48 protein-coding genes, 2 tRNA genes, 1 other RNA gene and 1 pseudogene (1 of these 52 only partly in view) are annotated in these 56,247 nt (G+C 66.6%); 30 read left to right on the top strand and 22 right to left on the bottom strand.

All coding sequences use genetic code 11. The features are described from left to right. Positions 1-70 precede the first annotated feature (70 nt). The 7 genes from QQS52_RS10275 to QQS52_RS10305 form a co-directional block, all read right to left on the bottom strand. Complete coding sequence (locus tag QQS52_RS10275) at positions 71-448, bottom strand: lipase family protein (RefSeq protein WP_472773770.1); 378 nt, start codon at positions 446-448, stop codon at positions 71-73. 9 nt (positions 449-457) lie between these two features. After that, positions 458-913, bottom strand: a complete 456-nt coding sequence (locus QQS52_RS10280; RefSeq protein ID WP_472773771.1) for a hypothetical protein — start codon at positions 911-913, stop codon at positions 458-460. Between the two features lie 408 nt (positions 914-1,321). Further along, entirely contained in the window at positions 1,322-2,185 is an 864-nt protein-coding gene (locus tag QQS52_RS10285) for a MurR/RpiR family transcriptional regulator (protein ID WP_472773772.1), read from the bottom strand. A 6-nt stretch (positions 2,186-2,191) separates the two neighbouring features. Beyond that, entirely contained in the window at positions 2,192-3,379 is a 1,188-nt protein-coding gene (locus QQS52_RS10290) for a M20 metallopeptidase family protein (protein WP_472773773.1), read from the bottom strand. 42 nt (positions 3,380-3,421) lie between these two features. Further along, complete coding sequence (locus QQS52_RS10295; protein WP_472773774.1) at positions 3,422-4,603, bottom strand: amidohydrolase family protein; 1,182 nt, start codon at positions 4,601-4,603, stop codon at positions 3,422-3,424. Further along, positions 4,593-5,924, bottom strand: coding sequence for a type I glutamate--ammonia ligase (locus QQS52_RS10300; RefSeq protein WP_472773775.1), 1,332 nt, complete (start codon positions 5,922-5,924; stop codon positions 4,593-4,595). The genes QQS52_RS10295 and QQS52_RS10300 overlap by 11 nt, the downstream gene beginning before the upstream one ends. A gap of 33 nt (positions 5,925-5,957) precedes the next feature. Beyond that, complete coding sequence (locus tag QQS52_RS10305) at positions 5,958-7,409, bottom strand: APC family permease (protein ID WP_472773776.1); 1,452 nt, start codon at positions 7,407-7,409, stop codon at positions 5,958-5,960. 431 nt (positions 7,410-7,840) lie between these two features. Here QQS52_RS10305 and QQS52_RS10310 point away from each other — a divergent pair, with 431 nt between their 5' ends. After that, positions 7,841-8,785: a hypothetical protein gene (locus QQS52_RS10310; RefSeq protein WP_472773777.1), complete on the top strand. Its 945-nt coding sequence runs from the start codon at positions 7,841-7,843 to the stop codon at positions 8,783-8,785. A 34-nt stretch (positions 8,786-8,819) separates the two neighbouring features. Here QQS52_RS10310 and QQS52_RS10315 read toward each other — a convergent pair whose 3' ends face one another. After that, the gene (locus tag QQS52_RS10315) at positions 8,820-9,587 is read right to left on the bottom strand and encodes an IclR family transcriptional regulator (protein WP_472773778.1); all 768 of its coding nucleotides are present in this window, start codon (positions 9,585-9,587) and stop codon (positions 8,820-8,822) included. Positions 9,588-9,650: 63 nt separating this feature from the next. Between QQS52_RS10315 and QQS52_RS10320 the strand changes: the two genes are divergently transcribed. The 6 genes from QQS52_RS10320 (at position 9,651) to QQS52_RS10345 (ending at position 16,847) form a co-directional block, all read left to right on the top strand. After that, positions 9,651-10,925, top strand: a complete 1,275-nt coding sequence (locus tag QQS52_RS10320) for an MFS transporter (protein WP_472773779.1) — start codon at positions 9,651-9,653, stop codon at positions 10,923-10,925. Positions 10,926-11,009: 84 nt separating this feature from the next. Then, entirely contained in the window at positions 11,010-12,098 is a 1,089-nt protein-coding gene (locus QQS52_RS10325) for an FUSC family protein (RefSeq protein WP_472773780.1), read from the top strand. A 92-nt stretch (positions 12,099-12,190) separates the two neighbouring features. Continuing rightward, complete coding sequence (locus tag QQS52_RS10330) at positions 12,191-14,194, top strand: calcineurin-like phosphoesterase C-terminal domain-containing protein (protein WP_472773781.1); 2,004 nt, start codon at positions 12,191-12,193, stop codon at positions 14,192-14,194. Between the two features lie 195 nt (positions 14,195-14,389). Next, entirely contained in the window at positions 14,390-14,650 is a 261-nt protein-coding gene (locus QQS52_RS10335) for a FeoA domain-containing protein (RefSeq protein WP_472773782.1), read from the top strand. After that, complete coding sequence (gene feoB / locus QQS52_RS10340) at positions 14,647-16,578, top strand: ferrous iron transport protein B (RefSeq protein WP_472773783.1); 1,932 nt, start codon at positions 14,647-14,649, stop codon at positions 16,576-16,578. The genes QQS52_RS10335 and feoB overlap by 4 nt, the downstream gene beginning before the upstream one ends. Beyond that, complete coding sequence (locus QQS52_RS10345; RefSeq protein WP_472773784.1) at positions 16,578-16,847, top strand: hypothetical protein; 270 nt, start codon at positions 16,578-16,580, stop codon at positions 16,845-16,847. The genes feoB and QQS52_RS10345 overlap by 1 nt, the downstream gene beginning before the upstream one ends. Here the strand turns inward: QQS52_RS10345 and QQS52_RS10350 are convergent. The 4 genes from QQS52_RS10350 to QQS52_RS10365 are packed head-to-tail and all read right to left on the bottom strand — an operon-like array spanning position 16,840 to position 20,169. After that, positions 16,840-17,799 (bottom strand): glycine betaine ABC transporter substrate-binding protein, encoded by a 960-nt coding sequence (locus QQS52_RS10350; RefSeq protein ID WP_472773785.1) that lies wholly within the window; start codon positions 17,797-17,799, stop codon positions 16,840-16,842. The genes QQS52_RS10345 and QQS52_RS10350 overlap by 8 nt on opposite strands. Continuing rightward, positions 17,796-18,542, bottom strand: coding sequence for an ABC transporter permease (locus tag QQS52_RS10355; protein WP_472773786.1), 747 nt, complete (start codon positions 18,540-18,542; stop codon positions 17,796-17,798). The genes QQS52_RS10350 and QQS52_RS10355 overlap by 4 nt, the downstream gene beginning before the upstream one ends. Next, the gene (locus QQS52_RS10360; protein ID WP_472773787.1) at positions 18,539-19,687 is read right to left on the bottom strand and encodes an ABC transporter ATP-binding protein; all 1,149 of its coding nucleotides are present in this window, start codon (positions 19,685-19,687) and stop codon (positions 18,539-18,541) included. Before QQS52_RS10360 ends, QQS52_RS10355 begins: the two co-directional genes overlap by 4 nt. Then, on the bottom strand, positions 19,684-20,169 hold the full coding sequence (locus QQS52_RS10365) for an ABC transporter permease (RefSeq protein ID WP_472773788.1): 486 nt from the start codon (positions 20,167-20,169) through the stop codon (positions 19,684-19,686). The genes QQS52_RS10360 and QQS52_RS10365 overlap by 4 nt, the downstream gene beginning before the upstream one ends. Before the next feature lie 153 nt (positions 20,170-20,322). Here QQS52_RS10365 and uriT point away from each other — a divergent pair, with 153 nt between their 5' ends. From uriT to QQS52_RS10380, 3 genes are read left to right on the top strand one after another with little or no spacing between them, the layout of a single operon-like run. Then, positions 20,323-21,741 carry a uridine transporter UriT gene (gene uriT, locus QQS52_RS10370; protein WP_472773789.1) on the top strand — a complete coding sequence of 473 codons (1,419 nt, stop codon included), beginning with the start codon at positions 20,323-20,325 and terminating at the stop codon, positions 21,739-21,741. Between the two features lie 17 nt (positions 21,742-21,758). Next, positions 21,759-22,709 (top strand): uridine-preferring nucleoside hydrolase UriH, encoded by a 951-nt coding sequence (gene uriH / locus QQS52_RS10375; protein WP_472773790.1) that lies wholly within the window; start codon positions 21,759-21,761, stop codon positions 22,707-22,709. Between the two features lie 23 nt (positions 22,710-22,732). Further along, the gene (locus QQS52_RS10380) at positions 22,733-23,785 is read left to right on the top strand and encodes an HNH endonuclease signature motif containing protein (protein WP_472773791.1); all 1,053 of its coding nucleotides are present in this window, start codon (positions 22,733-22,735) and stop codon (positions 23,783-23,785) included. Positions 23,786-23,997: 212 nt separating this feature from the next. Here the strand turns inward: QQS52_RS10380 and QQS52_RS10385 are convergent. Next, positions 23,998-24,071 (bottom strand) — tRNA-Ile (locus QQS52_RS10385). Positions 24,072-24,183: 112 nt separating this feature from the next. On the opposite strand from QQS52_RS10385, the gene QQS52_RS10390 reads away from it, so the two are divergent. The 7 genes and pseudogenes from QQS52_RS10390 to QQS52_RS10420 all read left to right on the top strand — a co-directional run bounded on the left by QQS52_RS10390 (position 24,184) and on the right by QQS52_RS10420 (position 32,260). Next, positions 24,184-25,284 carry a trimeric intracellular cation channel family protein gene (locus QQS52_RS10390; RefSeq protein WP_472773792.1) on the top strand — a complete coding sequence of 367 codons (1,101 nt, stop codon included), beginning with the start codon at positions 24,184-24,186 and terminating at the stop codon, positions 25,282-25,284. Positions 25,285-25,350: 66 nt separating this feature from the next. Then, entirely contained in the window at positions 25,351-26,922 is a 1,572-nt protein-coding gene (locus QQS52_RS10395) for a mechanosensitive ion channel family protein (RefSeq protein ID WP_472773793.1), read from the top strand. Between the two features lie 9 nt (positions 26,923-26,931). Further along, positions 26,932-28,310 (top strand): annotated as a pseudogene (locus tag QQS52_RS10400) (NAD-dependent succinate-semialdehyde dehydrogenase). Between the two features lie 28 nt (positions 28,311-28,338). Next, positions 28,339-29,430 (top strand): alkene reductase, encoded by a 1,092-nt coding sequence (locus QQS52_RS10405; RefSeq protein ID WP_472773794.1) that lies wholly within the window; start codon positions 28,339-28,341, stop codon positions 29,428-29,430. A 141-nt stretch (positions 29,431-29,571) separates the two neighbouring features. Further along, positions 29,572-30,465 (top strand): lipase family alpha/beta hydrolase, encoded by an 894-nt coding sequence (locus QQS52_RS10410; protein WP_472773795.1) that lies wholly within the window; start codon positions 29,572-29,574, stop codon positions 30,463-30,465. Positions 30,466-30,501: 36 nt separating this feature from the next. After that, entirely contained in the window at positions 30,502-31,317 is an 816-nt protein-coding gene (locus tag QQS52_RS10415; RefSeq protein ID WP_472773796.1) for a serine hydrolase domain-containing protein, read from the top strand. Positions 31,318-31,810: 493 nt separating this feature from the next. Then, positions 31,811-32,260 (top strand): hypothetical protein, encoded by a 450-nt coding sequence (locus tag QQS52_RS10420; RefSeq protein WP_472773797.1) that lies wholly within the window; start codon positions 31,811-31,813, stop codon positions 32,258-32,260. Here the strand turns inward: QQS52_RS10420 and QQS52_RS10425 are convergent. Both QQS52_RS10425 and QQS52_RS10430 read right to left on the bottom strand, forming a co-directional pair. Then, complete coding sequence (locus QQS52_RS10425) at positions 32,231-33,004, bottom strand: HAD-IIA family hydrolase (RefSeq protein ID WP_472773798.1); 774 nt, start codon at positions 33,002-33,004, stop codon at positions 32,231-32,233. The genes QQS52_RS10420 and QQS52_RS10425 overlap by 30 nt on opposite strands. Beyond that, the gene (locus QQS52_RS10430; protein WP_472773799.1) at positions 33,001-33,303 is read right to left on the bottom strand and encodes an acyl carrier protein; all 303 of its coding nucleotides are present in this window, start codon (positions 33,301-33,303) and stop codon (positions 33,001-33,003) included. The genes QQS52_RS10425 and QQS52_RS10430 overlap by 4 nt, the downstream gene beginning before the upstream one ends. A gap of 54 nt (positions 33,304-33,357) precedes the next feature. Here QQS52_RS10430 and QQS52_RS10435 point away from each other — a divergent pair, with 54 nt between their 5' ends. After that, positions 33,358-34,371 (top strand): alpha/beta fold hydrolase, encoded by a 1,014-nt coding sequence (locus tag QQS52_RS10435; RefSeq protein ID WP_472773800.1) that lies wholly within the window; start codon positions 33,358-33,360, stop codon positions 34,369-34,371. A 90-nt stretch (positions 34,372-34,461) separates the two neighbouring features. Here QQS52_RS10435 and aceE read toward each other — a convergent pair whose 3' ends face one another. Beyond that, complete coding sequence (aceE, locus tag QQS52_RS10440; RefSeq protein ID WP_472773801.1) at positions 34,462-37,215, bottom strand: pyruvate dehydrogenase (acetyl-transferring), homodimeric type; 2,754 nt, start codon at positions 37,213-37,215, stop codon at positions 34,462-34,464. Between the two features lie 291 nt (positions 37,216-37,506). On the opposite strand from aceE, the gene QQS52_RS10445 reads away from it, so the two are divergent. Next, on the top strand, positions 37,507-37,935 hold the full coding sequence (locus QQS52_RS10445) for a DUF3052 domain-containing protein (protein ID WP_472773802.1): 429 nt from the start codon (positions 37,507-37,509) through the stop codon (positions 37,933-37,935). Between the two features lie 81 nt (positions 37,936-38,016). After that, positions 38,017-38,089: transfer RNA gene (locus tag QQS52_RS10450), tRNA-Val, on the top strand. A gap of 93 nt (positions 38,090-38,182) precedes the next feature. On the opposite strand, the gene QQS52_RS10455 is transcribed toward QQS52_RS10450, so the two are convergent. Beyond that, entirely contained in the window at positions 38,183-38,524 is a 342-nt protein-coding gene (locus tag QQS52_RS10455) for an ArsR/SmtB family transcription factor (RefSeq protein WP_472773803.1), read from the bottom strand. 102 nt (positions 38,525-38,626) lie between these two features. Here QQS52_RS10455 and arsB point away from each other — a divergent pair, with 102 nt between their 5' ends. Continuing rightward, the gene (gene arsB, locus QQS52_RS10460; protein ID WP_472773804.1) at positions 38,627-39,676 is read left to right on the top strand and encodes an ACR3 family arsenite efflux transporter; all 1,050 of its coding nucleotides are present in this window, start codon (positions 38,627-38,629) and stop codon (positions 39,674-39,676) included. Between the two features lie 18 nt (positions 39,677-39,694). Here arsB and QQS52_RS10465 read toward each other — a convergent pair whose 3' ends face one another. Both QQS52_RS10465 and QQS52_RS10470 read right to left on the bottom strand, forming a co-directional pair. Further along, complete coding sequence (locus QQS52_RS10465) at positions 39,695-40,675, bottom strand: SURF1 family cytochrome oxidase biogenesis protein (protein WP_472773826.1); 981 nt, start codon at positions 40,673-40,675, stop codon at positions 39,695-39,697. Between the two features lie 53 nt (positions 40,676-40,728). Beyond that, positions 40,729-41,223 (bottom strand): low molecular weight protein-tyrosine-phosphatase, encoded by a 495-nt coding sequence (locus QQS52_RS10470; RefSeq protein ID WP_472773805.1) that lies wholly within the window; start codon positions 41,221-41,223, stop codon positions 40,729-40,731. A 111-nt stretch (positions 41,224-41,334) separates the two neighbouring features. Here QQS52_RS10470 and QQS52_RS10475 point away from each other — a divergent pair, with 111 nt between their 5' ends. The 5 genes from QQS52_RS10475 (at position 41,335) to QQS52_RS10495 (ending at position 46,336) form a co-directional block, all read left to right on the top strand. Then, positions 41,335-42,480 (top strand): Nif3-like dinuclear metal center hexameric protein, encoded by a 1,146-nt coding sequence (locus QQS52_RS10475; protein ID WP_472773806.1) that lies wholly within the window; start codon positions 41,335-41,337, stop codon positions 42,478-42,480. Between the two features lie 5 nt (positions 42,481-42,485). Then, the gene (locus tag QQS52_RS10480; protein WP_472773807.1) at positions 42,486-43,205 is read left to right on the top strand and encodes a zinc ribbon domain-containing protein; all 720 of its coding nucleotides are present in this window, start codon (positions 42,486-42,488) and stop codon (positions 43,203-43,205) included. 12 nt (positions 43,206-43,217) lie between these two features. Continuing rightward, a complete protein-coding gene (locus QQS52_RS10485) occupies positions 43,218-44,390 on the top strand; it encodes a bifunctional RNase H/acid phosphatase (RefSeq protein WP_472773808.1) in 1,173 nt (390 codons plus the stop codon). A 43-nt stretch (positions 44,391-44,433) separates the two neighbouring features. Next, positions 44,434-44,850: RNase P RNA component class A (rnpB, locus tag QQS52_RS10490), an RNA gene on the top strand. A 73-nt stretch (positions 44,851-44,923) separates the two neighbouring features. Then, positions 44,924-46,336, top strand: coding sequence for an RNB domain-containing ribonuclease (locus QQS52_RS10495; protein ID WP_472773809.1), 1,413 nt, complete (start codon positions 44,924-44,926; stop codon positions 46,334-46,336). Positions 46,337-46,360: 24 nt separating this feature from the next. On the opposite strand, the gene QQS52_RS10500 is transcribed toward QQS52_RS10495, so the two are convergent. After that, positions 46,361-47,632 (bottom strand): galactokinase family protein, encoded by a 1,272-nt coding sequence (locus QQS52_RS10500; RefSeq protein ID WP_472773810.1) that lies wholly within the window; start codon positions 47,630-47,632, stop codon positions 46,361-46,363. 218 nt (positions 47,633-47,850) lie between these two features. Here QQS52_RS10500 and QQS52_RS10505 point away from each other — a divergent pair, with 218 nt between their 5' ends. Beyond that, positions 47,851-48,063: a hypothetical protein gene (locus QQS52_RS10505; protein ID WP_472773811.1), complete on the top strand. Its 213-nt coding sequence runs from the start codon at positions 47,851-47,853 to the stop codon at positions 48,061-48,063. 1 nt (position 48,064) lies between these two features. Here QQS52_RS10505 and QQS52_RS10510 read toward each other — a convergent pair whose 3' ends face one another. Together QQS52_RS10510 and QQS52_RS10515 are read right to left on the bottom strand one after the other, a co-directional pair. After that, positions 48,065-49,810, bottom strand: a complete 1,746-nt coding sequence (locus tag QQS52_RS10510) for a CYTH and CHAD domain-containing protein (protein ID WP_472773812.1) — start codon at positions 49,808-49,810, stop codon at positions 48,065-48,067. Between the two features lie 149 nt (positions 49,811-49,959). After that, complete coding sequence (locus QQS52_RS10515; RefSeq protein ID WP_472773813.1) at positions 49,960-50,997, bottom strand: DUF2786 domain-containing protein; 1,038 nt, start codon at positions 50,995-50,997, stop codon at positions 49,960-49,962. Positions 50,998-51,225: 228 nt separating this feature from the next. On the opposite strand from QQS52_RS10515, the gene QQS52_RS10520 reads away from it, so the two are divergent. The 3 genes from QQS52_RS10520 to QQS52_RS10530 all read left to right on the top strand — a co-directional run. Continuing rightward, positions 51,226-52,563 (top strand): glutamine synthetase family protein, encoded by a 1,338-nt coding sequence (locus QQS52_RS10520; RefSeq protein ID WP_070767733.1) that lies wholly within the window; start codon positions 51,226-51,228, stop codon positions 52,561-52,563. Positions 52,564-52,597: 34 nt separating this feature from the next. Then, positions 52,598-55,771 carry a bifunctional [glutamine synthetase] adenylyltransferase/[glutamine synthetase]-adenylyl-L-tyrosine phosphorylase gene (locus QQS52_RS10525; protein WP_472773814.1) on the top strand — a complete coding sequence of 1,058 codons (3,174 nt, stop codon included), beginning with the start codon at positions 52,598-52,600 and terminating at the stop codon, positions 55,769-55,771. Between the two features lie 210 nt (positions 55,772-55,981). After that, on the top strand, positions 55,982-56,247 hold the 5' portion of the coding sequence (locus QQS52_RS10530) for a hypothetical protein (protein ID WP_472773815.1). 58 nt of this gene lie beyond the right edge of the window; 266 of the gene's 324 nt are visible here — the first part of the coding sequence; it begins with the start codon at positions 55,982-55,984; the stop codon falls past the right edge of the window.

A 56,247-nucleotide genomic window follows, 5' to 3' on the forward strand; every position in this document is an offset into this window, starting at 1 on the left:
CCACAATGACCACTGCCAGCTAACCGCCTAACCCAACCCTGAACTTCATACCGAGCCGAAAGCTAAACGGCTACACCACTCCACGGGACTTGACCAGCCCGAGGCCCAACGTGCACGCGTCCGTAGCGTTGCGGAGGACCTCCTGTCCGCGAGTACTGAGCCGGTTATTGAAATCGATGCCGTAGCTTTGGGACAAACCAAGTAGAGCGAAGAGCTCGAAGAGGAAGTACGTAGTTCCGTCGAGGGCTGGTGGCAAAAGAGTCAGATCGGTTGGGGCGGCACCGACGGTTGCGAGCTTGACGTTGAGCTCGGGGGCGTAAGAGTCATATTGCTCCGCGGCGCTGGCGGTTGCGCCGTCACCCTGTGAATAGCCGTTGAGGAAAACGGGATTCTCCGGACCCAAATCCCAGCCGTCTAGTTGCTGCGCAGCACGTACGCTATCGAGCACGGCGTGGGCTTAGCTGAGGCGGTCCATGTAGGTATGCAGGCCTGGAGTGCCAAGTCCTTCATAGTCGGTTAAGACCACTGCGTATCCCTCCTTGAGGAGGCTTTCAAAGAAGAGCTGTTCGTAGTCGCCCACGCCTTCGGTGATTTTGCGCGATGGCGAGCAGTGATCGGCTATGCCCTGGGTGCCGGGGGCGTAGGCGACCACGGGACGTGGCCCGTCCCCCATCCAATCCTTCTTAGGCTCGATGACGATCCCGCTAACTGGAATGGGCTCTCCCTTGCGGTTGGTGGAAGAGTAGAGGATACGTTCTGCCTTGTAAGGACCGATGTTAGTAATGTCCAGCGTGTTTAGGGGGTTTCGCACCGAGGAATTCCGGAACAATTGTCCTGGGGAAGAACCATCCAGGTCCACTGGGTCGTGGTAGAAGGATGAGTAGGGCAACTCCAGTGCTTTTGTCGGCCCCACGGGAGTGTAAGCCAAGCGAGTTGTAGCGCATTTCATCCGCGGCTTCGCGGACCTGCTCAGAAGTGTCGGGGGACTGGTCAGCAACGGGATCGGAAAGAGCGTCATGGACCAGAGCGGATTCGGGGAGCTCGGCAGTAGGAGCGGCGTGAGCGGTGTGAGCGCTGACGTTAGTGGCCGCCAAAGATGACGCGAGTAGAAAAGCCAGGACAGGCCGCGTGACGCGGCGGGGAGCAAGCATTCAGGGATTCCTTTTCCAAGTAGGCACGCCCTTCGTAGGGCATACGAGAAACATAAGCTCCGCGGGTGAAGGGCTCCCGTGGCAACTATTATTATGAGTGTTGTAGTTGCTAAGTACAACTGTTTATGGAAAAAACTATAGCCGGCTCCTGCGTGGTTGTCGCGTGTGGATTAGGACAACTGGCTGCGACGGATGGGATCGATGTCGGCTAGGCGTCGCATCCCTTCGCTGCCGAGTTGGTCGGCAACAGCTTCGCAGATGCCTTCGACGAGGGCGAGAGCGGAGACGAGGGTGTCCGAGGGGCCGTTAGCTTCCACCCGTGCGGTAAGCACGATGTCGGCATAAGAGGCGATGGGCGACATCCACTTGTCCGTGATGAGGATGAGTATGGCTCCTCGAGCTTTCGCTGTTCTCGCGCGCTCGGCCGAGGTTGCGGAGTAGCGCCGGAAATCAAACGTCACCCACACCGTGTCCGTGGAGATACTGGTGAGGGTGTCTTCGAGCTTCCATCCGTCGGCCGGGCAGCTGTGCAGGTTGGTTCGGAAAAGGTTGAGCTGGGCTAGCATGTGCTCGGCCAGAATGTGGGAATAGGTTCCGCCGTCGCCGATGATGTACTTGTTCTGGTTGCTGAGAATATCCACGGCGCTGGTAATGTCCGCGGCGCGGAGGTTTTCGAACGTGGAGTGGATTCCTTCGACGAAGGCACGTTCTTGGTCACTGAATACGCCATGATTCATGCCTTGGGCGGGAACTGGGGAGCGTTCGGCAGCCTGATCGAGCGCCGATTGCTGGCGGTCTATCAGCTCCTGCTTGAGCTGGTCCTGGAAGAGCTTAAATTTCGGGATGCCCAGCGATTGGACAAAGCGGACTACCGTCGCCGAGCTGACTCCGGAGGCTGCCGCAATCCGCTCCACAGTGTCGAGGCCGCTATATGGAAAGCCTCTGAGGATGTACCGGGCGACGAGTTTCTCAGAGCTGGAGAACTCATCCAGGCCGGACCGGATTCGCTCCGCAATGCTGGTGGCGTTGGGCATAGTCGGTTATTTTACGTCCAAAGCGCGGGCGGCGGCGAGGTAACCGGCGATGAGAGCTTTGGCCGTGTAGCCGACGGCGCTGTCTGGCGGCAGGAACTGCGCGTCGTGGAGTGAAGGAGTCGCGCCGTTTCCCACGCCGACGAAGCACATCAGGCTGGGGACGAGCTCGCCGTAAAAAGAGAAATCGTCCGCCCCAAGGGAGCGCATCGGCTCGCCAGTCTCCAAGCCCAGCTTGCCTTGCACGGCGGCGAAGTTTGCGGCCAGGTGCTCATCGTTGATGAGGGCCGGCTCGCCGGGGAGATACTCGAGGTCTCCAGTGCACCCGTAGGCCTGGGCGGTGTGCTCGACGAAGCTCTGGACCGCGGTGGCAATCTCCTGCGCGGCCGCGCTGCTGGAGGTGCGCACCGTGGTTTTGATTGTGCCCTTGCCGGCCAGGACGTTGGCAGCGCTCGAACCAACCTGGACGGAGCCGACGCTGATCAAGGCCGGCGCCATTGGATTGGAGGTGCGCCGGACAATTTCGGACAGGCCGGAGACGACGTGCGCCACGCAGACGGCGACATCGTTGGCCTTGTGCGGGTATGCGCCGTGCCCGCCTTGGCCGTCGACGGTGATGATGAACTCGCCGGCCGCGGCGTTGATGAAGCCCTCCCCGGAGGCGACCGCCCCGAGCGGAACATCGGGATGCACGTGCGCGCCGATGGCATGTGCCACGCCATAGGTGGCAAACGCCCCCGAATCCTTGATGTCCAGGGCCCCTGACGGGTACGTCTCCTCGCGGGGTTGGAGGAACGGCACCAGGCCATAAGGTAGCTCGAGCCTCTTGGCGGCGCGCACTACCGCGACGAGGGCAGCTAGGTGCACGTCGTGCCCGCAGGCGTGCATCGCGGTGTTGGACGACGCCCACTCCACCCCGGTTGCTTCTTCCACCGGCAGGGCATCCAATTCACCGCGCAGGGCGATGGACGGGCCTGTCTGTGGTCCGATGCGGGAAATCCCGCCGGTTGTGGCGAGTGACTTGAAGTCAAGTTCCATGGCGCTGGCGACGGCGTCGGTCGTGTCTTGTTCCTCGCCGCTGACCCGCGGGTTCGCGTGGAGCTCCTTGCGTAGCTCCACTGCCGCGGGCAGCTCTTGGTCGAGCGCCGCAATCCAGCGCTGCGCCAGCTTGTCGTACGTCGGGGTGGTTTCGCCCACTGATGTTCACCTTTCTCGTCGTGCGCTTGTCACTATCGTGGCCTAATTGGTTCCGTACAAACGGGCGGCGTTGTCGTAAGAAATCATGCGAGCTACTCGCAGGCACTGCTCTTTCGGCCACCCGTGGAAGTCGTGGAATTCCGCCAGCGCCTGGGCTAAGCCATCGCGGTAGAGCTCCGCGCCTAGGTAGTAGAGCTCGGCTAGGCCGAAGGCGTCGGTACTGAACAAAATCTTGCCAAAGGGAGCCAGCTCGAGGGACTCGGCGATGACGGCATCGGAGCGGCTACCCGTGTAATTGATGGCTAGGCCTACGTCGAAATAGACGTGCTCGAAGACGTGCGCCAGGTAGCCGGCCTCGCGGTGGTAGGGGTAGCAGTGGAGGAGCGTGAAACGGGCACCGGTATCACGGCTCAACCGGAAAAGCTCCGTGAGTAGGAGAGGGTTGCACCGGTGCAGGTCGACATCGTCGTCGCCGTATCCGATGTGCAATTGGATGACCTGGCCGGCATCGATAGCCAACCACAGCAGGTGGCGGATGAGTACCGGATCCGCCAGGCGCAGTGGCGCCGTGCCCCTGAGGAAGTACTGCGCGGACTCGAGGACCTCTCCGGTAGCGGGGCGCGCGGCTTCGAAGTCTAGGCCGATGCGATAGGCGGCGATGGACTTAACGCCGATCGCGCCGCGCAAAGCATCGCTTAGGCGCACGGCGAGTGCGTCCAGGAATTTCCGCGCTAAGGCACCGTCCGTTTCCGGGGGCGCACCGGGAGACAGGAACTCCTGGGCGACCCGCTCGGCGAGGTATTCCAAGCGGACCACCTCGTGCGGTGTGGCGCCGCTGATGCGCCCGAGCTCGTCTGCCGGGGTGATAACGTCCGGCGAGAACCCGGTATCCACGCCCAGATCCGTGAGCTGCGAGGCTTGTAGCAGACGGGAATTGGCCTCAGCCGCGCCCAGCTGCCGGCGCTGCCCCAGATACTCTTCGGGGCTGCACCAAGGCTCCGCACCGAGAATTGGGGCGCATTTCGCCAGTACCTGAAACCCTAGCTGCGAGTCGAAACAGGTTAGCCCCTCCGGAGCCGGACGCGAGGATTCCGAGATCATGGCCTCGAAATCGGCGCGGGACAGATCCTTCGGGACCACGCCGTGACAGTGGTGGTCGAACAAAGGGAGTGAAGCAAGTTCCTCGCGGAAATCGGGGTAGCTCGGGGACTGCTTAGAAGACATCTGCATACACCTCGCACTGCTCCTCGAAAGACTTTCCGTGTAGCTCAGAAATTTCGTCGCGCTTGACCTTCAAGTAGGTCTCGGACCAAGCGGGCGCGAACCAGGATTGGACTTCCTCGTTGGACTCGAAGAGATCCAACGCCTCGGCCAGGGTACCCGGCAATTCAGGAAGTTCAGCGTGCTTGCCTTCGAGATCCAGATCGCCCTCGACGATGTCGACTGGGTCGAGTCCCTCATCAAGGCCGGCCAGACCGGCCCGCAGGATGATGCCCATGAGGATCCACGGGTTGGCGCCCGCGTCCGATCCACGGAACTCGAAGTGGAGTTGCTTTTCGGGGGACTTTCCGTTGATTTCGTTAGTCGGGCAAATCCGGATGAGGGACTCGCGGTTCTGTAGGCCACAGAACGCGCGGGCCGTCGACCAGTTGTCGGGTTTCAGCCGGAGGTAGCTGACCGTGAGCGGGGCGAACAAGGCGGTCAGCGCCGGGGCGTATTTGATGATGCCTGCGTTGAAGCGTCCAGCCAGATCGGAGACTCGGCCCGGCCGGGAGGCGTCGAAGGAGATGGCCTCGCCGTTTTCGCCGTAGAGCCCGTAGTGGACGTGGACCCCGGAGCCTCCCGCCTCGGCACTGGGGACCGGAGAGAAAGTGACTTCCTTGTCGAAGGCTTCGTAGACGTTGCACGTGATATCGCGCAGAAGGAGGGCGCGATCGGCCGCGCGTAGCGGGTCGGTGGGCTTGAGGGTGAGCTCGTACTGGTGCTGGGCATACTCGGGCAACCAGCATTCCGGCTCGATTCCTGCACGGTCGAGAATCTTAAAAAGTGTGGAGCTTACCGGCTCCGCGGAAAGGAAATTCGAATAGGAGAAGGGGTGCGGGAAGCGCGTGGCTGCGAGCTCGACGAATTCGTGCTCGAAGGAGGCGGTAAAGGTAATTCCGTGTTTGTTCTTTAGCTGCGCCACGGTGTTTTTGAGAAAGGTTCTGCTGCACGATTCCCACGGAGTTCCGTCGGTGTTGACCACGTCGCTGAAGCAGTACTCCAGGTCAGCTTGGCCGGGAACCCCGGAGATGGTGGTTTTGGAGTCGGCGTCGGCGAGCAAGCGGAGGTCTCCCGATGCGCCATAAGGGATGCCGCCGACGATGTGGCCGAGCGGACCGATCCCCAGGTTGGCTGGCACCCACCCGACGCTCGCGCCGGGGCGGAAGTCTTTGGAGTGAATGGCCCGCCCCTTGGTGCGGGCCGAGAAATCGCAGGTAGCGACGAAGGTGAACATTCCGTGTGCAATCGAGGGGGCGGTTTCGTTTTCGATCTCGACACTCATGGTTTACTCCTTTAGCTGGTGATTGAGGTGGGGCTAGTGGGTGGAAGCATCGTCGGCGCGGGACCATCTTCGGCCGATCTTGCGCGCGAGCTCGGGCCTTGCTTGGATGACCAGTGCGCCAATGACGCACCAGGCGCCGGAAATCCAAGGGAAGTAGTTGTACGGGGCTTCCTGGCCGCTGACCTGCACTACGTATACGAACCCGAGGTAGGCCAGCGCGAGGACGGGGAAGATAATCTCCCAGTAGGTCACCTGGTTGCCGCGGCGAAGGATGTGCGCGATGGCGCCAGCCGAGGCCATGCCGTAGGCCACCACCATGCATAGCGTGGCGATGGTCGCGTACCAGTAGTAGACATCCACCGGGCTGACGTGGCAGATACCTAAGACGACAATCATCACGATGGACAACCCGTTGGTAAACAGCACTGCCGGGACTGGCACACCGCTGCTGGGGTGGCGCTCGGCGAATTTCGCGGGGCCGAAGCCGTCCCGGGCGAGGGCGAAGAGCAGACGCGAGGTGGCCGTCGAGGAGCTCAGGAAAGCACCGAAAGCTACGGCGAAGGCGATGACGGACAGCAGGACCGCGAACCAGGAGCCAACGTAGGTGGAGCCCAGCGTCGTCAGGGTAGAGGAGGCGCTGGCGAAAGCAGCTATCCCTTCCTCATCGGTGCCGAAGCCCAGGGATTGAGCGAACATGACGAAGGTGTAGACGAAGCCGCCGACCACGACCGCGAGGAGCAGGCTGCGGGGAATGATGCGCTGGGGTTGGTTCGTCTCCTCGCCCAGCGAGGAACCGGACTCGAAACCTGCCCAGGACAAAAACCCAAAGACGGACGCGGTCATGATCGCGCTCCAGGGGTTGTCCGCCGGGCTGAGGGCTTCCCAATCCAGGCCGGTGCTCACCGGGGCGTTATCCCCGGTCACCGAGACCAGGATGATGACCGACTGCACGAGCATCACGACAATTCCGGCTAACCCAATAAACAGGGTGGTGCGCGCGGTCAGCTGGGAGTTACGCAGGTTTAAGATGGCGCCGATGACGGCAATGGCGATGGGGATAATTAGCCAGGCCAGACCCAGCTCAGCTGTGTTGAACTGGTCCAACATCGCCTCGAAGAAAACAGCGCAGGCGCCCAGGATGCAGGCGGTCATGAAGATATAGGTCCCGAGGAGTGCGAAGCCGCCGAAGAAGCCCGCTTTAGGGCCTAGGGTCACGCCGGCCAGTGCGTAGACCGAGCCGGCGTGCGTGACAGTCCGCAGGAGTCGGACGAAGGCATAAGCGACAAAGAGGCTGCCGACGAAGGACACTAGGAAGGTGAACGGTACGGCCTTACCGACGAGCCCTGCCACGCCGATGCCATTGAGCGACATCGCCATGACCGGACCCATGAAGCCGACCGAAATTGCGGTGACCTCCCACGTATTCAGGGGGCGTTTCGTGACCTTGGTGTGTGAGCCAGCGTGAGGGACAGCGTGACTTTCCATTTTCTGATCCTTCCTCCGCGGAGAGAAGCGGAGTGCATCGGGCTAACTTGTAAGAATCCTTACATAGTGTGTTGTAGATCGCAATCAAAATAGAGAAGTAGTTTAGGTAACTTCTGCGATTGTGCAGGAAGATGCGCTTTGGAACGTGTAATAAATGTTTCAGTGTCGGGATGCTGGGGCGTGCGCCCCGCCCGGGGAGAAGGCACCTTCCGTACCTGCGTCAGTTAACTGCGCCCCTTAAGGGGTAGGGCGGGTCCTACTATGAAGTTGCGGGCTCGCTCTCTTCTGCGGGTCCGCGGTGCGTGGTGGGATTGTGGCTATGACTTCGACTTCTTTTTCCGCCGCGTTCCGTGGCGCACTATTGGGGGGCGGTCCATGCTGTCGTTCGCGTGGTTATTTGTGTGCTGGTTTTGCCGTATGCTGCGGCCAAGGTGATTCTGCTCCAGATGGGGGTGGTTGATTACCCAGGGTTGCTGATTACGCTGGGGGAGAAGTCCCCGATGGGGCTTTTGTGGACGTTTATGGCTTTTAGCCCGTGGGTGCAGTTTCTGGCCGGAGCCGTGGAGCTGCTCGCCGCGGCGCTGGTGCTGTGGCGGCGCACGGCGTGGCTGGGTGGGCTTATCGGGGCGGTTTCCCTCGGGGTGGCCTGGCTGCTGAACATGACCTTTGATGTGCCGGTCAAGCAGTTCGCTTTCGCTCAGATGGTTCTTTTCCTGATTGTTCTAGCTCCCTGGGTTCCCCGGCTAGTGGCTTTTGCGCTGGACCGCGCCGTTCCGGAGATGTACTATCCGCGGCTTATCCCGTGGCCGCGGGCCCATCGGTTAACGCGCCGGCTGCCGCCCGTGGCGGCGGCCGGGATGCTTATCGCTGGTCTGGCGGCGACGGCTATCCTCGTTCCCAAGCAGTTCCCCACGGTCCACGAGGATCTCGCCGGCGTGTGGCAGGTAGCCCACGATAGTAGCCAGCCCGCGCCCCAATTGCTTGACGATGCCTGCCTGTCCACGCTCGCCCTCGGCAAACGGTCGGTGGGCGGCGCCCCGGCCCTAAAAGGGCTAGAGGGCGACCCGGGCGAGTTCGCGGGGGCTACCGTCCGCCGCGCCAACGGGGATCTGCAGGCCGGCTTCTACCGGGTTGATGACAGTAAGCCCGGCCAGCCGCGCCTGGACCTGTACCTGCTGGCTCCGTTGGCCGACGATGAGCAAAATTTCGGCACCGGCGAAGAATTCACGGACGAGTACCATCTGCGCTACCAAGTCGTGGACGGGCAGCTGCTACTCGACGATGACGCGCACCAGCTGACCCTGCGCCCGTCGGAGACCGGCACCCTGCTCCTCGACCGCGGTTTTAGGTGGCAGGGCAGCCCGCTCAACCGCTAGGGAGTGGCTACGGGCGGCTTCCGCAGGCCGGAATTTAGGCCGGCTCCAGCTGGGCGGTCGCAGCAGACAGCGCCCGGACGGTGCATAGCAGGGCGGCGGTGGTCTCCTGGTGTACCCGGCGGAAGCGTTGGGTGCGCACGGACACGCTTAAAGAGCCCAGGGTATCGCCCATGTCGTTTTTGAGTGCCACCCCGACGGCAGAGACACCGGGTTCGAAAAGCGCGTGGGTGAGGGTGGCGCCGTGGCAGCGGTAGCGGTGGAGCTGTCGGCGCAGCGCGCGAAACTCGGCGTCCGGCATGTTGGGGTAGAGGGCGCGCAGCTCGCGCGGGGAGAGCTCGGCGAGGATGCACAGCCCGCCGGAGTTGCGGGTGGCGGGCATGATCTGCCCCAGCCGCGAGGTGACCGCCTCCGGGTGGCTGCCGGCCGGGGAGTAGACCACGCGCGTGACGGTGCCGGTGAGCACCTGCAGGTTGCAGGTGTCGCCGCATTCTGCGGCCAGGGCGTCGACGTGCCCGCGCACCGCGGCGGTCAGCCGCGCGCCGAGGCCGGGTTTGGCCAGGCCGGCGGTCAGCGCCGGGCCGGGGAGGTAGGTGCGTGCCTCGGAGCGGGTGGCGAAACCGCGGTAGACCAGCATCGCGAGCGAGCGGTGCACCGTCGACTCCGCGACACCCAGCCGCCGGGCCACGGGCTGGATCCTTATCGAGCCTTCGTCCCTGAGAATTAGCGTGAGCGTGAGCGCCAGATCCACGGACTGCACGTACTCGCGGGGCGCCGGCCCCAGGGATGGAGGGTAGGAAAGCATATCCTAAGTATGCCAGTTCCGGTGGGCGGGATTTCGTTGCCTCCCGCTTGGGCGGCGCCCACTATGTTCTCCATGTCTTCGACCACTTCTGCTTCTGTTCCTGCTTCGCCGGCTTCTGCCGCACCGGCCTCCTCGCCGCGGGGGAGCGCGCTGGCCGCGGTGCTGGTGGGCTGGTTCTTCGTCATCTTCGACGGCTACGACCTCATCGTCTACGGCACCACCCAGAACGCGCTTATCGAGGAGTGGAGCCTGAGCTTAGGGCACGCCGGAACGATTGGTTCGGCGGCCTTCGTCGGCATGGCCATCGGCGCGGTCGCCATCGGGCGCGTGTCGGACCGGGTGGGACGCAAAGCCGCGGTGCTGGGATCGGTCTGCGTGTTCTCCCTGGCCACGGTCCTGTGCGCGGCCGCCCCGAACGCGCTGGTCTTCGCATTGTTGCGTCTTATCGCCGGCATGGGGCTGGGCGGGTTAGTGCCCTCGGTCAACGCGATGGTCGCCGACCTTGTCCCGGCCCGCCGCGTGGCCGCCTGGTCCACGGTGATGATGTCCGGCGTCCCGCTCGGGGGAACGCTTGCCGCGGTCCTCGCGGGCGTCATCGTGCCCAGCGATCCCCACTGGGGCTGGCGCACCATGTACCTGTTGGGCGTTATCCCGCTGGTATGCGGTCTGCCGGTCGCCTGGAAGGTCCTGCCCACTCACGCCCGCGCAGCTAGCGATGCCCCCAGCGCCGAATCGGCCGGCTTCCACCTCCTGTTGGGCAAGAAATACCGCGGCATGACCGCCTGGTTCACCGCGGCGAGCTTCGCCACGCTGCTGGCGTGGTTTGGCCTGGGCACCTGGCTGCCCAAGCTGATGACGGAGTCCGGCTACGACTTCGGCGCGGCTCTCCACTTCACCCTGGCGCTGAACCTGGGGGCGATCGCCGGGTCGGTGATAACGGCTTGGGCCGGCGATCGCTTCGGTCCCGTGCGCGCCGGGGCCTGCGCGGCCGCGGCGGCCGCGGGAGCCTTGGCGCTTTTGCTCACGAGCCCGGGCAGTGGGGCAGTCTTCGCCATCCTCGTGCTGGCCGGGGTGGGCACCCACGGCACGCAGATCCTCATCATTGCGGGCGTGGCGCGGATGTATCCACCCCAGGTCCGCGGCACGGCCCTGGGGTGGGCCTCCGGCGTGGGCCGGATTGGTGCGGTAGTCGCACCGCAGATGGCGGGCCTGTTGCTGGCAGCCGGACTCGGGGTCGGCTCCAATTACCTCATGTTTGCCTCGGCAGCCGGGGTATCGGCGGCGTCGCTACTCGTGCTCACGATGCTCTATCTGCCCCGCGTATTCGCTAAAATCTAGCTCGTGGCAAGAGCAAAACATGTGGCGAAGGCGTTGACAATCGGTAAAGTCCGGCAGGGATTGGGGCGGTTGCGCTCCAACTGGATGTATATCATCCAGATCGGCCTGGCGGCGGGCCTGGCCTTTGGCTTCTCGCACTACGTCATTGGGCATGCGTTGCCCTTTTTCGCCCCGATGTCGGCCGTCATCGTCTACTCGGCCGCCGGGGACCGCGTGCGTAAATCCATGGAGCTGGTCGTCGGCGTCACCCTGGGGGTGGGCGTAGGCGACGGGCTCATCTACTTAGTGGGCACCGGCGCCTGGCAAATCGCGGTCGGGGTGGCCGTCGCCATGGCCCTGGCGACCTTCGTCGACCGCGGCGCTTTGGTGGCCAATCACGCGGCCTTTGCCGCGGTGCTGATTGCCACCATCCTGCCGCCGGAGACCTCCGGGGGCACTGACCGCATGGTGGACTCCCTGGTCGGCGGCATGGTCGCGCTGCTGGTCATGGCACTGTTGCCGGCCTCGCCGCTGCGCAACGGCCGTCGCGAGGTCGCGCGCATCCTGGGGCTGACCGGCTCCATTCTGGACGAGGTCGCGCAGGCCGCAAAGGCCCGCGACGCCGCCGGCATCGCCCGCGCCCTAGAGCGCGCCCGCGGCAGCCAGGCCAACGTGAACAAAATGATCACCGAGGCCAACAACTCCCGTGAGGTCATTTTCGCCTCCCCGCTGCTGGTCAAGCAGCGCGAGGACATGCGCGTGCTGCTGGGGCTGCTCAACAACGTGGACAACGCCATGCGCAACACGCGCGTGCTCTCTAGGCGGGCGCACGTGGCCGTGCTGGACAGCGAGCCCATCACCGACGAGCTCATCGAGCTGCTGCGCGATGCCGCCGAGCTGACCACCCAGCTCTCCGACGTCATCCTGAGCGATCCGGACTTTGCCGATTCCACCACGATCTCCGAGCTGACCACCGGCCTGCGCCGCCTGGCCGCCCAGACCGGGGTGGAGCTGGTCCACGCCCAGGACATCTCCCGCGGGATCTCCACCACGGTGATGCTGGCGCAAGTGCGCTCCCTGCTCGTCGACCTGATGGGGGTGTGCGGGTGTAGCCACGAGGAGGCATCGCAAGCGTTGATCCCGACCAGCCCGACGCCGGGCTACGAGCCCAACGTCTGGAAAGGTGATTGTTAACCTAGCTGAAAGCTAAAATTAAAAGCGCGGTTATGCGCGGCCCCTAGAGTGTGCGGGCGTACCTACTCCCTCACACTCGAATGGAACTCGTCATGGCTCACCGCCGCTACCGCTCTGTTGCCACCATTTCCGCGCTCACACTGTCCCTGTCCACCCTCACCGTGCCGACCGCGCTGGCCGACGACGGCCTTTACCGCGGCGCAGTCGAGGTCGTCCCCGCGGCTGACGATGCCGTCCGCGACACCCTCACCGGCACCGTCTTCGACGACACCAACCGCAACTCCACCCAGGACGACGACGAGGCCCCCATCGAGGGCGTGGCCGTCTCCAACGGCCGCGAGGTCGTGACCACCGATGCCGAGGGCCGTTACGAAATTCCCGTCGACGACAACACCACCGTGTTCATCACCCAGCCGGCCGGCTACCAGGTGCCCGTCGACGACGACAACGTCGCGCAGTTCTTTTATAACCACGTCCCGGAAGGCTCCCCGGAGCTGAAATACGGCGGCATCGAAGCCAGCGGCGGCACCCCGGAGGCCGTCAACTTCCCGCTCGTTACCGACCCGGACGCCGCTCTGGACAACCAGCGCTGCCTCATCGGCGGTGACATCCAGACCTACGACAAGGACGAAGTCGGCTACGCCCGCACCGGCGCTTTTACCGACCTCAGCCAGCGCGACGACTTCACCAACTGCGGCGCGCTATTTATCGGCGATATCGTCGGCGACGATCTCTCCCTCTACCCGGACACCCGCGAGCTGACCGGCATGCTCAACTCTCCGGCGCGCTTCCTGCCCGGCAACCACGACCTGGATTTCGACGCCGACGCCGAGCACAAATTCGACACCTACCGCCAGGAATTCGGCCCGGCCTACCACTCCTACGACGTGGGCAACGCGCACATCATTTCCCTAGAATCCGTCGAATACCCGGTAGACGGCGAGCAGTACAACGGCGCCATCGATGACGACCAGATGGACTGGCTCCGCGCCGACATCGAGCGCACGCCCGAGGACAAGGTTATCGTGCTGGCCTCCCACATCCCGCTGTTTTCCTTCTCCGACTCCGGCTCCGCCCGCCACCAGGTCGACCAGGTCAAGGAGATCGCCGAGCTGGTCGAAGGCCGCGAGACCATCGCGGTGAGTGGCCACACCCACGCCGTAGCCAACATGCGCGTCGGCGACAGCACCCAGGAGTGGAAGGACACGCTCGGCGTGGACGAGCTGCCGTTTACCAACATCGTGGCCGGCGCCATCTCCGGCGACTGGTACTCCGGCGAGATGGGGGAGGGCGGCGTGCCGAAGTCCTACGGCCGCGACGGCTCCAAGCCGGGCGTGCTCTCCCTGGACATCAACGGCTCCGAGGTCAGCGAGTTCTTCACCCCGGTCGGCGGCGACCAGAACGATCAGATGAACGTCTCCCTGAACACCCCGCGCTACCGCGAGTGGTACGACCAGACCATCGAGTACGACGGCTCCCAGGCCAAGAAGGGCGGCGATAAGCCGGCCTTCGACAACCCCGAGCAGGTGGATGCCGAGGAGCTGGGCGAGTCCTACCTGACCACCAACTTCTTCATGGGCGCCACCGGCTCCACCGTCGAGGTCTCCTTCGACGGCGCGGATGCCGTTGAGGCCGAGCGCACCCAGCCCATGCAGGGCGAGGAGCAGCGCTTTGGTGCCGAGTACTCCGACCCGCTGGCCGTGCAGCTCCAGGCCGTCCACGGTGGCAGCATCGCCGACCGCGCCGCCCACATCTGGCGCGCGCCGCTGCCCGACGACCTGGAGGAGGGCACCCACACCGCCCAGGTCACCGCCACCGACGTCCACGGCAACACCTACACCAAGGGCTACGAGTTTGTCATCGGCGAGGCTGACCAGGACGGCTCCGACGGCCAGGACGGCTCGTACGGCTCGGATGGCTCGTCCGCGGGATCGTTCGGTGACCTGAGCAGCGGGTCCAGCGGGGCCAGCCAGGGCGGCACCGTCGCTGCCGTGGTGGGCCTGGTCGGCATCATCGCCGCGGTCGGCGCACTGAGCACCCCGGCGGTCATGGACCAGCTGCGCGGCTTCGCCCGCCAGCTGGGCATCCGCCTGTAAAATCAGCGCCGTGTGCTGCGGCGACGCCGCGGCGCGGGGCGGGGGAGTGACCGGGAAGGTAGGTAAGGGTCTACTTGGTCACAGAGGTGCCGAAAATTTGGGTAGGTTTGGCTAACGCGGAGTAGCTTAAAAGGTGTTATAAGCCTTTGGCGCGCGGCTTGGTGACGCGCGCCACCTACCGAAAGGACGATGGCCATGCCAGCCATTGCTTCCCGGGCCCAGCGCCCGCCCCGCGGGAGGCGGGGAACCTCACTCGTTTTAAGCCCCGCGAACCTGGAGCACCTGCGCCAGGTAAACGCCCCGCTGGCCAACCGCCTGGCGGAGCTGGGCCTGCGCGCCGGGGCGCAGGTGGAGGTTGGACCGGCCGTGGCGGGCGGGTCGCGCATCGTGAGCGTAGGCACCTGCCGCTACGCCGTCGATGCCCACACCCTGCGCCTGCTGGAGGTGCTGGCATGACCACCGCTACCTGCCACGGCAACCCGGGTGGGGCACTCGCCCCGGAGGGCTCGCCCATCGTCGCGCTGGTCGGCGCGCCCAACTCCGGCAAATCCACCCTGTTTAACGCCCTGACCGGGGCGCGCGCCCAGACCGGCAACTGGCCGGGCACGACCGTGGAAATCAGCCGCGGCGCCTGGCGGCTGGGCACGGACGCTCAGGCCGATGTCATCGACTTCCCGGGCGCGTATTCCCTGGAGCCGCTCAGCCCCGACGAGGCGCTGACCCGCGACATGCTCCTCGATGCCCCACCCTGCCACCGCCCCGACCTCGTCATCGTGGCCGTCGATGCCACCGCCGTCGCCCGCGGGCTCAACATAGCCTTCCAGCTCGCCGGCGAGCCCTACCGGATCGTGGTGGCGCTGACCAAGCTGGACGTGGCCGAAGCGCGGGGTCTGCGCGTGGACGCCGACGCGCTTTCGGCCGCCACCGGCCTGCCGGTGGTGGCGGTGGACCCGCGCCGCCGCGACGGGATCTCCCGCGTGCGCGCGGCCGTCAACGCCGCCCTGGCAAGTAGCCCGGAGGCGCTGCGCCCGGACGACACCCCGGACCAGCGCTTCATCGACTTGGACGCCGCGGCCCGCGCCGCTGTCACCCAGGACCACGAGGTCACCACTCTCACGCAGCGCCTTGACAGGGTGGCCCTGCACCCGGTGGCCGGCCCGCTTCTGTTTATGGTCGCGATGTGGCTGATCTTCCAAATCACCACCACCGTCGCCGGGCCCCTCCAAGACGGACTGGAGGCCCTCGTCTCCGGGCCGGTCTCCGGCGCGGTTACCGCGAGCCTCGGCGCGCTCGGCTGGGACCACCCGCTGGTCACGGGACTCATCGTCGACGGGCTGGTCGGCGGCGTCGGCATGGTGCTGACGTTCGCGCCGCTGATGGCGCTGATGTTTATCTGCCTCGCGGTGCTGGAAGACTCCGGCTACATGGCCCGGGCGGCGGTGGTCACCGACCGCGTCATGCGGGCCATCGGCCTGCCGGGCAAGGCGTTTATCCCCATCGTCGTCGGCTTCGGCTGCAACGTGCCAGCCATTTCGGCCACCCGCGTGCTGGGCACCCCGCGCCACCGCATCCTGACCTGCCTGCTCATCCCGTTTACCTCGTGCTCGGCGCGCCTGGTCGTCTTCGTGATGCTGGCCACCACGTTCTTCCCCGACCATGCCGGGTCCGTGGTCTTTGCCATGTACGTCATCTCGATTGCGCTGGTGGTGCTCACCGGCCTGCTGCTGCGGCACACCCTCTGGCGCGCGATGCCGTACGAGCCCCTGGTCATCGACCTGCCGACCTACCAGGTCCCGACCCCGCGCCTGGCGCTGGCGGTCATGTGGACCCGGCTGAAGGGATTCTTGCGCACGGCCGGCGGCATCATCGTAGCTACCGTCGTGGTGGTCTGGATGCTCATGGCCCTGCCGGTTTCCGCCGCCCACCTGGACGAGGCTAGCGCCGGTGAGCTGGCCGTCGAAGACTCCGCCTACGGCGCGCTTGCCGATGCCGCCGCGCCCATCTTCGCCCCCGCCGGCTTCGATTCCTGGTCCCTGACCGGGCCGCTGGTCACCGGGTTCGTGGCCAAGGAGGCGCTGATTTCCACCTGGGCGCAGACCTACTCCGTCGACGACGTCACCGACGCCGAGCCCGACGAGCAGGCCCACAGCAGCCTGAGCGAACACGTGCGCGCCGACTTCGACGCCGCCTCCGGCGGCCACGCCCGCGCCGCGGTCTGGGCCTACATGCTCTTCCTGCTGGCCTATACGCCCTGCGTGGCCACGCTGGCGGCCCAGCGCCGCGAGATCGGCTGGCGCTGGACGCTGTTCGGCTTCGGCGTGCAGCTGGCCCTAGCCTGGACGCTCTCCGTGGCGGCCTTCCAGATCCTGCGGTTGTGGTTCTAATGACTGCCGCCCAGACCTCACCGCTGGAAACCGTGCGCGAGCTCATCGGCCGCGGGGTCACCTCCCGCGCCGAGGTGGCCGCGCGCAGCGGGCTGGATGCCGGCGTCGTCGACGCCATCCTCGATCACCTGCTGGCCACCGGCGGGCTCGTACCCGAGCCGGTCTCCGGCTGCCCGTCCGGCGGCTGCGGCGGCTGCGCGGCCGCGGGCACCTGCCCCAGCGCCGCCGGGGCGCGCCGCGGACCGGTGCTGCTGAAGCTGATTAACTAATCAGGCCCTCTTCGCGCAGGAAGTCGTAGGCGACGGTGGCGTAATCCTCGCCGTCGACGTCCACGCGCGCGTTGAGCTGCTGCATCCGCTCATCGGTCAAGATGTCGGAGAGGGGAGCCAGCAGCTCGGCGATTTCGGGGGTTTCTTCCATGACCTCGGTGCGCACCACTGGGGCCATGTTGTACTTCGGGAAGAACCCCTTCGGGTCGCTCAAGACGTGGAGGTCGAGCGCGTCGATGCGCCCGTCGGTCGCAAAGACCGAGCCCATCCGGCACTCGCCGCGGTCGAGGGCCCCGTAGACCGCGCCGGAATCCATCTCCAGCAGGCGCTCCCGGCTGGGTTGTTCCACGCCGTATGCATCCAGCATGGGCATCAGGCCGTCGTTGCGGGCGATAAACTCCGCGTCCGAGCAGATGGTCTGTTCCTCGACCGGCAGCTTGGAGATGTCATCCAGCGACTCGATGCCGTATTCCTGCGCCGTGTCCTCGCTAACGGCCAGGGCGTAGGTGTTGTTCATCGGCGCCGGTGGCAGCCAGGTCAGCCCGTTGGCGGCATCGGCGTCCTTGACGGCTTCGTATTGTTGCTGGGTGTCCGGGATGGGGTCCGTCTTGCCCAGGTAGGTAATCCACGCCGTGCCGGTGTACTCAAACATCATGTCCATGTCCCCGGCGACCAGCGCCTGGCGCGCCGAGGTCGAGCCCGGCACGTTGGTCAGGTCCTGGACATCCGCGCCGGCCGACTGCAGCAGGATAGCGCCGATCTTGCCCAGGATGATTTGCTCGGTGAAATTCTTCGAACCGATAGAGACGTTGGTGCCCGACAAATCGATATCCGAAAGCTCGCCGTCGAGCTCGGCCGTCGGCACGAACCCGCCCGCGGTGCCCAGTCCACACCCGCCCAGGGCCAGCGTGGGCACCAGGCAGGCGGCGGCGATTAGCGTACGAAACTTCATGCGTTCATCCCCTTCGGAGTCAGGGCCACTTCCAGCAGCCGGCCCACCCACTCGACGGCCAGAGCCAAGGCCGCGATGAGCACCGCGCCGGAGACCAGAATGGAGTTGCGGTACAGGTTAATGCCGGTAGTGATCAGCCCGCCGGCGTCAATAAACGTGGCGAAGGCCCCGGCGCCGACCAAAAGCACCAGGGAGGTGCGCACACCGGTCATAATCACCGGCAGGGCCATGGGCAGCTCGACTTTGAGCAGGGCCGGGGCCGGCGACATCGACAGCCCCCGGGCGGCCTCCACCAGAGCGGGATCCACCCCGCGCAGGCCGGCTACCACGTTGGCCAGCACCGGCAGGAAGGCATAAACCCACAGGCCCGCAATCGCTACCGGCGGGCCGAAGCCCAACCAGATGGCCAGCAAAACGATGACGCCGATGACCGGGGCGGCCTGCCCGATATTGGCCAGGCCCGTGACCAGCGGGGCGAGGAACTTCGTGGCCGGGCGCGTGAGCACGATGCCCAGCGGCACCGCCGTGACCACCACCAGCACGGCGGTCACCACCACGATCTGGAGGTGCTCGAGCGCCAGGTAGCCGACGTTAGACAGGTCCAGGGTGCGCGCTTCGATGTCGTCGAGGTCCGCCGTCTGATGCCAGACAAACCACCCGACGAGCGCGGCCGCCACGAGCACCGGGATGCCCACCATAAGCAGGCGGTTTTCCGCCGAAGCGTGAGTCAGTTTTTCTTTCATTTCTCGCTGTCACCCGCCTCCGCCTTCAGGGTGCGCACGTAGTCATTGACCGTGTCGTAGAGCAGCACGCCGATGAATTTTCCGCGCCGGGTGACCATCGCGCCGCCGTGGGAGGACACGAGCATTGCCGACATGGCGTCGCTCAGCGTGGAGCGGGCGCCGACCACCGAGGACAACTCCACGGTGGGCTCTGGCAGGACCCGGTGGCGCTGGACCTGGCGCAGCGTGACCCACTCGCGCGGCCGGTCCTTGTCATCGAGGACCACCACGGTTTCCTCGCCGGCGGCGCGGGCCCGGGCGACAACCTCGTCGGCCGGCTCGCCGATGCGCGCGACCGGCGGATCCCACAAATCCATCTCCTCGACGCGCTTCAGGCTCAGCTGCTTGAGAGTCGAGCCGGAGCCGATGAAGTCCTCGACGAACTCGTTGGCGGGGGCGGCCAGGATGTTTTCCGGGGTATCGTACTGCGCGATCTGCGCGCCGGGCTGCAGGATCAGGATGCGGTGGCCGAGCTTGACCGCCTCATCAATGTCGTGGGTGACGCAGACGATGGTCTTGCCCAGATCCGACTGGATGTTGACCAGCTCGTCCTGCAGGCGCGTCCGGGTGATCGGATCCACGGCGCCGAAGGGCTCGTCCATCAGTACCACCGGCGGATCGGCCGCCAGGCCGCGGGCCACGCCCACGCGCTGCTGCTGGCCGCCGGAGAGCTCCCGGGGGAAGCGCTCCCGGTAGACGGAAGGATCCAGCCCGACCATGTCGAGCAGCTCGTCGACGCGCTGGGAGATCTTCGACTTCGGCCACTTGAGCAGGTGCGGGACGATGGCGATGTTGTCCGCCACCGTCATGTGCGGCATGAGGCCGCCGCCCTGGATGACGTAGCCGATTTCCCGGCGCAGGCGGGTCGGGTCCTTGGCCGTGGTGTCCTCGCCGTTGATGAGGATCCGCCCGCTGGTCGGCTCGACCAGCCGGTTGATCATCTTCAGCGAGGTGGTCTTGCCGCAGCCGGACGGGCCGACGAAGGCCACGAGCTCGCCGCGCGGGATGGTCAGCGAGAGGTTGTCGACGGCCGGGGAGCCCTGGCCGGGGTAGGACTTGGTGATGGCGTCGAAGACGATCTCGGCGCCAGTAGAACGATCAGTCATGCGGAAATCCCCTTCGAGGTCGTGAGTTTCTGGAGGCCGGCGAGGCAGGCATCGACGACCAAGGCGACGATGACCACGCCGAGCGTGCCGACGAGCGCGTAGTTGAGCGCGTTGGCGCCGCCGATCTGGCTCAGCCCGGAGTAGATATAGCTACCCAGGCCAGGGCCCAGCGCGTAGGCGGCGATGGCGGCCACGCCCATCGACAGCTGCGTGGAGACCCGGATGCCGGTCATGATGACCGGCCACGCCAGCGGCAGCCGCACGCGGAACAAGACCGCGGCCGGCGACATGCCCTGCCCGCGAGCGGATTCCACCACGGCCGGGTCCACGCCCTGCAGCCCGACGATGGCGTTGCGCAGGATGGGCAGCACGGCGTAGAAGACCACCAGCGCCACCGACTGGACCACCAGGCTGGTGTGCTGGAAAGCGCGGAAGGCGATGTCCTGCCAGCTGGCTCCGATGAATTCTGCGAGACCGTTCATGGGGTCAACCCTTCACAAATAAATAAATATGAAACTATATGCCCAGCATACAGGCCTACGTGCGGCGGGCCGGCTCCGCGATCTGGTCTGGCGGTGCAATGCCTAATATCCTTTTAGCTAACAAACCCGTCACATCCAGTAGAAAGAGTAGGCATGCACGCTACTGCCGAACCCAGGCCGCTTGCCCTCAAACAGGTGGTCCCGCTCATGGTCGCGTTGCTGGCGGCGGTCTTTGCCTTCCAGCTCAACGCCTCCATGCTCTCGCCCGCGTTGGCCACGATGGAAGCCGAGCTGGGGGCGACGACCTCCCAGATCGGCATGACGCAGACGGCGTTTTTCACCGCCGCAGCACTGTTCTCGCTCTTCCTGCCGCGGTGGGGTGATCTCATCGGCCGCCGCAAGGTCCTGGTTGGCATGATGACGATTACCGGCATCGGCTGCCTGGTGGCGGCGCTGGCGCCGAACGTGACCATCCTGCTGCTGGGCCGCGTTATCCAGGGCGTGGCGGGCCCGACGGTGCCGCTGACGCTGATCATGCTGCGCCAACAGGTCGCCAACGAGAAGCAGTACGCCCTGCTGCTGGGCGTTTTGACCTCGGTTAACGGCGGTATTGCGGGCGTGGACGCCCTGGCCGGCGGCGTCCTGGCGGACCACTTCGGCTTCCGCTCGGTCTTCTGGACGATGGCCGTTTTCTGCGCCCTGGCCGTTATCGGCGTGCGCGGCTGGACGCAGGAATCCGTGGCGGACGCGACCATCTCCATGGACTGGGCGGGCATCGCGCCGCTGGCCGTGGCGCTGGGCTGCGTGCTCACCGCCTTCAACGAGGCCGGCAAGCTTGCCGATGCCAACTGGCTTCTCGTCGTCATCCTCCTCCTAGTCGGCGCGGTCTGCCTGGTGGTCTTCTGGAACATCGAAAAGCGCGTGCGCCACCCCTTGGTCACCGTCGACTACCTCAAGCAGCGCCGCACCTGGGCCCTGCTATCGACGACTTTGCTGACGATGACCGGCGTCTTCGCCGTCATGAACGGTCTTATCCCGAACCTGGGCCAGGACGCCGAGGTTGGCGCCGGCATGAGCGCGGACGTCGTCTCCTTCTACACGCTGACCCCGTACGCGCTGGCCGGCCTGGTCTTCGGGCCTATCGCCGGCTGGATGGCCGCGCAGGTCGGCTACAAATTCGTGCTGCAGACCGGCCTGGTCGGCACGGTCGTCGGCCTCATCGTCACCGTCTTCATCGTGGGCAACCCCGGCAAGCTGTCGCTGCTTCTCGTCTCGCTGTTTATCGGTATCACCTACGCGGGTATTGCCAACATCATGCTCAACGGGCTGGGCATCGTTTTGTCCCCGGCGGATAACCAGGGCTACCTGCCCGGTATGAACGCCGGTGCCTTCAACCTGGGCGCGGGCCTGAGCTTTGCCATCCTCTTCGGCGTGGCCGGCTCCTTCGACTCCGGCTACCACGCGGGCCTGGTCACCGGCTGTATCATTTTGGCAGCGGCGTTGGCCATGAGCCTGCTCATCCCGAAGCCGGAATCCATAGGCGACACGGTCGCAGCCGCCAACCACGATTAGGAGATTGGTAAGAGAAGATGACCAAGATAATTCTGGACTGCGATCCTGGGCACGACGATGCCGTCGCCCTGCTACTGGCCCTGGGCAATCCCGGCATCGATCTGCTGGGGGTGACCACCGTCGGTGGCAACCAGACGCTCGACAAGGTCACGCGCAACGCGCAGGTCGTCCTAGAGCTGGCCGGCCACACCGAGGTGCCCGTCTACCCGGGCTGTAGCCGCCCGCTGGTGCGCGACGTCGAGGTCGCCGAAGACATCCACGGCTCAACCGGCATGGACGTGCGCGGCATCGAGCTGGCAGAGCCCAGCGTCGAGGTGCAAGACTCCCACGCGGTGGATTTCATCATCGATACCGTTATGTCCGCAGAGCCCGGCACGGTCACCCTCGTGCCGACGGGCCCGCTGACCAATATTGCGCTGGCGGCGCGGAAGGAACCGCGCATCGTTGAGCGTGTGCGCGAGGTCGTCCTCATGGGCGGCGGTTACCACCAGGGCAACTGGTCCGCGGTGGCGGAGTTCAATATCAAGGTCGACCCGGAGGCCGCGCACATCGTCTTCGGCGAGGCCTGGCCCGTGACCATGGTGGGCCTGGACCTGACCCACCAGGCGCTGGCCACCGCCGAAGTCGAAGAGCGCTTCCGCGCGATGGGTACCGAGCTTGGCGACTTCGTGGTCGGCCTGTTCGGTTTCTTCCGCGAGGCCTACCGCGAAAACCAGGGCTTCGACGACCCGCCGGTCCACGACCCGTGCACGATTGCCTACCTCATCGACCCGGCCATCGTGCGCACGGTCAAGGCCCCGGTCCAGGTGGAGCTGAGCGGTGCGCTGACCACCGGCATGACGGTCACGGACTTCCGCGCCCCAGCGAGCGACGACTGCCACACCCAGGTCGCCACGACGCTCGACCACGCGGCCTTCTGGGACCTGGTCGTGGATGCCGTCGGCGCCCTTTCCGGTTGCGAGGACTAGCCGGCTGTTTTAGAGTCGGCCCCATGACATCGGGGGATTGTTTGCAGCGCTTCCTGGCTGCCAGTGCGCAGCCGGGCATCGCCGTCATTGAGGGCGCCTGGCACGCCGACTGGGCCGGCCTGCGCGCCGACATGACGCAGAACCAGGACGAGGTCGAGCGCGTCATCGGCTTGGCCCAGACGCTGTTCGGGCGCGTTAATAACAGCCGCCGCCAGCGCCGCGTGCGCGCCAACGCCGAGCGGTTAGGCCACGGCCTGCAGGTCCTCGACGTAGTCTGCGGGGTGCTACGGCGGGTGAAAAACAAAAACGACGCCTGGCGCATCATGGAGGAGCTGTCCGCCCTCGAGCTGGGCGCCGCCGGCATGCGCCGGGCCGCTGCCCGGAAGGTCCGCGCCGCCGCCCCCAAGCCGGAGCCGGTGCCGGGCGTGGTCTATACCCGCTCCACCGCGGGCCTGTGGGCCATGCGCCTAGTCGCCGACGCCGGGCTTGTCGCCGACATCAAAGCCCACGTCAAAGACGTCGACGACGCCCGTGCCCTGTTCACCGGGGAGGGCAGCGCCGAGCGCGCCCATGTCACCACCAACGTGGTGCTCAACCTGGAAGACTTCGGCGAGCTGGTATCCGGCGGGGCGGGCGAGGACATCGCCGTCCAGCTGACTAACGGCGCTGTCATCAGCGGCGCCGAACTGGTCACCCGCACGCTTAACGATGCCGGTTACGTCGGCGTCTTCGACCCCGTCGCAGGTCCCGTCAACCTCTACCGCGATAGCCGCCTGGCCTCCTGGAAGCAGCGGCGCCTGGCGATGATGGAACACCCCGTCTGCGCCTGGCCGCAGTGCCTGGCCGGCGCCGACGAATGCCAGGTCCACCACATCCGGCCCTGGTTCTCGGGCGGGCCGACCAACCAGGACAACCTGGCCACCCTGTGCCCGCACCACAACGGCGCGAACGAGGACGGCGTGGACAACCCGAAAAAGCGCGGGCGCATGGCCCGGGTGCGCGGCAAGACCGTCTGGGTGCCGCCGCAGCGCCCGCCCGATGCCCCAGCCGCTGGGGCCACCGCTGCCCGGGCCTAAACGGCGCGCGTTCAAGAGTGCGGATCGAAGGCGCGAGCCTAAAGCACCGCAATCCCAAAAACGGGAAACGCGACACAGACGGCAAAGAAGACAAAGACGAGGCGTTCTCGGGAAAATTGCCCACGAACGCCCCGTCGGCGTGTCTAAAACTGCCTGCCTTAAACGGCGCATCTAGAGGCGCTTTTAGGCGCGCCCAAGCGCCTTGTGGCCAGTGGGGCCAGCGGGGCTCGAACCCGCGACCAACGGATTATGAGTCCGTAGCTCTAACCGACTGAGCTATAGCCCCTTATTAACCGCGCGCAGCGCTGGAAGCTAGTGTAGCGGGGCGGACCTGCCGGGGAAGAAACCGGGGGGTGTAGTGCCAGCGGCGCGTGCAGGGTGGTTCTAAAATCAGCAGTATGACGGTCGAAGAGGTAGACCCCCTAATCACCGCGCTGTACCGCTGGTCCGATGTCAGCGGGGTGCTGCTGATGGGCATCATCGGCGGCACGATTGCGCGCCAGCGGGGCTACGACATCGTGGGCTTTTTCTTCATCGCGCTGTTCTCGGCGCTGGGCGGCGGCATGATCCGCGACGTGCTGATCAACCGTGGCACCGTCGCCGCTATGAGCGAGCCGGAGTATCTTATCCTCGCCTTCACCGGCGCGCTGATTGCCCGCTTCGTCTATTTCAAGGGCAAGACCTGGGAATTCTTCGAAGTCCACGGCGACGCCCTGGTCTCCGCGCTGTGGGCGGCCACCGGCGCGGTGAAAGCCATTACCTACGGCCTGCCGGTCCTGCCGTGCATCATGATGGGCGTGTTCACCGCCACGGGCGGGTCCATGATCCGTGACACCGTCACCGGCCGCACGCCGGCCGTCTTCGGCGATAACCGCCCGACCGTCATCCCGGCGGTAGCCTGTGCCGTCACGGTGTTGGTGGCCCATCACTTCAGCTTCATGGCCGTCGGCATGGTGGCCGGGCCGATTATCAGCTTCGTGCTGACCCTGTGGGGCTACTGGGGTAACTGGCGCGTCTCCACGAACCAGGAATGGGCGCCGGTGAATGATACGGCGGCGCAGATGGCATCGTTGGCCAAGAAGGCCGAGCACAAGGGTCGGGCCGTGGGCCGGCGGCTGGAGCCGGGCAAGCTGCGGCGGTGGCGGCATCGGCAGATGGAAAAGGCGCTCAAGCGGCGCATCGAGGCCGAGGTCAGCAAAGGCACGCGCCGAGCGGACGCGGAGACCGCCGCCGACGAGTTCATGGAGGAATTCACCTCCGAATTCGCCGCCGTGGATCCCACCGCGCTCAACGATGCCCCCGCTTCCGACACCGACACCTCGAGCGACGACGGTCTGCTGTCCGGCATCGGTGTGGACCTGGCCGGCGACTCCTACGACAGCGATGACTCCGCGCACCGCGACATGCTCGACCGCATTTTGGCCGACGACGAGCTGACCGACGAGCTCATCGAGCGCCTGGTCAAGCGCTACGAGCAGCGCGGTGACAGCAATGATTAAAAACCTGAAAACAGTGCGCAGTTGCGTGGCATTAAACGTTCAGGTTGACGGACTAATTTAGCCGTTATGAACCTGAAATACTATCTGTTCCAACTGTGGGGCATCGTGGTCGATCACGGCCTGCCCCTGTTGGGCATTGTGCTGACCGCGGTGCTCATCCCGCGGATTGGCCGGCTGGTGGTGCGCATCATCGAAAGCCGGCTGGACCAGGAAGAAGAAGCCACCAAGGCGCGCCTGGCGCTGGTCGGGGCGCTCGTCTACGTCGGTGAGGTCGTGGCCTACTTCCTGCTGGTGGTCGCGGCCCTGTCGAATATCGGCGTGCCGCCGCTGGGGGCGGCCATCCCCGCGACCGTGGTCTCTGCCGCCGTCGGCTTTGGCGCGCAGTCCATCATTGGGGATTTCCTGTCCGGCTTTTTCATCCTGTCGGAAAAGCAGTTCGGCGTGGGCGACTACGTGAGCTTTGATGGGGCGACGGGCATCGAAGGCACGGTGGTGGCCCTGACGCTGCGCACCACCAAGGTCCGCACGCCGACCGGCGAGGTCGTCACGGTGCCCAACGGTTCGGCCGGCGTGGTCACCAACTACTCCCAGGACTGGTCGCGCGCGGTGGTCAACCTCGCAGTGCCGGTCTCGACGGGGGAGAACCCCGCCGACATCACCGCCCAGGTCGAGCGGATTTCCGAGGAGGCGATCGCCGACCCGCAGATTGCCCCCGATGTGGTCGGTGAGGTCGAGGTCCTGCCCGCCACCGGCCTGGAGGCCCCCACGGCAGCTGGCCAGCCGTGGCGGGTCAACTACCGCGTCATGGTCCGGGTCAACCCGGCCCGGCAGTGGGCCGTCGAGCGCGGCATCCGCTCCGCGCTGCTCAACGCCTTCTGGGATCACTACCACCTCGCCGCCGATGCCCCCAGCGAGCTACCTCGGCCTGCCGTCGAGGCGCTGGCCGGTACACAGCAGCCGGAGCCGGGAACGCCGAAGTCGCCGGGATCGCCGGACCCGGAGACCTCCGAGACCGTCGTGCTGCCCGGGCCGGAAGGCTCCACTCCCATGGAAGAACCCGAGGACATCGCTTCGGACCAGGCGACATTAGAAGGCAGTGAGGAGCTGGAGGACGGCCCGGCCAACGGGAGTATCTGGCGCGACGACGAACCGGCCACGCGCTGGGGCAAACTGGTGACCCTGGGTGGGCGGATCCGGGCCTCGACTACTGGCCTGTTCGCCGCCCTGGCCGTCATCGGCCTGCTGGTGCTGGCCTCCAGCAACCCGGAAAATGCCAGCGCCGGCTGGCTCTCGCCGGCGAACTGGACGCAGACGTCCACACCGGAAGCCGAAACCGAAACCACCGCGGGCGACGACGCCGCGACCGGCACGGACACCGCCACGGAGCAGGAGAGCGAACCGCAGCCGGAGACTGCCGAGCCCACCGCCGCAGAGCAGACGGGGCAGGCGGGCCAGTCTGGCGACTCTGGCCAGTCCGGCCAGTCCGGTGGGGCCGACCAGGGCACGGGGCAAGGCGCGGGCCAGCAGCAAGCACCGGCGACGGGTGAGGCGACTGGGGCGGAGACGGCATCGCCGGCCGCGCCTACGGAGCAGGCGGAGCCGACCGAGGCGGGTGACACAGCCCGGGCTAATCCTTAGACTCGGGGTATGTCACAGAACTACCGCGTTCAGAACCCCAAGACCGACGAAATCGAGCAGACCTTCGAGTTCGCCACCGACGCCGCCATCGGGCAGGCCATCACCGACTCGGCCGACGCCTTCCAGCAGTGGCGCCAGACCAGCTTCGATGAGCGCAAGAAGGTCCTCAACAACGCCGCGAACCTCCTACGCGAGCGCGCGCCCGAGCTGGCGGAAATCGCGGCGACCGAGATGGGCAAGGAGCTCGGCTCCGGTATTGGCGAGGTGAAGTACTCGGCCAAGATCCTGGACTACTACGCCGACAACGGCGCCGAGTTCGCTCAGGACGAAAAGATCCCGCACAGCGGCGGCACCGCCATCATGCGCCGCCTGCCGGTGGGCCCGCTGCTGGGCGTGATGCCGTGGAATTTCCCGTACTACCAAGTCGCCCGGTTTGCCGCGCCGAACCTGATGGTGGGCAACACGATCTTGCTCAAGCACGCTGAAATCTGCCCGCGCTCCTCGGCGGCGTTCGCGCAGATCCTTACCGAGGCCGGCCTGCCGGGGGCGCGTTCATTAACCTGTACGCCACCCACGACCAGGTCTCGACGATTATCGCCGACCCGCGGGTGCGCGGGGTCTCCCTGACCGGCTCGGAGCGCGCCGGATCGGCCGTGGCCGCGCAGGTGGGCAAGGCGCTGAAGAAGTGCGTGCTGGAGCTGGGCGGCACCGACGCCTACATCGTGCTGGACGCCGCCGACATCCCGGCCGCCGCCCGCCAGGCCTGGGACAAGCGCCTGGCGAACACCGGGCAGGCCTGCACCTCCAACAAGCGCATCATCGTGCTGGATGACATCTACGATGACTTCGTGGCGGAGATGGTGCGCATCGCGAAGGATTACCAGCCCGGCGACCCACTGGACGGCGCCGAGGGCAAGTACTACCCGCTGTCCTCGCGCGCGGCGGCCGAGACCCTCGACCAGCAGGTCAAAGAAGCCGTGGAGGCCGGCGCGCGCTTACACGTCGGCGGCGAGCTGGCCGAGGTCGGCGCTTACTATTCCCCGGCGGTGCTCACGGACGTGCCGGTCGGCTCGGAGTCCTACTACACCGAGTTCTTCGGCCCGGTGGCGGAAATCTACCGCGTCGGCAGCGAGGAGGAGGCCATCGCGCTGGCCAACGACTCCCGCTACGGCCTGGGCGGGGCGGTCTTCTCTGCGGACGAGGAGCGCGCCAAGCACGTCGCCTCCCAGATCGAGACCGGCATGATTCACGTCAACATCCCGCAGGCCTCGGCCCCCGAGCTGCCCTTCGGCGGGATTAAGAATTCCGGCTACGGCCGCGAGCTATCCCCTCTGGCCATGGACGAGTTCGTCAACAAGCAAACGTTCTACGTGAATGAAAAGGAATAAAATCTAGGGTTCGGAAGTTTGCTCCCACATGGATTCTTCGGTTCTTTTCGCGCCCTTAGAACTCGGGCGCCACACCCTGCCCAACCGCATCACGATGGCCGCCATGACCCGCCAGCGCGCCGGGCGCAGCGGCGTGCCGACCGAACTGCACACGCAGTACCACGCGCAGCGGGCATCGTTGGGGCTTATCGTGACGGAGGGCGTCTTCCCGTCGCTGGACTCGCGCGCCTTCCCCGGCCAGGCCGGCATCACTAACGATGCCCAGCAGGCCGGCTGGCAGCACGTCGCCGAGGCCGTCCACGCCTCCGATGGCGTGATGTTCATGCAGATCATGCATGGCGGCCGCGTGTGCCACCCGAACCTGACCGAGGGCGCGGAGCCGGTGGCCCCGTCCGCCATCTGCTCTGGCGCCCAGATCCACACCTTCGACGGCAAGCAGGACGCGGTGACCCCGCGGGAGCTGGAGGTCGCGGAGATGGAGCGCATCGTGGGCGATTTCCGGGCCGCGGCGCGCCGGGCTGTCGATGCCGGGGTGGATGGCATCGAGATCCACAACGCCAACGGCTACCTGCTGCACGAGTTCTTGGCTCCGTCGTCCAACCAACGCACGGATGATTTCGGCGGCAGCGTGGACAACCGACTGCGCTTCCCGCTGGCCGTGGCGCGGGCGGTCGTCGAGGAGATCGGCGCCGACCGTGTCGGCGTGCGCATCTCCCCGGAACACAACGTGCAGGGCGTTATTGAAGACGATCGCGCGGACGTGGCGGATGTCTATGGCCGCTTCGTCGACGAGCTGGCCGAGCTCGGGGTGGCCTATGTGTCCATCCTGCACTCCGACCCGACCGACGAGTTGGTCGCCGACCTGGCCCGCCGCGCCCGCCGCAACGGGCGCACGCGCGTGCTGATGAACAACGGGTTTGCCCAGCTGACCGAGCTGCCCGACGCCGAGGCCATGCAGCGGCTCGACTACGTCGATGCCGTCTCGGTGGGGCGCGAAATTATCGGCAATCCGGACATCGTGCGCCGCTGGAAGGAAGGGTTGGCGCTCAACACCCCGGAGCAGGCTACCTTCTACGCCAACGGCGCCCACGGGTACACGGATTACCCCTTCGCGGACTAGCGTGCGGGGTTGAGCCCGCCGTAGCTGGGCTTCGGGCATGACATCGGTCACTATTTGTTTTGTCAGGCCTGCCGCCAGCCTTCCCAGGCGATAGGATGAATTGAATTTTATTTAGCATCTCTCTTTGGGAAAGGGCATATTATGCGCACACAGCGTGGGGCAGTGGTGGCTGCCGTCGTGGTCGCCACCTTGGCGGCGGGGGCCGGGCAGGCGGCTGGGGCATCGGCAGCGCCGTTTGAGACCTCGGTGGACGAAAGCTTCGGTATCAACGACCCGACCTGCCAGCCCACCGGCGAGGTGGACGAGCCCGTCGTGCTGCTCCACGGCACCTCCGACAACTCCAGCAACTGGGAGAGCCTCATTCCGCAGCTGCAGGACGCCGGCATGTGCGTGTGGGCCTTCGACTACGGCGCCGACGACGTCACCCTGCAAAACGCCATCCCCTCCCTGAAGGCAATCGGCGACCTGGACGAGTCCGGCCGGGAGGTCGCCGAGCAGGTTCGCTACGTGCGTCAGGCCACCGGCTCGGACAAGGTCAACCTGGTCGGGCACAGCCAGGGCGGGATGCACACCAAGACCTACGAGCAGATCTACGGCGACGAGGGTACGGTCGCCCGGGTGGTGGCCATCGGCGGCAACTACCACGGCACCACGCTGGGCGGGGCGCTGGACTTCCTTGGGCCGATTATCACCGCCGTGCCGAACCTGGCGCGCTTTTTGGCCTCCACGGCCGCGATCCAGCAGGTGATTGGGTCGCCGTTTATCGAAAAGCTCAACGCCCTGCCGGATACCACCGCGGGAGTGAAGTACACCTCGATCTACTCGCCGGCGGATAAGACCGTGACGCCGAACAGCTCCTCGCAGTTGACGTCGGTCGAGGGCGCGGACGTCGTCAACGTCGACTTGGGCGAGACCTGCGGCGCGAGCCCCGAGCACCCGCAGTTGCCGCGCGACGCCTCCGCCCAGGCACTTATCCTGTGGGGCCTGCAGCGCGGCGCCGGCGAGCAGCCCGATGCCGCCGCGTGCGGCTCTTAAACCCTGACCGGCCGGGCCCCGGTACGCTGGGAAGGTATGAGTCTGCGTGAACATCTTGACCAGTGGCCCGTCGACAACGTTGCTGCGCAGGTTCTGCGCGGCGGCGAGGTAGTCGATTCGGTAGGGGATACCAGCCGGCGGTATTCGGTGGCGTCGGTGACCAAGCTCGTTGTCTCCTACGGGGTTATGCTCGCCGTCGAGGAGGGTGCAGTCGAGCTCGACCAGGCCGCCGGGCCCGAAGGCTCGACGCTGCGCCACCTGCTGACGCACGCCTCCGGGGTGGGCTTTGATTCCCGCGAGCCGCAGAAGCCGGTGGGCGAGCGGCGCATCTATTCCTCGGCCGGCTACGAGTGGGCGGCCGAGATCGTGGGAGCGGCGGCCGAGATGGACTTTGCCGACTACCTGCGCGAGGGCGTGCTCGAGCCGCTAGGCATGCGGGATACCGCGCTGGAGGGCTTGGCCGGCCACGGCTTGGTCTCCACCATCGACGACCTGGCCGCCTTCGCGCGCGAGGTGCTGAAACCACAGCTCCTGGACCCGTCGACGGTCGAGGAGATGCGGACGGTGCAGTTTCCGGAGCTGCGCGGCATCGTGCCCGGCTACGGGATGCATAAGCCCTGCCCGTGGGGGCTGGGCTTCGAGCTGCGCGGGTCGAAGGACCCGCACTGGACCGGGAAGAACATGCCGGAGGAGACCGCCGGGCACTTCGGGATGTCGGGGACCTACCTCTGGGTGGCAGGAGAGCACGCCATGGTCGCGCTGACCGACCGCGACTTCGGCGACTGGGCCAAGCCGCTGTGGGCCGAGACCAACGCGGCCATCTACGCCGAGCTGACCGGCCAGCCGGAATAGGCGCAGTGCAGACGGCGGGCTCTAGGGGGCGGCTCGGTCCCAGCGGAACAGCCTGCCGGAACAGCCTGCCGGGACAACCCGCCGGACCGCCGGAACAGCCTGCCGGGACAACCCGCCGGAACAGCCCGCCGGAACAGCCCGCCGGAACAGCCCGCGCCTGGGGCCCACGCCCCCCGGGGGTGGGGCTTAAGTTGTACTTGAGGTTGAGTAAACGGGGGATTGAAGTAGTGGTTTAGAGTTGCTGATGTGACGGGGGTGAGGGGAGACTAAGTCAGGTAACGCATTCGAGTTCGTTGGGGAAGACGATGCTCGTCTTGCGCCACTAAACGACGCCCCGGTTGCGCGTTTCTGGCAGGAGGTTCCGCCAGGGATTTCCGCCTGTCAGTGCGCAGCTTTTCGCACCTGGCTTTCGGCCCGCGTGCGGGCGCGGCACGGCAAATCCGTGCCGGGGAGGGCGTCGGTGGCGGGGCTACTCCGCGGAGGAGATTCGGCTTTGAGTACATGCGTAACACCCACTGGCATCGCCGCATCTTCGGCGGATGCCACTTCTTGGCCGGCCGGCCCCGTCGGGGTCGCGCCGCGAACGGCCGCGGCCGCGACGTGCACCACGGTCCTGCGGATTTCCGGCATGCCCGTGCGCCTGCGCCCGGTGATCGAGGATCTGATGGCGCGCGTCATCGAGTCCGAGTCCGAATTCGTCGTGCCCGGCGACGACCCCCTGACCGCCCAGTGGTGCACCCGCTGGCACAAGGACTACCCCGGTGACAATATCGTTGCGCTGGCCGCCGGCCGGGCCGCTGGCACGCCCTGCGGGGTCGGCTGCCGGCAGGTGCTGACCGGCACCCGTGAGGAGTTGACTGACTTTGCCGCCGAGCTGAGCCAGCTGGCGGGCGCTTATGGCTTTAGCGCGCAGCTAGAAGGGTTCGAGGACGTTGCCGGCTAGGTCGGCAACCGAGTCACGCACCGCCGTGGGGCGGTAGGGGTAGCGGGTGACCTCGGCATCGTCAGTAATGCCGGAGCGCACCAGCACGGTGCGCAAACCAGCCTCGATGCCGGCCTTGACGTCGGTGTCCATGCGATCACCAATCATCACGGTGTCCTCCGAATGGGCGCCGATGTGGTTCAGCGCCGAGCGCATCATCACCGGGTTCGGCTTGCCGATGTAGTACGGCTGACGGCCCGTGGCCGTCGTAATCAGCGCGGCGACCGAGCCCGTGGCCGGCAGCACGCCCTGCGGGGCGGGACCGGTCACGTCCGGGTTGGTAGCAATGAACCGCGAGCCGCCCCGGATCAGGTTGATGGCGGTGGTGATCGCCTCGAAGGAATACGTGCGGGTCTCGCCCAGCACGACGAACTCCGGGTCCGCGTCGGTGAGGATCCAGCCGGCTTCGTGCAGGGCGGTGGTCAGCCCGGACTCGCCGATGACGTAGGCGGTGCCGTCCCTGACCTGCGTGGACAGGAAGGTCGCGGTGGCGGTCGCCGAGGTCCAGATGCGTTCCGGCGGGATGCGCAGGCCCGTATTCGCCAGTCGCGCGGACAGGTCCCGCGGCGTGGACATGGAGTTGTTGGTCAGCACCATGAACTCGATGCCGTTGTCGTAGAGGGCCTGCAGGAAGCGGTCGGCGCCGGGGACCATCTCGCCTTCGCGGATGAGCACGCCGTCCATGTCAGACAGGTAAGAAATCATTGGTGGTCCTCCACATACTGCACGAAATCGCCGACGGTCGAAAAGCCTAGGACGGTCTCCTCGTCGAGTCGGACCTTGAATTTTTCTTCGGCCTTGACAGTCAGCTCGATCATCGTCAGTGAGCGCAGGTCGACGTCCGGGAGCGCCTTATCGCGCTCGATGTCGTCGGCATTCACCCCCGTGACCGATTCGATGAGCTGGCACAGCTCGCCGTAGGTGTCGCCCGCCGAGGAAGTGGACACCTCGGCCGGGCCGGAGGAAAAGTGCGCCTGAAGTTGCGCGGTGAGATCGTTGGCCATGGGACCTAGTCTAGTAGGTTAAACGCGGCGGTTCGGATAGGATTATTACTCAACATGAGAAGGAGATACCAGGCCGAGCTCATCGCTCGCAGTTGGGGCAAGCGGTTCCTGCCGTCCGGCCGCCGGCAGCTGCGCAAAGCCTACGAGCAACTGCACGATCACCGCACTGCGCCGGGGCTTACCCACCTGCTAGCGGAGGGGACCAGCACGGGCAACGGCATCGATATCGCCTGGTATGAGGCAGGCGCTGACGATGCCGACGTCACCGTCGTCTTCATCCACGGCTACACCCTGGCCGCCGAGAGCTTCTACGAGCAGGTCGACTACCTGCGCGAGCACTACCCACGGGCCAAAAGCCTGCTGGTTGACCTGCGCGGGCACGGGCAATCGGCCACGGCGCCCAGCGAGGACTGCTCGATTAGCTCGGCGGCCGACGACGTGCTCGCCGTCGTGCGCGAGCGCGCCCCGCACGGCCGGCTGGTCATCGTCGGGCACTCCCTGGGCGGGATGGTCGCGCTCAACCTGATTCGGCGCTGCGACGCCAAGACCTACGGGCGCATCGATAGCGCTTTGCTGGTCTCGACCTCCATGCGCCGGTTCTCCGCGCGCGGGGTGGCCCTGGTGCTGAACTCGGCGCTGATGCACGGGCTGTACAAGGCCTGCAACCGCCTGCCAGAGAAGATGAACAACATGCGCTACGAGGTCGCCCAGTTCGCCGCGCCCGTGCTGGCGCTGCTGGCGGCGGGCTTTCCGCGGATGGAGCGCATCCAATTCCACGCCGCGATGCTGCTGGATACCCCGCTGGATTCCTTCGTCGGATTCTTCGACGACCTGGTGGAGCACCGCGAGTTCGCCGCGCAGGAGCGCCTGTCCGGCCTGCCGGGCACCGTCGTCGTCGGCGGGCTGGATATCGTCACCCCGCGCAGCCAGTCCGAGGTCATCCTGAACCACTGGCCGCAGGCCGACCTCGAGATCGTCGAAGAGTCCGGGCACATGGTCATCCTGGAGGAACCGGAGAAGGTCGCCGAGTGCCTGAGCCGGCTCCTCGACAACTACAGCGACGTCTAGGCCGGTCTTTCGGCCCGAGGCAGCACGAAGCCCCACCTCCTGCAGTGCTGTTAAGCGCTAGGAAGTGGGGCTTTTGCCGGCTTAGCGGGATTATTCGCTGTCGCTCGGGGTGGTGCTGGTCGGGTCGTCCAGCTTGAGGTCGCTGGCGGCCTTCTTTACCACGTCGCGGTCAACCTTGCCGTCGCGGGCCAAGCCCTCCAGGACGCCGACGACGATGGACTCGGCATCGGTGTTGAAGTAGCGGCGAGCGGCCTCGCGGGTATCGGAGAAACCGAAGCCGTCCGCGCCTAGCACGATGTAAGTTCCCGGCACGTAGGGGCGAATCTGTTCCTGCAGGTCCGTGGCGAAGTCGGACACACCGACGAACGGGCCCTCGTGATCCTTGAGCTGCTTGGTGGCGAAAGCCTCGGTCGGCTCGCTGCCGGTACGCAGGGCCTCCTGGTTGCGGCGGGCGCCATCGCGGGCCAGCTCGGTCCAGGAGGTCACGGAGAACAACTTGGCCTTGACATCGTAGTCCCGGGCCAGGATCTCCTGGGCCTTGAGGGCCTCGTGCACGCCCACGCCGGAAGCCAGGATGTTGGCCGGCAGGGAGCCGCCCTCGGCGGTGTTGTAGTGGTAGATACCGCCGTGCAGGCCCTCGACGTCCAAGTCCTCCGGAGCGGCCGGCTGGTGGACCGGCTCGTTGTAGACGGTGAGGTAGTAGATGACGTTCTCGCCCTCGCCCTCGCCGTACATGCGCTCGATGCCGCGGTGGACCAGGTGGGCCACCTCGAAGCTGAACGCCGGATCGTAGGAGACGATGGCCGGGTTGGTCGAGGCCAGGACCGGGGAGTGGCCGTCCATGTGCTGCAGGCCCTCACCGGTCAGGGTGGTGCGGCCGGCGGTAGCGCCGATGAGGAAGCCGCGGCCCATCTGGTCGGCGACGGCCCAGAAGGCGTCGCCAGTGCGCTGGAAGCCGAACATCGAGTAGAAGATGTACAGCGGGATCATCGGCTCACCCTGGGTGGCGTACGAGGTCGCCGCCGCGGTGAAGCTGGCGGACGCGCCGGCCTCGGAGATGCCCTCGTGCAGGATCTGGCCGTCAGTGGCCTCGCGGTAGGACAGCATCAGGTCGTGGTCCACCGGCACGTAGTTCTGGCCGCGCGGGTTCCAGATCTTCAGCGTCGGGAACCAGGAGTCCATGCCGAAAGTACGGGCCTCGTCCGGGATGATAGGCACGACGCGCTTGCCCAGCTCCTTGTCGCGCATGAGCTCCTTGAAGGTGCGCACCAGCGCCATGGTAGTGGCCACTTCCTGCTTGCCGGAGCCCTTCATCACGGACCGCAGCTTGGACAGCTCCGGCACCTTCAGCGGGGTGTAGTCCACGCGGCGCTCCGGCAGGAAGCCGCCGAGCTCCTTGCGGCGCTCGAGCATGTACTTGACCTCCGGGGCGTCGTTGCCCGGGTGGAAGTACGGCGGCAGGTACGGATCCTTTTCCAGCTCCTCGTCGGAGATCGGGATGTCCTGCTTGTCGCGGAAGAGCTTCAGGTCCTCCAGCGTCAGCTTCTTCATCTGGTGGGTGGCGTTGCGGCCCTCGAAGTTGTGGCCCAGGCCGTAGCCCTTGATGGTGTGCGCCAGGATGACGGTCGGCTTGCCGGTGCCGTGGTTGTCCAGCGCCTGCGCGTAAGCGGCGTAGATCTTGCGGTAGTCGTGGCCGCCGCGGCGCAGGGACCAGATCTCGTCGTCGGAGAGATCCTCGACCAGCTTCAGGGTGCGCTCGTCGCGGCCGAAGAAGTGCTCGCGGACGTAGGCGCCATCGTTAGCCTTGAAGGTCTGGTAGTCGCCGTCGGAGGTGGTGTTCATGACGTTGACCAGGGCGCCGTCCTTGTCGGCCTCGAGCAGCTTGTCCCAGCCTCGGCCCCAGATAACCTTGATGACGGACCAGCCGGCGCCGCGGAAGAAGGACTCCAGCTCCTGGATGATTTGGGTGTTGCCGCGGACCGGGCCGTCCAAGCGCTGCAGGTTGCAGTTGACCACGAAGGTCAAGTTGTCCAGCTCGTAGAGCGAGGCCATCTGCAGCAGGCCACGGGACTCGGGCTCGTCCATCTCGCCGTCGCCCAGGAAGGCCCAGACGTGCTGCTTGGAGGTGTCCTTGATGCCGCGCTGCTCCAGGTACTTGTTGAAGCGGGCCTGGTAGATGGCGTTGGCCGGGCCCAGACCCATGGACACGGTCGGGAACTCCCAGAACCACGGCATCGGGCGCGGGTGCGGGTAGGACGGCAGGCCCTCGCCCTCGCCGCGGGAGACCTCCTGGCGGAAGCCGTCCAGGTCGTCCTCGGTAAGGCGGCCTTCCAGGTAGGCGCGGGCGTACATACCCGGGGAAGCGTGGCCCTGGAAGAAAATCTGGTCGCCGCCGGACGGATCATCCTTGCCCTTGAAGAAGTGGTTCAGGCCGACCTCGTAGAGCGGGGCCGCGCCGGCGTAGGTGGAGATGTGGCCGCCCACGCCGATGCCCGGGCGCTGCGCGCGGTGCACCATGATGGCGGCGTTCCAGCGAATCCAGCGGCGGTAGCGCTTCTCCAGCTCCTCGTCGCCCGGGAATTCCGGCTCCAGCGAGGTCGGGATGGTGTTGACGAAGTCCGTCGAGGTCAGCGCGGGCAGCTGCACGCGCTTAGCGGTGGCGCGCTCCAACAGGCGGAGCATGAGGTAGCGGGCGCGTTCCGGATCGGAAGAGTCCAGCAGGCCGTCGAGGGACTGCATCCACTCGCGGGTTTCTTCCGGGTCCTTATCGTGCAGGTAAGACGCGACGCCGTCGCGAATCAGCGGGAAGTTGGAGTCCCCCTGCAGGGCGTCCTTTTCAGCCATTAAAAGCCTCCTGAAGTAAGTTAAGCACTTTGCCGTCCAGAATACGCGCTTTATCTCCGCGCGCGCGGGACGGGCCGTTGCAAATCGTACCTACCCTTTTATTTGTGCCGTTGTGCAGTGGGAATGGAGAATCTGTGAAGCCTGTTAAGTCGCGCACTGGGAAGGGGCGGAAACCGCAACTAGGGCACAATTAGGGCGACAGTGAGAAAACTGCAGTATTAAGCGGTAGAGTGCTACCTGACACAGCCTGGTGAAGCGCCAGGACCCTAAACACACAGGAGGACAATTTCAGTGGCGGACGCTGCGGGCGTAACCAACGACCATGCTGACTACGCGAAGGTGCTGGGCATCGACAAAGGCATGGTTGCCCTAGAGCTCGGATGGGACGAGGATTGCGATCCGGCAATCTCCGAATCCGTCGAAGACGTCATCGGGGAAGATTTCCTCGAAGAAGAAAATGACGAACTGTGTGACGCCGTCGTGCTGTGGTGGCGCGACGGGGACGGAGACCTGGTTGACGGGCTGGTCGACTCCCTGCGCCCGCTGGGCGCGGGCGGGGTCATCTGGCTGCTGACCCCGGGTGCGGGCAAGCCGGGCACCGTCGCCCCGGGCGAAATCTCCGAGTCCGCCCAGCAGGCCGGCCTGGTCCAGACCAAGGCGGAGCGCCTCGGCGACTGGCAGGGCAGCTGCCTGGTCGGTCGCGGCTACACCAAGAAATAAAACCCCACCGCCAGCTGGCGGGGTGAATTTGCACTAGCTCGCGGCGTCGGGCTAGTCTTTGTAAAGCGCTTTTCGCGCATTGCGGCTTTAGCTCAGCTGGAAGAGCAATTGGTTTACACCCAATAGGTCACAGGTTCGAGCCCTGTAGGCCGCACAGAATTAAAGGCCCTTCCCGGTTATCTGGGGAGGGCCTTCTGCAGCTCAATACCCTTGCATGGCACCTGGCGAGGGGTGGGGCTCGCCGTTCCTAGCCGATCTGGAGTACGCCGCGCAGGTCGGCGAAGGCGTCTGGGGCCACCTCGTGGACGACGCGGCGGCCGTGGCGGCGGCGGTGGAGGAGGCCGGCATCGCAGAGCTTTTTAAGGTGGTAGGACACGGTTGATTGCGACATCCCCAGCATCTCGGTGAGGGCGGTGACGTCCGTGGGTGGGCAGCCGGCGGCGCCTAGGTGGGTCAGGATTGTCAGCCGGGCGGGATCGCCCAAGACCTTGAAGGTGGTGGCGTAGCGGTTGGCCTCGGCATCGCTGAGCAGCCCGCTGCCAAGCGCGCAACACTCGGGCTGGGGGTGCGGGGGCGTGTGACAGGACATGGTGCTAAGGATAGCGCTCCGGTGCTGTTGACCGCGGTGGGACGGCGCGATAGCTTAATATCGATAAACGTCGATATTTAAAGACTTGGAAAGCTGGTACGCATGCCCTCTGCCGCGCGGATGTCCTTCCTTGACCGATACTTGCCCGTCTGGATCCTGGCCGCGATGCTCCTCGGCGTCGCTCTTAGTCACTGGGCGCCCGGGCTCAGCCGCGTACTGGAGTCCTGGGAGATGGGCGGGGTCTCGCTGCCCATCGCCATCGGCCTGCTGGTGATGATGTACCCGCCTTTGGCGAAGGTGCGCTACGACAAGGCCAAGCGGATCGCCGCCGACGCCCGCCTGATGGGGCTGTCCATCGTGCTCAATTGGTTGGTGGGCCCCGCCCTGATGTTCGCGCTGGCGTGGATTTTCCTGGCCGATGAACCGGCGCTGCGTACCGGTGTGATCATCGTGGGCCTGGCCAGGTGTATTGCAATGGTCCTGGTCTGGTCGGACCTGTCCTGCGCGGATCGCGATGCCACCGCCGTCCTCGTCGCGGTCAACTCCCTGTTCCAGATCGCGATGTTCGGGGTCCTCGGTTGGTTTTACCTCGAGGTCCTACCCGGCTGGCTGGGCTGGCACACAGTCAGCGCGGAGTTTTCGTTGAGTGCCATCGTGCGATCCGTGCTCGTCTTTCTGGGCATCCCGCTGGTGGCCGGCGTCGTCACCCGGATAGTGGGGGAACGGGCGAAGGGACGCTCGTGGTACGAAGAGAAATTTCTCCCCAAGATTTCTCCGCTGGCGCTCATCGGCCTGCTATATACCATCGTTTTGCTGTTTACCCTCCAGGGCCAGCGGGTGGTGGACAACCCGTGGGCGGTCGCTCGGGTGGCGCTGCCTCTCGTTGCCTACTTCCTGCTGATGTTCGCCGTAGCACTGGCACTGGTCAAGGCCGTGGGTATGGGCTATGAGCAGTCGGCATCGGTGGCGTTTACTGCGGCGGGCAACAATTTCGAGCTGGCTATCGCCGTGGCGATTGGCACTTTCGGGGCGGCCTCGGGCGAAGCGCTCGCCGGTACCATCGGGCCGCTGGTCGAGGTTCCCGTCCTTGTGGCGCTCGTTTTCGTCGCGCGCTGGCTACGCCCGGTGCTCTTCGAGCGCGCGGAGGTCTAGGTTTGCGTGCGTTGCGCGCTAGAACCTCTCCTTGTTTCGCTTGGCGAACTTCGAGTAGAAGTCCGGCTTGGAGTCTCCGTAGCGGGCGCGCATGCGGCGCTCGTGGGCCTCGGCGGCCTCGGCCTTGGCGTCCGCGGTCTCCGGCGCGGCGGCTGCGGTCGAACCAGCGGTTGCGGCCGGGTCAGTGGCCGGGCCACCTTGCGCGTCGGCGGCGTCCAGCTGGGCCATCTCGGCTTCTTCGTCGCGGACGCGGCGCCGCTCGCGGATCTCGGCCCAGACGAAATAGCCCAGGCCCAGCGGGGCCATGATGCCGAAGGCTATCCACTGGAAGCCGTAGGACAGGTGGTTGCCGCGATCCATCTGCGGGATCGGGATGGGGTTGAGCACGCCCGGCTGATCCTCGGTGAGCTGGACGTAGTCGAGTCCGAGGTTGGCATCGATAAGCTTGCCGACCTGGGGTGGGTTGATGGAATAGACTTGGGGGTAGCCGTCGCGCTCGACGGGGGCGGAGGAATGCTCGGCCTCGTGCTGGCGGACCATGCCGATGATCTCCTGCGGCCCGCTGGGGGCGGGGGCGATTTCCGGCACGGCGTTGGCCTCGCCGGCCGGTACCCAGCCGCGGTTGACCAGGATGGTCTGGCCGCCGTCGGTGCGGAAAGGGACCAGGGACTGGTAGGACGGCCCGGAGGCCACCGGCCGCAGGCGCACCAGCACCTCGTCGTCCGGCAGGTACTGCCCGCGCAGGATAACGCGCGACCACTCCTCGCCGCCTTCGATGGCGCCGTTATCACCCAGGATTTCGTCCGCCGGGACAGGATCCTTCTCATAGGCGGCGGTGATGTGCTCATTGCGCTCGACGATGTCGTCGTCCTTGCCCAGCTGCCAGGGTGCTAGCACCGTGAAGGCCAGGTAGGAAAACACGATCACGAACAGCAGCAGGAAAACCCAGCTGGGCTTGAGGAAAGTCTTCCACCATGCTGTCTGCTGCCGCGCGCGCACCGGCTCGCTGTCCGGCGCCGTCTGCTTAGTCCGAGTACCCACGAATGCCCAGTCTAGTCACGGGCATGGTCGCGAATCCAAGCCATGAGCCCGTCGGCGGCGGCCTCGATGGCTTGGCGGGTGCGGGCGAAATCCTCCTCGTTGCCGTAGAAGGGATCCTCCACCGAGGACCCTGGGGCGGAATCCGGGTCGAAGTCGCGCAGCAGGACGACCTTGTCCGGAGCCGGGGCCTGGTCGCGCAGGGTGGCCAAGTGGCCGGTATCCAGGGCGACGATGAGGTCGGCGTCTAGGTCCTCGGCGGCCAGCTGGCTGGCGCGGTGGGCGCTGCCGTCGTAGCCGCCGCGGCGCAGCTCGGCGATGGCGCGCTTGTCGGCGCCTTGGCCGACGTGCCAGCCGCCGAGGCCGCAGGAGGTGATGCGCGCGGCATCGTCAAGCCCGGCGGACTCCACGGCGTCGTGGATGATGACCTCGGCCATGGGGGAGCGGCAGATATTGCCCGTGCAGACGAAGACGATGTGGAGGCGGGGATCAGTCTCAGAAACAACCATCAGCGGGGAATTCTCACCTTTAGCTCGATTAGTGGGGGCTGCTTACACAACCGTAGAACGCAGTTAGGATATACCTTTAGGACCTGCCAACGCTAAAGGAGCATAAAAAGTATGACCACTACGGCCACCGTGGGAGAAGTCTGTCACCACCTGGATTCGGCCTACCCGCCGGCGCTGGCGGAAAAATGGGACGCCGTCGGCCTGGTCTGCGGCGACCCGGACGCCCCGGTCACCAAGGTGGCCTTCGCCTTGGACTGCACGCTTGAGGTCGCCCAGGCGGCGGTCGATGCCGGCGCGCAGCTGCTCGTCGTCCACCACCCGCTGCTGCTGCGCGGGGTGACCTCGGTGGCCGCGAACACGCCGAAGGGCAAGGTCGTCCACACCCTGCTCAGCGGGGGCGTGGCTTTGTATGCCGCCCACACCAACGCCGACTCCGCCCGGCCCGGCGTCAACGACAAGCTGGCCGAGCTGGTCGGCATCACCCCGGGCCGGCCCATCGTGGTCAAGGACCCGGACGTGATAGACAAGTGGGGCGTGCACGTGCCGGCCGACGCTGCCGACCGGGTCAAGGAGGCCCTCTTCGCCGCCGGGGGCGGCCAGATTGGCAACTACCGCGCCTGCTCATTCGACATCGCCGGCACCGGCCAGTTCGAGCCTCTGCCAGGGGCCAACCCCACCGAGGGCGAGATCGGCACCCTCCACCGAGGGGCCGAGACCCGCGTGGAATTTGTCGCGCCTTCGTCCCGGCGCAGCGCCATCCGGGCCGCGCTTATCGATGCCCACCCCTACGAGGTCCCCGCCTACGACGTCATGGAGACCGCCAACCCTGTGGACCTGGAGCAGGCCTGCGGCCTGGGGCGGGTGGGCCGCCTGCCGGATCCGATGACACTGCGGGAGTTTACCCAGCAGGTGGCCAACGCCCTGCCGGAGACCGTCTGGGGCGTGCGCGCGGCCGGGGATCCGGACCAGCTCATCCAGACCGTGGCTGTTAGCTCCGGTGCCGGCGATAGCTTCCTGGACCAGGCGGCTAAACTAGGCGTCGACGTGTACGTGACCTCGGATCTGCGGCACCACCCCGTCGACGAGCACCTGCGCGCCGGCGGCCCCGCGGTCATCGACACCGCGCACTGGGCCAGCGAGTTCCCCTGGACTTACCAGGCACGCGACATGGTCGCCGGCAAGACCGGGCTAGACTGCGAAGTCCTAGAAATTCGCACCGATCCGTGGACCGTGTCGCTACATTCGGAAGGAGAATAAAGAACATGAAGCTGCAACCTGAGAGCCAGGCCGTGCTGCTGAAGCTGGCCAATCTGCAGCGCGCCGTCGACTTCGGCGCCGAGGAGTGCCAGAGCCCGGAGCAGGAGGAGCTGGCTAGCGCCGAGCGCGAGTACGCCCGCCTGGTGGATTCCGCCGGATCCGCCCAAATGGCCGTGGACGATATGGAAAACGAGATACTGCGCATCCAGGCCGACGAACGCAAGCTGCGCGCCCGCGAGCGCGACGACCGCAAGCAGCTGTCCGCCGAGCTGGATCCGGACAAGCGCCGCGACTTGGAGCACGACCGCTACGCGGCGAAGTCGCGCATCGCTGACCTGATGAGCGAACTGCAGGAAGCCCACAACGAGATCCACGCCCTGCGCAACAACCGCGACTCCCAGGGCGCGCAGCGCGACGAGGCCGCCCGCAAGCTCGACGTGGCCCGCCGCGCCGCGGAGGCCGCCCAGGCTGCGACCGCCAACCAGCCGGCCCCGCGCGTGGAAATCGAGCAGCTGCGCGGTCAGCTGCCGGGCGAGGCGCTGCGGATTTTCGACGACCAGCGCGCCGAAAACAACGTCGGTGCCGCCGAGTTTAAGGCGCAGAAGTCCTGCGGCGGCTGCTTCATCGTGCTCCCGCCGGCGGACCAGTCCGCGGTGCGCAACGCGCCGGACGACGAAGTCCCGCAGTGCCCCGAGTGCGGCACCTACCTCATCCGACAGTCCTAGGCGGCCGGTGCCATGAAGGTAATCATCTACGCCGACGGCGGATCCCGCGGCAACCCCGGGGTGGCCGGCTCCGGCACGGTCGTCTACGCCGCCGACGGCCGCGAGGTGCTGCGCACCATCGCCTACGTGGTCGGCACGCAGTCGACCAATAACGTCGCCGAGTACAACGGCCTGCTGCGCGGGCTCGAGGCCGCCCGCGAGCTGGGTGCCACCGAGGTCGAGTTCTACATGGACTCCAAGCTCGTCGTCGAGCAGATGAACGGGCGCTGGAAGATCAAGCACCCCGACATGCAGAAGCTGGCCATGCAGGCGCACAAGCTGGTAGCCGGCCTGGACGACTTCCAGCTGGCCTGGGTGCCGCGCGCCAAGAACAAGGTCGCCGACGCCCTGTCCAACGACGCCATGGACGCGGCGGCCGCCGGCCACGCGGTCGGCATCGTCGGCGGCATCGAGGGCGATGCGGGTACGGGCGACCACGCCGCGGGCACGACCGAGCACGGCGGACCGGCGCCCAACGACTGGCTGGGCGAGCGCGGGGAAACCACGCGGCTGGTGCTGCTGCGCCACGGGCAAACCAAGATGTCGGCGCAGCGCCAGTACTCCGGACACTCCAACCCGCCCCTGACCGAGCTCGGCCGCCGCCAGGCCCTAGCCGCCGCGCAGGCCCTAGCCAGCAGCTTCGGCACGGGCGAGGACGGCCAGGTCGCGGCGGTGGTGGCCTCCCCGTTGGCCCGGTGCCAGGAAACCGCCCGGGCCGTCGGCGAGGTCCTGAGCCTGGACGTGGGCACCGACGACGGGCTCATCGAGCTCGACTTCGGCGCCTGGGAGAAGCTGACCTTTAACCAGGCCCACGAGCGCGACCCGCAACTGCACGCTAAGTGGCTGGAAGACACCGCGGTATCCACGCCGGGCGGGGAATCCCTGCAGCAGCTGCACCGCCGGGTGCGCCAGGCGCGGAAGAAGCTAGTCAAGCGCTATGCGGGCAAGACCATCGTGCTGGTGAGCCACGTCAACCCGATCAAGTCGCTTGTCGCGCAGGGCCTGGGCGGCGGGCCCAGCCTGTTCGATCGCTTCTTTTTGGATCTTGCCTCGCTGTCCGAGGTGGAGTTCTGGGACGACGGCGCTCTGGTGCGCTGCGTCAACGACGCCGGCCACCTGTCCGGGCTAGATGCGGGCCAGAGCTAATTTTCACGCCGGCCCGCGCGCGGACTAGACTAAAGCGCGCGAATGAGTCGGCCGGGTAAACGCGGCAAATGAACCGCCCCACGCGTTGGGGCAGGCAGGCGCCGAGGAAAGTCCGGACTCCACAGAGCACGGTGGTTGCTAACAGCAACCCGGGGCAACCCGCGGGCAAGTGCAACAGAAAGTAGACCGCCTGGAGCAATCCAGGTAAGGGTGAAACGGTGCGTTAAGAGCGCACCAGCACCCCAGGTGACTGGGGCGGCTGGGTAAACCCCACCGGGAGCAAGGCATCACGGCCTGCCTTTTGGGCAGGCCCGATCAGGTGTTTGAGGGCTGCTCGCCCGAGCCTGAAGGTAGCTGCTTGAGGCGGCCAGCAATGGTCGACCCAGATGGATGTTTACCACGCCGGGGACGGGCAACCGCCCCGCGCGGACAGAATCCGGCTCACAGGCCGGCTCATTCGCCCCACACCTTTCCATTTTCCGTCGCTCACACTGGCGCGCGGGAGTGGGGCGCCTGTGGAACAATGAGCCGGTATGAAGCTGTATGCTGCGCCGCTGGACTTTGATAACGTCGCCGCGGAATTCCAGGTCTCCCGCGACTTCAACGAACACGTCACCGACCAGGCCCGCGCGGCGGTCGATCAATTTGCCGCCAGCCGCCGAGACGCCCGCGACCTGCCGTTGGTCACCATCGACCCGCCGGGCTCCAAGGACCTGGACCAAGCCGTCTACATCACCAGCGGGACCGCGGGCGGCTACCACGTCTACTACGCCATTGCCGACGTGGGCGCCTGGCTGGGCGGGGCCGGCGAAGGGGCGCCGGCGGCCGTGCACGCGGAGTCCATGGCCCGCGGCCAGACCATCTACCTGCCGGATTCGCCGGCCCGCCTGCACCCGCCCGTGCTGTCTGAGGACCGCGCGTCCCTGCTGGAGGGCGTGGACCGGCCGGCCGTGCTCTTCAGCTTCGGCCTGGACACGGACGGGGAGGTGACCGACTTCTTCGTCGAGCGCGCCCTCGTACGCTCCCGGGCGCGGCTGGACTACGACGGCGTCCACGAGGACCTAGTACACGGGCGGATGAACTCGGCCATCCGCCTGCTGCCGGAGGTAGGTCAGCTGCGGCAGGCCTCCGCGCTGCGGCGCGAGGCGATTTCGCTGCGCATCCCGTCGCAGCGGGTCGTCGAAGACGCCGACGGGCGCTTCGAGCTAGAGATCGAGCCGCGCCACGAGGTCATGGACTATAACTCCGAGATTTCCCTGATGGCCGGCATGTGCGCGGGCCAGCTTATGCACAGCCACGGCGTGGGTTTCCTGCGCACCCTGCCAGGTGCCAGCCCCGAGGCCGAGGAGGAGTTCCGCGCCGAGGCCCGCGCCCTAGGCTTCGAGTTGAACGAGCTTAGCATCTCCGAGTTCCTGCGCGGGGTGGATGCCAGCTCACCTCGGGGGATGGCGGTCATGCGCGAGGCTCTGCGGCTACTGCGCGGGGCGGACTACGCCCTGCTGGGGCGAGACGAGGGGCAGATCCACGCGGGCATCGGCGGCTATTACGCGCACGTGACCGCGCCGCTGCGCCGGCTCATCGACCGGTTCGGATTGGAGGTCTGCCTGGCTATCTGCGCCGGCACCGACGTCCCCGAGTGGGGGCAGGCGGACGGTGAGGAGGCGGTGGCATCGATGCGGCGGAGCTCCCAGTTGGCCTCCCAGGTGGACAAGGCGTGCCTGCAGCTGACCGAGGCCACGGTCCTGGAGCCGTGGGTGGGCACGAACTTCTCGGCGGTGGTGCTCTCCAGCAACGCCGAGCGCGAGACCGCCCGCCTTTTGGTCAACGAGCCCCCGGTCATCGGGCAGTGCGTGGGCGCGCCCGAGCCGGGCAGCGAGACCTCGGTTTCCCTGGTCACCGCGGAGCCGGAAGAGCGCGCGGTGCGATTCGCCTGGCCGGCTGACTAGAACCGGCCGACTAGGACCGGTCGATTAGGCGGCGGGCTCGCCGGGGTTGACCGGGACGACGAGCAGGCCGTCGTCGGCGAGATCCTGAGAGAAATTCTGCGCGCGTTCGGCGGGCACGTAGGCGATGACCGAGTTGGCCACGCCGGCCGCGGCCGCTCGGGCTTCCACCGCGCCGCGGGCCGTGACCAGCTCGGCGACCTCGGCAGCCACCGGCAGGTGGTAGATGCTGCCCAGCGCCGATTGCGACTGGTGGAGGAGCGGCAGCAAGTCCGCGCCGCGGCGGGAGCGCAGCGAGCGCGCGATGCCCAGGGCGCGGTCGGTCTCGGCGGCGTAGAAACCGAGCCAGCTGGCGGCATCGGCGTGCTCGGGGTGATCCTGTTCCGGGTGCACCTCGTGGACCGCGTCCAACCAGTCCAGAACGCGCGAGGACGCGTCCGGCAGCAGGCGCAGGCTCTCCGTGCCGAAAGCGTGGCAGGCGTTGTCGACGAAGCGCTGGCGGATGCGCAGGTCAACCCCAATCTGCGGGTCCGGGGTGGAGTCCGGGACCGCGACGAGGAAGGCGTGCAGCTTGTCGCCCAGCGGGTGCGGGGCCTGGGTAACGGAACCGTCGGCGTAGTCGATGATGGAAACCTGCCGGCCGTTGCCGCGCAGGGCCGCGGTGTGGCGGGCGCGCAGCGCCGGCAGGGCGGCGAAGGAATTGACGGCTTGGGAGCAGACCTCGGCTAGGCGGGCGCGCAGCGGGGCATCGTGGGGATCCTCGTTGCCGCCCAGCATGGCTAGGGCCACGGCGACATCGGCGGCCGCCAGTCCACCCAGGCCGGAGTAAGCAGGGATGTCAGTGACCACGGTGATGTCCACTCCGGTGGTCTCGCGGGAGAGCAACTGCCGGGAGACCATTGTGCTGACCACGCCGCCGAAGCGCTCGGCCAGCCCACCCGTCGGGAACGGCGGCGGGACCGGCTGGCCAGCCTCGTCGACGCCGGGCTGCTGCGCCGCGGCCAGCTGGGACAGGGTGTCGAGCGTCGTCGATTCCTCGCGCACCTGGGGTTCGCCGGGGCCGTCGACGCGGTAGGTCACGGTGATGGTTGAATCCTCGCGCGGGCTAACCGCCGCGGCGGCGCGCAGATCTGAAAGCCCTGCGGCAACGATGCCCCCGTAGTGGTCAACGTGCTCACCGATGAGCAGCCAGGTCGCCGGTGCGCTCGCCACGTGGGCGGCTTCTACACCCACGCGTTGGTGGTGGGCGGCGCGGGCTTTGTCGACGACATGGTCGGTCGGGGCGGGCCAAAATGGCATTGCGGGGGATACTCCTTCATTAGCGGTCGCACTCGCCGGCCCAGCGCCAGCGACCTCGGTGACGAAGATTCAGCGGGGATGAGGCGCGGGCGGGCGAGAAGTCCTAACAGAAACATTCTAGCGGCGCGGACAACTCCCGATGAGTACTGTGGGATCCCGCGGGCGATAACCCGCGCTAAATCGCTTAATAACCCCCGTCAACCAAGGAGGATTAGCCCATGGCCGAGCAGGATTCGCGATGGTATTTCAACCCGTCTACCGGTGAAGTCACCCAGGGGCCGCAGGATTCCTGGGACAACCGGATGGGGCCGTACTCGTCCGAGGAAGAGGCCCGCAACGCGCTCAAGACCGCGGCGGAGCGCAACGCCGCGGCCGATGAAGCCGAGGAAGCAGAAGACGACTGGGGCAAGCCCGCCCAGTGGGATAAGTAATCTACTTCAGCTTCTTCTTCAGCGGCTTGAACGCCGCCTTAATCTGGTCGAAGGACTCGGAGTAGTCCTCCAATGCCTCCAGGCCAATCTGGCGTTCGCGCTGGTACAGCAGCCCGTAGCCGAAGGTGTCCTCGCCCCGGCTGCGGGCTGCTTGCGCGAGCTCTAGCAGCTTGTCGCGGGAGGTCACCGAGTCCTGGAAGTCGCCCAGCACCGACTGCATCTGCTTGCAGGCCTTGTACAGGCGCTTGGTCTTGAGCTTGGTCGCCGAGCCCGCCGCCTCAGCGGCGTAGCGCAGTTTCTTGGCGGCCTTGCGCATGTCGTGGAAGTAATCTTCGCGCTCGTGCAGGCTGAGCTCTTCATTATCCCAGTTGGAAACCGCCTTTTCGTGGCGCTTGACCAGCTTGCGGTAGGCCTTGGCCAGGTGCCGCGCCATGACGGTTTCCATGTCCTCGGGCTCGGCCTGCTCAGCCTGCTCGGTCTGCTTGGTCTGCTCGGCCTGTTCGGACTTGTCGGACTCCGCCTCGGCAGGGGCAATTTCCGCGGGCGCGGCGGAGGTGGTGTCCTCGCCGCCGGCCGGGGCAGGGGCATCGGCGGCCGCCTCCGGCTCGGTTTCGGCCGGCTGAGCCTCCACGACGGGCGGGTGGGCAAGCAGCTGGTCGAGGGAGTCGAGCAGCTCGAGGTAGCGGTCGGAGTTGAGGGCGCCAATGACGCGACGGTGGGCGCGGCGGTAGGCGGTGCCCATGTCGTGGGCGATGTGCCGGCGGGTGGTCTCATCTAGGGTGTCGGAGTCTTCCTCCTCCAGCAGGGACTGCCAGCGTTCCTCGACGACCTCGGCGTCGCGGGCAACGCCCAGCATGCCGGCCAGCTCCTTCAGGTTGGCCTCGATCTTTTCGATCTCTGGGCCGGCCACGATCCCGTGGAAGGTCTGCAGGTGGCTGCGCAGCTCGCGGGTGGCCACGCGCATCTGGTGGACGGAATCCCACTCGTCGGCGCGGACCTTCGGGTCGTATTCGACCAGCTTGTCGCGGTTGGCCTGCAGAGCCTCGACGACGGCGGCGGCCGGGGAGTCTTCCTCCACGTCCGGGGTGCGCAGGGCCGGGGGAAGCGGAGCCTGGTCCTTGGAGCGGCCGAGGGCAGACGACAGCTTCGACGGGGAGGCAGACACCCGGGCCCCGGCGCCGATGAGCAGGGAGGTAGCAGAGCGGATGAGCTCGCTGCCGCGGTCGGTGCCGGCGGTTTCCGCGGCCAGCTCCAGCTCCCACTCGCGCCAGGTGGACTGCTGGCCGCCGGGCAGGAAGCTCCAGGCGGTGACGTGGTCGTCGCAGAACTCGGCGACCGGGCGGCCGTCGTTGCCCAGCAGCAGGGTCTCGGTGCGGTTGTTATCAACCTGGGCGATGGGGGAGACCGGGTGGTTGCGCACGATGGCGCGCACATGGCTGAGCAGTTCCGCCGGGACGCGGTATTCGCCGTCGACGGGCTCGCCGAGCTCGGCGCGGACCTCGGTGCGGCCGGTCGAGCCGGGCAGCTTGATGTGCCAGCCGTCGTCCTTGCCGCCGGTGCGGCGCCGCAGGGTGATCTTGTTGCGGGTCAGCCGCAGGTCCTCGGTGTCGTAGTAGATGGCGGATAGGGACTGTTCGGTGGATGCCCCATACCCGGCGACGTGGGCCAGGCGCGTCAGATCCGGGGTGGGGGTGGATTCCGCGACTGCGAACTTCGTCTCGATCTCGAGGAAACTGCTGGTTGCCATGGGTGCCCTTTCCTTGTAAAGACTGCTGTGCCTATTAGCTGCGATCATACCCGGCTAAATATTGCTCCGTACCGGGGCCATCACCCGCCGGCGCGGAATCCGGAAAACGTGGGCAACCACCGGGCCCGCCTGAGGCCCCACAACGGGGGCTAGGCGCTCAGCGCGCGCTGGTGGGGCGCGAGTCCGGAGGAGTCGCCGCTTAAGTGGGAGCGTTCCGCGGCGCTGGCCCCGGCGCCGGCGCCCAGCGGGTTGTTCATCGACAGGCTCGACTGGCTGGTGTGCGGGTAGACCTGCTGCAGTGCGTCCTGGGCGGCGGCCATGCGCTCGGCTAGGACGGGCAGGAGGCCGTCGCCATCCGGGTCCCCGTCGGCGTTGGCCGCACCGACGCGGTTGGCCTCCTCGAGGAGCTCGGAAATGCGCGCGGCATAGGACAAGCGGAAGCTGCGGCGGTAAGAGGCGGTCTGGCTGAAGTACTTGGCCATTTCCGCGTCCGCGCCGTTGCGCATGTGCCAATCGCACTGGCGGTTGAGGTTGGCAAACAGGTCCACGGTATGCGCGCAGTCGTCGGGAGCGCCCACCAGCACGGCCAGGCCGCGCTTGTCCACCAGCAAGGCGGTGACCGAGTTCGCCGCGGCGATAACACTGAGCAGTACAGCCTGGTAGGCCACCCAGGGCGCATGCAGGTGCACGCGGTGGGCAATACAAGGCATTTCTGTCTCCGCGCCGGCGGAGGCCTCCGCTAGGCGGTATTCCTGCCGCAGCTGCTGTGCCTTGGCGATGAGCGTTTCCGCCTCGTCCAGAAACTCGGTGGACTCGGCCTTGCGCAACAGGGCGTCCACCTTGCCGGCGGCCTTGCGTTGCGCCGACGTCATGGCGGCCTCGGCGGCCTGAGAAGGATCCAGAAGCTCCCAGTCGGGCAGGCTGGGCAGGGACTTGAAATCCTCAAAGAGCTGGTCGATGGCCTTGTCCGGGACGGTGGGATCGGTCGGCGGGCCGATGGTCAACCAGGCGTGCCGCAGTGCCGGGCTGGTCACATGTGCCGGGATGCGGGCGGCGGCGTAAAAGACCGTCTGGTGGGTATAGGGCCCGCAGATGTGGATCAGATCCTCCGGCCGCCAGCCGGCGCGGGCGACGAGGATGAGGAAGTCGGCTAATTGCTCAAGGCGGCGGTGGTAGCTAAAACGCATGGGCTAAAAGTTCCTTTCGTTGTTTAGGGTCTAAAATTCCCAAATTCAGTAGGTGCTGCGGTGGCCTTATCCGACCACGCGGGCCAAGGGGCACTGGCAGCCGCTTCCCCTGCTGGCCACCCCCGCTTACTGGCCGCAGGCGGGCAATGTGACCACCCTGCAATGGCCCACCGGACTGGTCCGCGACAAAGCCCGCTTTGGTGAGCCCGGCCTACTAAGGTGGGTTCCATGAACAGCCAACATGAATTCGTGCTGCGTACCGTCGAAGAGCGGGATATCCGGTTTATTCGCCTGTGGTTCACCGATATCCTGGGCGCGCTCAAGTCCGTGGTGATGAGCCCGTCCGAGCTGGAATCCGCCTTCGAGGAAGGCGTGGGCTTTGACGGATCCTCCGTGGAAGGTTTTTCGCGCATCTCGGAATCCGACACAATCGCGCTGCCGGATCCGTCTACGTTCCAGATCATGCCCTTCGACCGCGACGAGCCGGAGCTGCAGTCCGCGCGGATGTTTTGCGACATCGCCCAGCCCGATGGGCAGCCGTCGATGGTGGACCCGCGCCACATCCTGCGCCGGCAGGTCACCGCGGCGGCCAACGAGGGTTTTACCTGCATGGCCTCGCCGGAAATCGAGTTCTACCTACTGCAGCAGCGTCCCGAGGCAGAAGACCTGCTGCCGACCGATAACGGCGGCTATTTCGACCAGGCCACCCAGGATGCCGCCCCGCGCTTCCGCCGCCAGGCCATGTTGTACCTGGAGGAACTCGGCATCGCCACGGAGTTTAGCCACCACGAGACCGCGCCGGGCCAGCAGGAGATCGACCTGCGGCACGCGGACGTTATCACCATGGCGGATTCCATCATGACCTTCCGCTACGTCATCAAGAAGGTCGCCGCCGACCTGGGCGTGCGCGGCACGTTCATGCCCAAGCCCTTCGAGGAATACTCCGGCTCCGGAATGCACACCCACCTTTCCCTGTTCGAGGGCGAGTCCAACGCCTTCCACGACCCGGACGATGAGTTTTCGCTGTCGACGACGGCCAAGCAGTTCATCGCCGGCATCCTGGAGCACGCCAATGAGATGTCCGCGGTGACAAACCAGTGGGTCAACTCGTATAAGCGCCTGATGTTCGGCTCGGAGGCCCCGGGCTCGGCGACCTGGGGCGTGTCCAACCGCTCGGCGCTGGTGCGCGTGCCGACCTACCGGCTGACCAAGGAGGAGTCGCGCCGGGTGGAGATCCGATCGGTGGATTCCGCGATGAACCCCTACCTGGGCTACGCCGTCCTGCTGGCTGCCGGGCTCAAGGGCATCCGGGAGGGCTACGAGCTGGGCGACCCGGCCGAGGACGACGTGCACCAGCTGACGCGCCGAGAGCGCCGGGCGATGGGCTACAAGGACCTGCCCATGTCGCTGGACCAGGCGCTGCGCCACCTGGAAAAGTCCGATTTCATGGCCGAGGTCATGGGTGAGCACGTCTTCGAGTTCTTCCTGCGCTCGAAGTGGGATGAGTGGCACGCCTACCAGCGCCAGATCACCTCCTTCGAGCTGCGCCACAACCTGAACTACTAAGCCTTTAACAACCAAGCGAAAGGGGCAATTGACTGTGCGCGCGACGGTACCTTCCCCGGCCACCCTGGGGCTGACGCGGGCGAACGCGGCAGCCGACCTGGAGTGGTTGGGCTGGAGCAACGCCGAATCGACCGAGCTGCTCTGGTGCCTGGCCGCGGCCGGGGACCCGGATCTGGCGCTGAACACGGTGATGCGCCTTTATCAGGGCCTGGATGATTCCGGTCGTGAGCTGGACCAGCAGATGCGCGCGAACGAGGCGCTGCGGGTCCGGCTGCTGGCGCTGCTGGGGGCATCGACGGCGCTGGGGGATCACCTGGCCGCCGAGCCGGAGCTGTGGCGCCAGCTGGCCGAGCCCTTGCCGGAGCCGGAGGAGATGCTCGCGCAGCTTTTGGGCGCGGTCGATGCCCGCCCCGCGCAGTTTGTGGCCGAACTCGACCGGCCGGACACGGCGAGTGTGCAGCTAACCTCCCCGGGCAGCTACGTGGCGGGAACGACGGGGCAGGACGCCGCGCGGGCGCTGAAGTCGACGTACCGGACGCTGATGATGCGCGTGGCCAGCCACGACCTAGCGGGCACGTTCTATTCGCGCAAGGGGCAATCCCGCCCGCAGCCGCGCATCGAATACTCCACGGTCACCCAGCTGACCACGGCGCTGGCGGACGCGGGGCTGACCGCGGCGCTGGCGGTGGCCACGGCAACGGTCTACGGCGAGGAGCCGCTGGATAGCCAGCTGGCCGTCATCGCGATGGGCAAGTGCGGGGCCGGGGAGCTTAATTACATCTCCGACGTCGACGTCATCTTCGTGGCCGAGCCCTTGAGCGAGGACGGCGACGCCAAGCTGAGCAAGGCCACGAGGGTGGCCTCGAAGTTCATCCAGATCGGCACCAAGTGCTTTTTCGAGGTGGACGCGAACCTCCGCCCGGAGGGCAAGTCCGGGGCCCTGGTGCGCACGCTGGACTCGCACGTGAAGTACTACCAGCGCTGGGCGCACACCTGGGAGTTCCAGGCGCTGCTCAAGGCCCGCCCGCAGACCGGCTACCTGCCGCTGGGCCAGGACTACCTGGAGCGCATCGGGCCGATGGTCTGGTCGGCGTCCCAGCGCGAGTCCTTCGTGGAAGACGTGCAGGCCATGCGCCGGCGCGTGCTCGACAACGTGCCCGAGGATCTGCGCGCCCGGGAGCTGAAGCTGGGCTCGGGCGGCCTGCGGGACGTGGAGTTCGCCATCCAGCTGCTGCAGCTGGTCCACGGCCGCTCCGACGAGAGCCTGCGCGTGCTGTCTACCGTCGATTCCCTGGCCGCCCTGGTCAGCGCCGGGTACGTGGGCCGCGAGGATGGCAACCAGCTCATCGAGGCCTATGAATTCCTGCGGCTGCTCGAGCACCGCCTGCAGCTGGAGCGTTTCCGCCGCACCCACACCATGCCGCCCAACGATGACGCGGACGCGTGGAAGTGGCTGGCCAAGATCTCGGGTTTCACGCCCACGGGCCAGCGTTCCGCCGCCCAGATGATGGCGGCGACGCTGCGCACCATCCGCCACCGGATTTCGCAGCTGCACTCGCGCCTGTTCTACCGCCCGCTGCTGAACTCGGTGGTCTCCATGAGTTCCGCGGAGCTCAAGCTCTCGCCCGAGGCCGCGAAGCTGCAACTGGCCGCCCTGGGGTACAACTACCCGGATCGCGCCTTCGAGCACCTGACCTCGCTGGCGGCGGGCAGCTCCCGCAAGGCCAAGATCCAGGCGATCTTGCTGCCGACGCTGATGGAGTGGCTGTCTGCCACCGCCGATCCGGACATGGGCCTGCTCAACTACCGCAAGCTGTCGGAGGCGGCCTTCGACCGCACCTGGTTTTTGCGGATGCTGCGGGACGAGGGCATCGTCGGCCAGCGGCTGATGAAGATCCTGGGTACCTCGCCGTACACCGCGGACCTCATCATCGCCGCGCCGGATACCGTCAAGCTGCTCTCCGACGGCGCCGCCGGGCCGAAGCTCATGGACGCCCAGCCGGAGCAGGCCTTCAAGGCCCTGGTCAACTCCACTAAGCGGCACGCCGACCCGGACAAGGCGGTGGCTGTGGCGCGTTCCCTGCGCCGGGTGGAGCTGGCGCGCATTGCCGCCGCGGATCTGCTGGGCTTCATGCCGGTCGAGCAGGTCTGTCGGGACCTGTCCCTGGTCTGGGACGCGGTGTTGGAAGCCGCTCTGCGCGCCGAGATCCGCGCCTGGCTGCGCGCTCAGGAAGAAGCAGTGGCCGACACCCCCGAAGACCCCGACGGCACGGAAGGTACTGACGCTGCCGACGGGGCAACGGCCACGCAGCCGGTGCGCCCGCCGGCGCGGATCGCCGTTATCGGCATGGGCCGGCTGGGCGGTATGGAGCTGGGCTTCGGCTCGGACGCGGACGTGATGATAGTGGCCGAACCCGCGCCGGGCGTGGACGAGACCGCCGCCATCAAGTGGGCGATCGGGATCGTGGACAAGATGCGCCGCCGGCTGTCCAAGCCCTCGGGTGATCCGCCCCTGGAGGTAGACCTGGGACTGCGCCCGGAGGGCCGATCCGGGGCGGTGGTGCGCACCATCGCCTCCTACGAGCGCTACTACGACCAGTGGGGCGAGCCCTGGGAGATGCAGGCGCTGCTGCGCGCGGCCTTCGTGGCCGGCGACAAGGACGTAGGGGAGAGGTTCCTGGAGGTCATCGACCGCTTCCGGTACCCCAGCGAGGGAGTGAGTCAGGCCACCATCCGCGCCATCCGGCGGATGAAGGCGCGCGTGGACAACGAGCGCCTGCCGCGCGGGGCGGACCGCAACACCCACACCAAGTTGGGCCGCGGCGCGCTGACCGACATCGAGTGGACAGTCCAGCTGCTGACCATGATGCACGCGCACGAATTCACCCAGCTGCACGACCCCTCGACGCTGCGGGGACTCGACGCGCTGGAGCAGTGCGAGGTGCTTGATGCCGAGCAGGTCTCTAGCCTGCGGGAGGCGTGGCTGATGGCTACCGATGCCCGCAACGCCCTTGTCCTGGTCCGCGGCAAGCGCGTGGACCAGCTCCCGCAGCCGGGCCCGCAGCTGGCCCAGGTGGCCGGTGCGGCCGGCTGGGCGCCGGAGGGCAACCAGGAATTTCTGGAGGCCTACTTGAAGCTGACCCGGCACGCCCGGCGGGTGGTCGACGAGGTTTTCTGGGGCGAGGCTGAATCCTTCGAGCACGACTAACAGGCGGCACCAATGCCCCTAGGGGGTCGCCCGGATTTCGCCCTGATTTTGCTGGCAAAGTCGGCTTTTGCCTAGGCAAGCCGCGTTCGTCTTCCTAGACTAGGGTGTGCCGTCCACGGTGGCTGGCCCAGCACGTGGCCCCACCGCGGACGCGGCAGCACAGCGACTTAGCCCCACAAACAGCGGACCAGGAGAAGAGGAGAAAACACCATGGCGCTGCAGATTTCTTTAGAACTTTCGGCGGCGACGTTTCGCGATCTGAGCGGGTTTATGGAGTCGGCGCGCGCGGCCGGCGCGGGCGCGGACACGGAGCTGAAGGTAGAAGACGACACGCTCGTCATCACCATCGAGGGCCCGGCTGGGCACAACCGTCCTGACGCGCCCCACCAGGTGGTCGACGAGGACGGCCGCGGCGTCGACGAGTGCAAGCCCAGATTCGGCCCGGTGGGCGAGCAGGCCATCCGCAGCGTGATCGA

It is taken from the genome of Corynebacterium sp. 1103A, from assembly GCF_055700955.1.

What these genes read in the sequence shown, in the direction of transcription:
- QQS52_RS10455 (WP_472773803.1), bottom strand. Translation starts at nt 38,524, where the DNA reads ATGTCCTGTCACACGCCCCCGCACCCCCAGCCCGAGTGTTGCGCGCTT.
- QQS52_RS10345 (WP_472773784.1), top strand. Translation starts at nt 16,578, where the DNA reads ATGACTGCCGCCCAGACCTCACCGCTGGAAACCGTGCGCGAGCTCATC.
- QQS52_RS10470 (WP_472773805.1), bottom strand. Translation starts at nt 41,223, where the DNA reads ATGGTTGTTTCTGAGACTGATCCCCGCCTCCACATCGTCTTCGTCTGC.
- uriH (WP_472773790.1), top strand. Translation starts at nt 21,759, where the DNA reads ATGACCAAGATAATTCTGGACTGCGATCCTGGGCACGACGATGCCGTC.
- uriT (WP_472773789.1), top strand. Translation starts at nt 20,323, where the DNA reads ATGCACGCTACTGCCGAACCCAGGCCGCTTGCCCTCAAACAGGTGGTC.
- QQS52_RS10395 (WP_472773793.1), top strand. Translation starts at nt 25,351, where the DNA reads ATGAACCTGAAATACTATCTGTTCCAACTGTGGGGCATCGTGGTCGAT.
- QQS52_RS10365 (WP_472773788.1), bottom strand. Translation starts at nt 20,169, where the DNA reads ATGAACGGTCTCGCAGAATTCATCGGAGCCAGCTGGCAGGACATCGCC.
- QQS52_RS10430 (WP_472773799.1), bottom strand. Translation starts at nt 33,303, where the DNA reads ATGGCCAACGATCTCACCGCGCAACTTCAGGCGCACTTTTCCTCCGGC.
- QQS52_RS10500 (WP_472773810.1), bottom strand. Translation starts at nt 47,632, where the DNA reads ATGCCATTTTGGCCCGCCCCGACCGACCATGTCGTCGACAAAGCCCGC.
- QQS52_RS10410 (WP_472773795.1), top strand. Translation starts at nt 29,572, where the DNA reads ATGCGCACACAGCGTGGGGCAGTGGTGGCTGCCGTCGTGGTCGCCACC.
- QQS52_RS10435 (WP_472773800.1), top strand. Translation starts at nt 33,358, where the DNA reads ATGAGAAGGAGATACCAGGCCGAGCTCATCGCTCGCAGTTGGGGCAAG.
- QQS52_RS10325 (WP_472773780.1), top strand. Translation starts at nt 11,010, where the DNA reads ATGTATATCATCCAGATCGGCCTGGCGGCGGGCCTGGCCTTTGGCTTC.
- QQS52_RS10390 (WP_472773792.1), top strand. Translation starts at nt 24,184, where the DNA reads ATGACGGTCGAAGAGGTAGACCCCCTAATCACCGCGCTGTACCGCTGG.
- QQS52_RS10485 (WP_472773808.1), top strand. Translation starts at nt 43,218, where the DNA reads ATGAAGGTAATCATCTACGCCGACGGCGGATCCCGCGGCAACCCCGGG.
- QQS52_RS10320 (WP_472773779.1), top strand. Translation starts at nt 9,651, where the DNA reads ATGTTCTCCATGTCTTCGACCACTTCTGCTTCTGTTCCTGCTTCGCCG.
- QQS52_RS10515 (WP_472773813.1), bottom strand. Translation starts at nt 50,997, where the DNA reads ATGCGTTTTAGCTACCACCGCCGCCTTGAGCAATTAGCCGACTTCCTC.
- QQS52_RS10300 (WP_472773775.1), bottom strand. Translation starts at nt 5,924, where the DNA reads ATGAGTGTCGAGATCGAAAACGAAACCGCCCCCTCGATTGCACACGGA.
- aceE (WP_472773801.1), bottom strand. Translation starts at nt 37,215, where the DNA reads ATGGCTGAAAAGGACGCCCTGCAGGGGGACTCCAACTTCCCGCTGATT.
- QQS52_RS10510 (WP_472773812.1), bottom strand. Translation starts at nt 49,810, where the DNA reads ATGGCAACCAGCAGTTTCCTCGAGATCGAGACGAAGTTCGCAGTCGCG.
- QQS52_RS10520 (WP_070767733.1), top strand. Translation starts at nt 51,226, where the DNA reads ATGAACAGCCAACATGAATTCGTGCTGCGTACCGTCGAAGAGCGGGAT.
- QQS52_RS10335 (WP_472773782.1), top strand. Translation starts at nt 14,390, where the DNA reads ATGCCAGCCATTGCTTCCCGGGCCCAGCGCCCGCCCCGCGGGAGGCGG.
- QQS52_RS10315 (WP_472773778.1), bottom strand. Translation starts at nt 9,587, where the DNA reads ATGCTTTCCTACCCTCCATCCCTGGGGCCGGCGCCCCGCGAGTACGTG.
- QQS52_RS10415 (WP_472773796.1), top strand. Translation starts at nt 30,502, where the DNA reads ATGAGTCTGCGTGAACATCTTGACCAGTGGCCCGTCGACAACGTTGCT.
- QQS52_RS10425 (WP_472773798.1), bottom strand. Translation starts at nt 33,004, where the DNA reads ATGATTTCTTACCTGTCTGACATGGACGGCGTGCTCATCCGCGAAGGC.
- QQS52_RS10350 (WP_472773785.1), bottom strand. Translation starts at nt 17,799, where the DNA reads ATGAAGTTTCGTACGCTAATCGCCGCCGCCTGCCTGGTGCCCACGCTG.
- arsB (WP_472773804.1), top strand. Translation starts at nt 38,627, where the DNA reads ATGCCCTCTGCCGCGCGGATGTCCTTCCTTGACCGATACTTGCCCGTC.
- feoB (WP_472773783.1), top strand. Translation starts at nt 14,647, where the DNA reads ATGACCACCGCTACCTGCCACGGCAACCCGGGTGGGGCACTCGCCCCG.
- QQS52_RS10405 (WP_472773794.1), top strand. Translation starts at nt 28,339, where the DNA reads ATGGATTCTTCGGTTCTTTTCGCGCCCTTAGAACTCGGGCGCCACACC.
- QQS52_RS10355 (WP_472773786.1), bottom strand. Translation starts at nt 18,542, where the DNA reads ATGAAAGAAAAACTGACTCACGCTTCGGCGGAAAACCGCCTGCTTATG.
- QQS52_RS10475 (WP_472773806.1), top strand. Translation starts at nt 41,335, where the DNA reads ATGACCACTACGGCCACCGTGGGAGAAGTCTGTCACCACCTGGATTCG.
- QQS52_RS10380 (WP_472773791.1), top strand. Translation starts at nt 22,733, where the DNA reads ATGACATCGGGGGATTGTTTGCAGCGCTTCCTGGCTGCCAGTGCGCAG.
- QQS52_RS10330 (WP_472773781.1), top strand. Translation starts at nt 12,191, where the DNA reads ATGGCTCACCGCCGCTACCGCTCTGTTGCCACCATTTCCGCGCTCACA.
- QQS52_RS10480 (WP_472773807.1), top strand. Translation starts at nt 42,486, where the DNA reads ATGAAGCTGCAACCTGAGAGCCAGGCCGTGCTGCTGAAGCTGGCCAAT.
- QQS52_RS10495 (WP_472773809.1), top strand. Translation starts at nt 44,924, where the DNA reads ATGAAGCTGTATGCTGCGCCGCTGGACTTTGATAACGTCGCCGCGGAA.
- QQS52_RS10505 (WP_472773811.1), top strand. Translation starts at nt 47,851, where the DNA reads ATGGCCGAGCAGGATTCGCGATGGTATTTCAACCCGTCTACCGGTGAA.
- QQS52_RS10305 (WP_472773776.1), bottom strand. Translation starts at nt 7,409, where the DNA reads ATGGAAAGTCACGCTGTCCCTCACGCTGGCTCACACACCAAGGTCACG.
- QQS52_RS10360 (WP_472773787.1), bottom strand. Translation starts at nt 19,687, where the DNA reads ATGACTGATCGTTCTACTGGCGCCGAGATCGTCTTCGACGCCATCACC.
- QQS52_RS10285 (WP_472773772.1), bottom strand. Translation starts at nt 2,185, where the DNA reads ATGCCCAACGCCACCAGCATTGCGGAGCGAATCCGGTCCGGCCTGGAT.
- QQS52_RS10295 (WP_472773774.1), bottom strand. Translation starts at nt 4,603, where the DNA reads ATGTCTTCTAAGCAGTCCCCGAGCTACCCCGATTTCCGCGAGGAACTT.